General features: G+C 42.2%; 67 protein-coding genes and 2 pseudogenes (2 of these 69 only partly in view). 48 read left to right on the top strand and 21 right to left on the bottom strand.

The window, feature by feature from the left end:
• A protein-coding gene (locus MHB63_02585) for a hypothetical protein (protein MEK3805474.1) crosses the window boundary here: on the bottom strand, positions 1-530 show its 5' portion. The gene continues 25 nt to the left of window position 1, outside the view; 530 of the gene's 555 nt are visible here — the first part of the coding sequence; it begins with the start codon at positions 528-530; its stop codon lies beyond the left edge, outside the window.
• An 83-nt stretch (positions 531-613) separates the two neighbouring features.
• Here MHB63_02585 and MHB63_02580 point away from each other — a divergent pair, with 83 nt between their 5' ends.
• The 8 genes from MHB63_02580 to MHB63_02545 all read left to right on the top strand — a co-directional run bounded on the left by MHB63_02580 (position 614) and on the right by MHB63_02545 (position 7171).
• Positions 614-949 carry a hypothetical protein gene (locus tag MHB63_02580; GenBank protein ID MEK3805473.1) on the top strand — a complete coding sequence of 112 codons (336 nt, stop codon included), beginning with the start codon at positions 614-616 and terminating at the stop codon, positions 947-949.
• Positions 950-1131: 182 nt separating this feature from the next.
• Positions 1132-1503 (top strand): MerR family transcriptional regulator, encoded by a 372-nt coding sequence (locus tag MHB63_02575; GenBank protein MEK3805472.1) that lies wholly within the window; start codon positions 1132-1134, stop codon positions 1501-1503.
• Positions 1504-1520: 17 nt separating this feature from the next.
• Complete coding sequence (locus tag MHB63_02570; GenBank protein MEK3805471.1) at positions 1521-2213, top strand: zinc metallopeptidase; 693 nt, start codon at positions 1521-1523, stop codon at positions 2211-2213.
• A 54-nt stretch (positions 2214-2267) separates the two neighbouring features.
• Positions 2268-3569, top strand: coding sequence for a hemolysin family protein (locus tag MHB63_02565; protein ID MEK3805470.1), 1302 nt, complete (start codon positions 2268-2270; stop codon positions 3567-3569).
• A 235-nt stretch (positions 3570-3804) separates the two neighbouring features.
• Positions 3805-4551 (top strand): class I SAM-dependent methyltransferase, encoded by a 747-nt coding sequence (locus MHB63_02560; GenBank protein ID MEK3805469.1) that lies wholly within the window; start codon positions 3805-3807, stop codon positions 4549-4551.
• Positions 4552-4653: 102 nt separating this feature from the next.
• Positions 4654-5721 (top strand): trifunctional transcriptional activator/DNA repair protein Ada/methylated-DNA--[protein]-cysteine S-methyltransferase, encoded by a 1068-nt coding sequence (locus tag MHB63_02555; protein MEK3805468.1) that lies wholly within the window; start codon positions 4654-4656, stop codon positions 5719-5721.
• 495 nt (positions 5722-6216) lie between these two features.
• Positions 6217-6594 (top strand): VOC family protein, encoded by a 378-nt coding sequence (locus MHB63_02550; GenBank protein MEK3805467.1) that lies wholly within the window; start codon positions 6217-6219, stop codon positions 6592-6594.
• A 112-nt stretch (positions 6595-6706) separates the two neighbouring features.
• Positions 6707-7171: a hypothetical protein gene (locus MHB63_02545; protein MEK3805466.1), complete on the top strand. Its 465-nt coding sequence runs from the start codon at positions 6707-6709 to the stop codon at positions 7169-7171.
• Between the two features lie 8 nt (positions 7172-7179).
• Here the strand turns inward: MHB63_02545 and MHB63_02540 are convergent, their stop codons facing one another.
• On the bottom strand, positions 7180-7773 hold the full coding sequence (locus MHB63_02540; GenBank protein ID MEK3805465.1) for a TetR/AcrR family transcriptional regulator: 594 nt from the start codon (positions 7771-7773) through the stop codon (positions 7180-7182).
• A gap of 84 nt (positions 7774-7857) precedes the next feature.
• Here MHB63_02540 and MHB63_02535 point away from each other — a divergent pair, with 84 nt between their 5' ends.
• From MHB63_02535 to MHB63_02495, 9 genes are all read left to right on the top strand, one after another.
• Positions 7858-8409 carry a hypothetical protein gene (locus MHB63_02535; GenBank protein MEK3805464.1) on the top strand — a complete coding sequence of 184 codons (552 nt, stop codon included), beginning with the start codon at positions 7858-7860 and terminating at the stop codon, positions 8407-8409.
• Positions 8410-8514: 105 nt separating this feature from the next.
• A complete protein-coding gene (locus MHB63_02530; GenBank protein ID MEK3805463.1) occupies positions 8515-8706 on the top strand; it encodes a hypothetical protein in 192 nt (63 codons plus the stop codon).
• Positions 8707-8779: 73 nt separating this feature from the next.
• Positions 8780-8956, top strand: a complete 177-nt coding sequence (locus MHB63_02525; GenBank protein MEK3805462.1) for a hypothetical protein — start codon at positions 8780-8782, stop codon at positions 8954-8956.
• A 272-nt stretch (positions 8957-9228) separates the two neighbouring features.
• A complete protein-coding gene (locus MHB63_02520; protein ID MEK3805461.1) occupies positions 9229-9597 on the top strand; it encodes a DUF5082 family protein in 369 nt (122 codons plus the stop codon).
• Positions 9598-9612: 15 nt separating this feature from the next.
• Entirely contained in the window at positions 9613-9894 is a 282-nt protein-coding gene (locus tag MHB63_02515) for a YwqI/YxiC family protein (protein MEK3805460.1), read from the top strand.
• Positions 9895-9901: 7 nt separating this feature from the next.
• Positions 9902-11947 carry an LXG domain-containing protein gene (locus MHB63_02510; protein ID MEK3805459.1) on the top strand — a complete coding sequence of 682 codons (2046 nt, stop codon included), beginning with the start codon at positions 9902-9904 and terminating at the stop codon, positions 11945-11947.
• A gap of 19 nt (positions 11948-11966) precedes the next feature.
• Positions 11967-12491: an Imm6 family immunity protein gene (locus MHB63_02505; GenBank protein ID MEK3805458.1), complete on the top strand. Its 525-nt coding sequence runs from the start codon at positions 11967-11969 to the stop codon at positions 12489-12491.
• Between the two features lie 480 nt (positions 12492-12971).
• Positions 12972-13457: a hypothetical protein gene (locus tag MHB63_02500; GenBank protein ID MEK3805457.1), complete on the top strand. Its 486-nt coding sequence runs from the start codon at positions 12972-12974 to the stop codon at positions 13455-13457.
• A 240-nt stretch (positions 13458-13697) separates the two neighbouring features.
• On the top strand, positions 13698-14018 hold the full coding sequence (locus MHB63_02495; protein MEK3805456.1) for a hypothetical protein: 321 nt from the start codon (positions 13698-13700) through the stop codon (positions 14016-14018).
• Positions 14019-14615: 597 nt separating this feature from the next.
• Here MHB63_02495 and MHB63_02490 read toward each other — a convergent pair.
• Complete coding sequence (locus MHB63_02490; protein ID MEK3805455.1) at positions 14616-14774, bottom strand: DUF3934 family protein; 159 nt, start codon at positions 14772-14774, stop codon at positions 14616-14618.
• 319 nt (positions 14775-15093) lie between these two features.
• A complete protein-coding gene (locus tag MHB63_02485; protein ID MEK3805454.1) occupies positions 15094-15366 on the bottom strand; it encodes a DHHA1 domain-containing protein in 273 nt (90 codons plus the stop codon).
• A gap of 346 nt (positions 15367-15712) precedes the next feature.
• Between MHB63_02485 and MHB63_02480 the strand changes: the two genes are divergently transcribed.
• The 3 genes from MHB63_02480 to MHB63_02470 all read left to right on the top strand — a co-directional run bounded on the left by MHB63_02480 (position 15713) and on the right by MHB63_02470 (position 19747).
• Positions 15713-17407: a methyl-accepting chemotaxis protein gene (locus MHB63_02480; GenBank protein MEK3805453.1), complete on the top strand. Its 1695-nt coding sequence runs from the start codon at positions 15713-15715 to the stop codon at positions 17405-17407.
• Between the two features lie 189 nt (positions 17408-17596).
• The gene (locus MHB63_02475) at positions 17597-18328 is read left to right on the top strand and encodes a GntR family transcriptional regulator (GenBank protein ID MEK3805452.1); all 732 of its coding nucleotides are present in this window, start codon (positions 17597-17599) and stop codon (positions 18326-18328) included.
• Positions 18329-18400: 72 nt separating this feature from the next.
• On the top strand, positions 18401-19747 hold the full coding sequence (locus MHB63_02470) for a GntP family permease (GenBank protein ID MEK3805451.1): 1347 nt from the start codon (positions 18401-18403) through the stop codon (positions 19745-19747).
• 129 nt (positions 19748-19876) lie between these two features.
• Here the strand turns inward: MHB63_02470 and MHB63_02465 are convergent, their stop codons facing one another.
• Both MHB63_02465 and MHB63_02460 read right to left on the bottom strand, forming a co-directional pair.
• Positions 19877-20200, bottom strand: coding sequence for a hypothetical protein (locus tag MHB63_02465; GenBank protein ID MEK3805450.1), 324 nt, complete (start codon positions 20198-20200; stop codon positions 19877-19879).
• Between the two features lie 38 nt (positions 20201-20238).
• Complete coding sequence (locus MHB63_02460; protein MEK3805449.1) at positions 20239-21168, bottom strand: bifunctional oligoribonuclease/PAP phosphatase NrnA; 930 nt, start codon at positions 21166-21168, stop codon at positions 20239-20241.
• A 100-nt stretch (positions 21169-21268) separates the two neighbouring features.
• Here MHB63_02460 and MHB63_02455 point away from each other — a divergent pair, with 100 nt between their 5' ends.
• Positions 21269-24079 (top strand): DEAD/DEAH box helicase, encoded by a 2811-nt coding sequence (locus tag MHB63_02455; GenBank protein ID MEK3805448.1) that lies wholly within the window; start codon positions 21269-21271, stop codon positions 24077-24079.
• 19 nt (positions 24080-24098) lie between these two features.
• Here MHB63_02455 and MHB63_02450 read toward each other — a convergent pair whose 3' ends face one another.
• The 3 genes from MHB63_02450 to MHB63_02440 form a co-directional block, all read right to left on the bottom strand.
• Positions 24099-24509, bottom strand: a complete 411-nt coding sequence (locus MHB63_02450; protein ID MEK3805447.1) for a (deoxy)nucleoside triphosphate pyrophosphohydrolase — start codon at positions 24507-24509, stop codon at positions 24099-24101.
• 48 nt (positions 24510-24557) lie between these two features.
• Positions 24558-25223 carry a GIY-YIG nuclease family protein gene (locus tag MHB63_02445; GenBank protein MEK3805446.1) on the bottom strand — a complete coding sequence of 222 codons (666 nt, stop codon included), beginning with the start codon at positions 25221-25223 and terminating at the stop codon, positions 24558-24560.
• Between the two features lie 102 nt (positions 25224-25325).
• Positions 25326-25865, bottom strand: coding sequence for a GNAT family protein (locus MHB63_02440; protein MEK3805445.1), 540 nt, complete (start codon positions 25863-25865; stop codon positions 25326-25328).
• Positions 25866-25971: 106 nt separating this feature from the next.
• Here MHB63_02440 and MHB63_02435 point away from each other — a divergent pair, with 106 nt between their 5' ends.
• Positions 25972-26955: a DUF3231 family protein gene (locus tag MHB63_02435; protein ID MEK3805444.1), complete on the top strand. Its 984-nt coding sequence runs from the start codon at positions 25972-25974 to the stop codon at positions 26953-26955.
• A gap of 64 nt (positions 26956-27019) precedes the next feature.
• Here the strand turns inward: MHB63_02435 and MHB63_02430 are convergent, their stop codons facing one another.
• Complete coding sequence (locus tag MHB63_02430) at positions 27020-27373, bottom strand: YciI family protein (protein MEK3805443.1); 354 nt, start codon at positions 27371-27373, stop codon at positions 27020-27022.
• A gap of 339 nt (positions 27374-27712) precedes the next feature.
• A complete protein-coding gene (locus MHB63_02425; GenBank protein MEK3805442.1) occupies positions 27713-28303 on the bottom strand; it encodes an MEDS domain-containing protein in 591 nt (196 codons plus the stop codon).
• A gap of 156 nt (positions 28304-28459) precedes the next feature.
• Here MHB63_02425 and MHB63_02420 point away from each other — a divergent pair, with 156 nt between their 5' ends.
• From MHB63_02420 to MHB63_02390, 7 genes are all read left to right on the top strand, one after another.
• Complete coding sequence (locus tag MHB63_02420) at positions 28460-29782, top strand: hypothetical protein (GenBank protein ID MEK3805441.1); 1323 nt, start codon at positions 28460-28462, stop codon at positions 29780-29782.
• A 54-nt stretch (positions 29783-29836) separates the two neighbouring features.
• Positions 29837-30601 (top strand): aminoglycoside phosphotransferase family protein, encoded by a 765-nt coding sequence (locus MHB63_02415; protein ID MEK3805440.1) that lies wholly within the window; start codon positions 29837-29839, stop codon positions 30599-30601.
• A 12-nt stretch (positions 30602-30613) separates the two neighbouring features.
• Positions 30614-31387 carry a Cof-type HAD-IIB family hydrolase gene (locus MHB63_02410; GenBank protein MEK3805439.1) on the top strand — a complete coding sequence of 258 codons (774 nt, stop codon included), beginning with the start codon at positions 30614-30616 and terminating at the stop codon, positions 31385-31387.
• 17 nt (positions 31388-31404) lie between these two features.
• The gene (locus MHB63_02405; GenBank protein ID MEK3805438.1) at positions 31405-31788 is read left to right on the top strand and encodes a hypothetical protein; all 384 of its coding nucleotides are present in this window, start codon (positions 31405-31407) and stop codon (positions 31786-31788) included.
• Positions 31789-32491: 703 nt separating this feature from the next.
• Positions 32492-32980, top strand: a complete 489-nt coding sequence (locus MHB63_02400; GenBank protein MEK3805437.1) for an NUDIX domain-containing protein — start codon at positions 32492-32494, stop codon at positions 32978-32980.
• An 18-nt stretch (positions 32981-32998) separates the two neighbouring features.
• Positions 32999-33508: a GNAT family N-acetyltransferase gene (locus tag MHB63_02395; GenBank protein MEK3805436.1), complete on the top strand. Its 510-nt coding sequence runs from the start codon at positions 32999-33001 to the stop codon at positions 33506-33508.
• 30 nt (positions 33509-33538) lie between these two features.
• Positions 33539-33955: a hypothetical protein gene (locus tag MHB63_02390; GenBank protein MEK3805435.1), complete on the top strand. Its 417-nt coding sequence runs from the start codon at positions 33539-33541 to the stop codon at positions 33953-33955.
• A gap of 40 nt (positions 33956-33995) precedes the next feature.
• Here MHB63_02390 and MHB63_02385 read toward each other — a convergent pair whose 3' ends face one another.
• Positions 33996-35021: an NAD-dependent epimerase/dehydratase family protein gene (locus tag MHB63_02385; protein ID MEK3805434.1), complete on the bottom strand. Its 1026-nt coding sequence runs from the start codon at positions 35019-35021 to the stop codon at positions 33996-33998.
• A gap of 148 nt (positions 35022-35169) precedes the next feature.
• Between MHB63_02385 and MHB63_02380 the strand changes: the two genes are divergently transcribed.
• Positions 35170-35670, top strand: coding sequence for a DinB family protein (locus MHB63_02380; protein ID MEK3805433.1), 501 nt, complete (start codon positions 35170-35172; stop codon positions 35668-35670).
• A 236-nt stretch (positions 35671-35906) separates the two neighbouring features.
• Here MHB63_02380 and MHB63_02375 read toward each other — a convergent pair whose 3' ends face one another.
• On the bottom strand, positions 35907-36035 hold the full coding sequence (locus tag MHB63_02375; GenBank protein MEK3805432.1) for a hypothetical protein: 129 nt from the start codon (positions 36033-36035) through the stop codon (positions 35907-35909).
• A 110-nt stretch (positions 36036-36145) separates the two neighbouring features.
• Here MHB63_02375 and MHB63_02370 point away from each other — a divergent pair, with 110 nt between their 5' ends.
• The 13 genes and pseudogenes from MHB63_02370 (at position 36146) to MHB63_02310 (ending at position 45410) form a co-directional block, all read left to right on the top strand.
• Positions 36146-36943, top strand: coding sequence for a GNAT family N-acetyltransferase (locus tag MHB63_02370; GenBank protein ID MEK3805431.1), 798 nt, complete (start codon positions 36146-36148; stop codon positions 36941-36943).
• Positions 36944-36966: 23 nt separating this feature from the next.
• Positions 36967-37965 (top strand): annotated as a pseudogene (locus tag MHB63_02365) (HD domain-containing protein).
• The gene (locus MHB63_02360) at positions 37962-38624 is read left to right on the top strand and encodes an HAD family hydrolase (GenBank protein MEK3805430.1); all 663 of its coding nucleotides are present in this window, start codon (positions 37962-37964) and stop codon (positions 38622-38624) included. The pseudogene MHB63_02365 and the gene MHB63_02360 overlap by 4 nt, the downstream one beginning before the upstream one ends.
• Positions 38624-39172: a hypothetical protein gene (locus MHB63_02355; GenBank protein MEK3805429.1), complete on the top strand. Its 549-nt coding sequence runs from the start codon at positions 38624-38626 to the stop codon at positions 39170-39172. Before MHB63_02360 ends, MHB63_02355 begins: the two co-directional genes overlap by 1 nt.
• A gap of 395 nt (positions 39173-39567) precedes the next feature.
• Positions 39568-39765 carry a hypothetical protein gene (locus MHB63_02350; GenBank protein MEK3805428.1) on the top strand — a complete coding sequence of 66 codons (198 nt, stop codon included), beginning with the start codon at positions 39568-39570 and terminating at the stop codon, positions 39763-39765.
• A gap of 56 nt (positions 39766-39821) precedes the next feature.
• Entirely contained in the window at positions 39822-40124 is a 303-nt protein-coding gene (locus tag MHB63_02345; GenBank protein MEK3805427.1) for a hypothetical protein, read from the top strand.
• A gap of 491 nt (positions 40125-40615) precedes the next feature.
• The gene (locus MHB63_02340; GenBank protein ID MEK3805426.1) at positions 40616-41467 is read left to right on the top strand and encodes a hypothetical protein; all 852 of its coding nucleotides are present in this window, start codon (positions 40616-40618) and stop codon (positions 41465-41467) included.
• 29 nt (positions 41468-41496) lie between these two features.
• The gene (locus MHB63_02335) at positions 41497-42036 is read left to right on the top strand and encodes a GNAT family N-acetyltransferase (GenBank protein MEK3805425.1); all 540 of its coding nucleotides are present in this window, start codon (positions 41497-41499) and stop codon (positions 42034-42036) included.
• A 78-nt stretch (positions 42037-42114) separates the two neighbouring features.
• Positions 42115-42975, top strand: coding sequence for a GyrI-like domain-containing protein (locus MHB63_02330; protein MEK3805424.1), 861 nt, complete (start codon positions 42115-42117; stop codon positions 42973-42975).
• On the top strand, positions 42972-43376 hold the full coding sequence (locus MHB63_02325; GenBank protein ID MEK3805423.1) for a VOC family protein: 405 nt from the start codon (positions 42972-42974) through the stop codon (positions 43374-43376). Before MHB63_02330 ends, MHB63_02325 begins: the two co-directional genes overlap by 4 nt.
• Before the next feature lies 1 nt (position 43377).
• Positions 43378-44082, top strand: coding sequence for a hypothetical protein (locus MHB63_02320; protein MEK3805422.1), 705 nt, complete (start codon positions 43378-43380; stop codon positions 44080-44082).
• Between the two features lie 46 nt (positions 44083-44128).
• Positions 44129-44407: a hypothetical protein gene (locus MHB63_02315; GenBank protein ID MEK3805421.1), complete on the top strand. Its 279-nt coding sequence runs from the start codon at positions 44129-44131 to the stop codon at positions 44405-44407.
• A 97-nt stretch (positions 44408-44504) separates the two neighbouring features.
• Entirely contained in the window at positions 44505-45410 is a 906-nt protein-coding gene (locus tag MHB63_02310; protein ID MEK3805420.1) for an alpha/beta hydrolase, read from the top strand.
• A 46-nt stretch (positions 45411-45456) separates the two neighbouring features.
• Here MHB63_02310 and MHB63_02305 read toward each other — a convergent pair whose 3' ends face one another.
• Entirely contained in the window at positions 45457-46164 is a 708-nt protein-coding gene (locus tag MHB63_02305) for a type II CAAX endopeptidase family protein (protein ID MEK3805419.1), read from the bottom strand.
• 85 nt (positions 46165-46249) lie between these two features.
• On the opposite strand from MHB63_02305, the gene MHB63_02300 reads away from it, so the two are divergent.
• Positions 46250-46996 (top strand): MerR family transcriptional regulator, encoded by a 747-nt coding sequence (locus tag MHB63_02300; protein ID MEK3805418.1) that lies wholly within the window; start codon positions 46250-46252, stop codon positions 46994-46996.
• Positions 46997-47027: 31 nt separating this feature from the next.
• Here MHB63_02300 and MHB63_02295 read toward each other — a convergent pair whose 3' ends face one another.
• Positions 47028-47225: a helix-turn-helix transcriptional regulator gene (locus MHB63_02295; protein ID MEK3805417.1), complete on the bottom strand. Its 198-nt coding sequence runs from the start codon at positions 47223-47225 to the stop codon at positions 47028-47030.
• 136 nt (positions 47226-47361) lie between these two features.
• Here MHB63_02295 and MHB63_02290 point away from each other — a divergent pair, with 136 nt between their 5' ends.
• The gene (locus tag MHB63_02290; GenBank protein ID MEK3805416.1) at positions 47362-47739 is read left to right on the top strand and encodes a DUF2283 domain-containing protein; all 378 of its coding nucleotides are present in this window, start codon (positions 47362-47364) and stop codon (positions 47737-47739) included.
• 105 nt (positions 47740-47844) lie between these two features.
• Here the strand turns inward: MHB63_02290 and MHB63_02285 are convergent, their stop codons facing one another.
• Together MHB63_02285 and MHB63_02280 are read right to left on the bottom strand one after the other, a co-directional pair.
• Positions 47845-48087, bottom strand: coding sequence for a hypothetical protein (locus MHB63_02285; protein MEK3805415.1), 243 nt, complete (start codon positions 48085-48087; stop codon positions 47845-47847).
• A 78-nt stretch (positions 48088-48165) separates the two neighbouring features.
• Complete coding sequence (locus MHB63_02280) at positions 48166-48789, bottom strand: HNH endonuclease family protein (GenBank protein ID MEK3805414.1); 624 nt, start codon at positions 48787-48789, stop codon at positions 48166-48168.
• Between the two features lie 849 nt (positions 48790-49638).
• Here MHB63_02280 and MHB63_02275 point away from each other — a divergent pair.
• Genes MHB63_02275 through MHB63_02265 form a run of 3 tightly spaced genes read left to right on the top strand, consistent with a single transcriptional unit; the run spans position 49639 to position 52521 of the window.
• Complete coding sequence (locus tag MHB63_02275) at positions 49639-50058, top strand: MerR family transcriptional regulator (protein ID MEK3805413.1); 420 nt, start codon at positions 49639-49641, stop codon at positions 50056-50058.
• A gap of 43 nt (positions 50059-50101) precedes the next feature.
• Positions 50102-51475 (top strand): hemolysin family protein, encoded by a 1374-nt coding sequence (locus MHB63_02270; GenBank protein MEK3805412.1) that lies wholly within the window; start codon positions 50102-50104, stop codon positions 51473-51475.
• Complete coding sequence (locus MHB63_02265; GenBank protein ID MEK3805411.1) at positions 51463-52521, top strand: hemolysin family protein; 1059 nt, start codon at positions 51463-51465, stop codon at positions 52519-52521. Before MHB63_02270 ends, MHB63_02265 begins: the two co-directional genes overlap by 13 nt.
• Before the next feature lie 106 nt (positions 52522-52627).
• Here MHB63_02265 and MHB63_02260 read toward each other — a convergent pair.
• From MHB63_02260 to MHB63_02245, 4 genes and pseudogenes are all read right to left on the bottom strand, one after another.
• Positions 52628-54188: pseudogene (locus MHB63_02260) on the bottom strand (IS1182 family transposase).
• A gap of 176 nt (positions 54189-54364) precedes the next feature.
• Positions 54365-55699, bottom strand: a complete 1335-nt coding sequence (locus tag MHB63_02255) for a (Fe-S)-binding protein (GenBank protein ID MEK3805410.1) — start codon at positions 55697-55699, stop codon at positions 54365-54367.
• Positions 55696-57108, bottom strand: a complete 1413-nt coding sequence (gene glcD, locus MHB63_02250; protein MEK3805409.1) for a glycolate oxidase subunit GlcD — start codon at positions 57106-57108, stop codon at positions 55696-55698. The genes MHB63_02255 and glcD overlap by 4 nt, the downstream gene beginning before the upstream one ends.
• A gap of 99 nt (positions 57109-57207) precedes the next feature.
• On the bottom strand, positions 57208-57671 hold the 3' portion of the coding sequence (locus tag MHB63_02245; protein MEK3805408.1) for a sugar diacid recognition domain-containing protein. The gene runs 652 nt beyond the window's last position; 464 of the gene's 1116 nt are visible here — the last part of the coding sequence; the start codon falls outside the window, past its right edge; the stop codon is at positions 57208-57210.

Genomic DNA, 57671 nt, shown 5'->3' with positions numbered 1-57671 from the left:
TGATGCTTCACTTTTTGCAGAAACAAGCTGTAATTCGCAGTAAAGTGTTTGTCTTTTAATAAGGAGACACGTTCTCCGTCTTTGAATCCAATTTCAATAACGGAAGGTTCTCCATTTTCCCTGGACAAATGAAAAACAGCGCTCTCCACTTCATCCCATGTGTACTGATGCTGTTCAAGACTAATCCCGCTGCTGTAGGAAATTCCTTCATCACTGAGCTGTTTATGCTGAATAGCTCCGAATGTAAACGGCACAATGCTGAGGAACACAAGAATTATACCTGACATGATGGAAGTGCGATCCGCTTTTCTGAAAGATGCAATCAAAGCGGCAAGTCCCCACATCAGAAATCCGGTTCCATACAGAAGGTACGTTTCAGTAGAAAGCTGGATAAACCACGTCAGATTTGTCGCATACAGCACATCCGCAACCATAAAAGGGAAGAGAATAGATGCGTAGGGAATCAGGATGAGAATGAGGAAACCAATTACTCCGAATACATGTTTCTTTTCATAATTCTTGTAGTTCATAGTCACGCCCTCCTTGTCTTAAATAAGTATACGCAGAAGAATCTGTTTAAGTTTCAGAATATTTAAATATAAGGAGCTTTACTATGAAAAATACCATTCTGCCGTTTGCTTTGTTTTCCTTGCTTATAGCTGGATGTTCTGTTGAAGAATCAGACGGCTATCAAGAGGTAAGAAAAGCAGGGTGGAACTTCATGAAACAGAATCAATGGGAAAAGCGGACCAATGGCGACTGGGAACATGCGGAAGTGGCAGCGTACACGGTGAATAAGGGGCAAGCACAACTAATGGACGAACAGTACATAGGCAAAGAAGTTATTAGAGTGGAGTTTGAGGACCGTGAGAATACGGCTGTGAGTGCACCTGTTATTCTGGTAGATCAAGAAACGAATAAAGTGATTGGGTATATACCTGGAGAATAGTAGAGGTATTCAAGGTTATTGAAAAAGACAACATAGAGAAGGGATGACAGGAACAGACTTTTGACAATTTTGCGAAGTCTGTTCCTTTTAGTTGTAATCATAAACTGTCACACATATAATAAAACCATCACGTTACGGTTAGGGGGGATTGACTTGGGGCTGAGAAACTGAAAATTGGAGAATTGGCTGAAATTACCGGTGTGACTAAGAGGACAATTGACTATTACACAACACTGGGTTTACTGAAAGCGGAACGTTCTCCTTCAAATTACAGATACTATGATCATTCCTCAATAGAACGAATTGCTTTTATTGAAAAAAGCAAAGCAGAAGGGCATTCTCTTGAAGAGATTAAAAAAAGGGTCATCAGCCGTTTTTCGGAGGAAGTGGATGTGCTTGAGCTCCGCCTTAAAATTCAGGGGCTGGAACAGGACGTCACAAAAGCACTCGAACAGCTGAAAGAGTCAGATCCTGAAAAGTATGAGAGTCTTAAAAAGAATATATCAAGTGAAAGCTTGTCATTAATTCAGTCATTGCTTCTGCTCTTACATTAATTAATGGAGGGAAAGAAATGTTTTTTCATCCGATGGATTTCCTGATTCTGATTGCATTGGGAATTTCAATCTGGGCACAATTCAGAGTGAAAGGCAACTTTAAAAAGTGGGCGGAAGTCCCGACACGCACTGGTTTATCAGGTTTTGAAACAGCACGAAGACTTCTTGACAGAAACGGTTTACATCATGTCCCTGTAGAACCTGTGAGGGGAATGCTGTCAGATCATTATGATCCGGTTCAGTGCGTTGTGAGACTGTCAGAAGATGTTTATTATGGAAGGTCTATTGCATCTGTTTCCGTGGCTTCACACGAAGTCGGCCATGCGATACAGCATAAAGAATCATATAAAGCTCTCGTTTTCCGCCACAAACTTTTTCCATTAACGAACCTGGCATCAGGAATTGCCCCATTCCTTTTTGTCGGGGGCATGCTTCTCCAGCAGCTTTCACTGATTGGAATCGGGATTATCTTTTTTTCAGTGGCAGTGGCCTTTCAATTAATTACGCTTCCTGTGGAGTTTGATGCAAGTAAACGTGCCAGAAATCTGATGATCTCAGACGGCATCTTGTACAACGAGGAAGAAAAAGGCGTGAAGAAAGTACTGAATGCAGCCGCTTTAACATATGTTGCAGGTGCGATGATGGCTCTCTTTGAGCTAATTAAATTTGTCATGATTTTTGTGCAGGGAAGTCAGTCAGAAGAAGGCTGAAACTAAACAAAACTTTTATTGGAGGTGTAGGTCTTACCTGTGTAAGACCGCTCGTTGACAACCATAAATCTTTTATTAATTGTTTTATTGATTGCATTAACTGCTTTTTTCGTTGCAACGGAATTTGCCATCGTTAAGGTCCGAAGTTCAAGAATTGACCAGCTGATTGCAGAGGGCAGAAAGGGCTCGCTTGCAGCAAAAAAAGTCACAACACATCTTGATGAATACTTGTCTGCCTGTCAGCTTGGAATCACCATAACAGCACTCGGGCTTGGGTGGCTTGGAGAGCCAACGGTTGAGAAACTCCTGCACCCATTTTTTGAACGATTTGATATAAACGAAACGATGACCCATATTCTTTCGTTCGGTATTGCATTTGCCATTGTCACGTTTCTGCACGTCGTTATCGGTGAGCTTGCTCCAAAAACGGTTGCGATTCAAAAAGCCGAAGCGGTTACGCTAGTATTTGCGACTCCAATCATCTGGTTTTACCGTCTTATGTTCCCATTCATCTGGTTCCTGAACGGTTCAGCAAGAATTCTGGTTGGCCTGTTCGGTTTGAAGCCTGCTTCTGAGCATGAAGAAGCGCACTCTGAAGAGGAGCTTAGAATTCTTCTTTCAGAAAGCTATAAAAGCGGAGAAATCAATAAGAACGAACTGAAATATATGAATAATATCTTTGCGTTTGATGAAAGAGTTGCAAAAGAAATCATGGTTCCAAGAACGGACATTGTATCCATTTCGATCGATGACTCTTTTGAAAACATTTTTGAGATTGTCAAAAATGAAAACTACACACGTTATCCGGTTGTTGACGGGGATAAGGATAACATTAAGGGCTTTATCAACATCAAGGAATTGCTTACAGCTGCAGTCATGAACAAGCAGGATCCCCACACTTTAAAAATTGCCGATTACATTAATCCTGTCATTAATGTGATTGAAACCATCGCAATTCACGATCTTCTTGTCAAAATGCAGAAAGAGCGTACACACATGGCCGTGCTGATTGACGAATACGGAGGTACTTCAGGGCTTGTAACAGCTGAAGATATCTTAGAAGAAATCGTCGGGGAAATCAGGGATGAATTTGATGAAGATGAGATTCCCGAGATCCGCAAGCTGAACGAAGGACACTACATCCTGGATTCAAAGCTCTTGATTGAAGATGTCAACACATTGCTTGGAACAACATTCAATACTGAAGAGTTAGATGTCGACACAATCGGCGGATGGTTCCTGACTCATCATCTTGATGCTGAAACCGGAACCGAAATTGAATCTGAGGGCAATTTGTTTAAAGTCTTTGAGAAAGACGGAAATCAGCTTCGCTACTTGGAAGTAATAAAATCTTAATCATAAAAAGAACCAGTCGACTTCATTGGACTGGTTTTTTCGTGTCTTGATTTATTGGAAAATATGAATTGTGCAAATCCATTCTTTTTGCCATAATTTTAGTAACAAAACGTTTTAACAGATTGGAGACTGACATGAACCCATTTAATCACGAACGATAACAACGCTTTGTTTCAATCAGAGGTCCTCCGAACATCATTGAATATGGCATAAAAAATGACAAGGAGGGAACAGGATGAAATTTGAAGAATATATGAAAGAAGTGGAAAGACCCTTCACAGGATGGGACTTTTCCTTCATCACAGAGTCCGGAAGAATGCAGAGCGATCTCCTCTCGTGGTCATACGGCAGCATGGCGCGATCCCTTATTGCTGATGCAGCATCCATGCTTGATATGGGTACAGGTGGCGGTGAATTTTTATCAAAACTGCAGCCGTTCCCTGAAACTGTTTTTGCAACAGAAGGATATGAACCGAACGTTTCGGTCGCCAAAAACAAACTGGAGCCATTGGGAGTGACCGTGGTTCGTATTGATAACGATGCAGAACTTCCTTTTCCGGACGGGACATTTGATTTGATCCTAAACCAGCATGAATCCTTTGACCCTGAAGAAGTCAGCCGCATCCTAAAAGAGGGAGGACTCTTTCTGACACAGCAGGTTGGCGGTCTGGATTGTCTGGGAATAAATGAGGCTCTTGGTGTAAAGCCAAATGAAGAATATCTTCAGTGGAGTCTTTCAAATGCCTTGCATGGTCTAAAAGAAGCCGGGTTTACCATACTGTTTGCAAAAGAAGAGTATCCTTCTCAGCGTTTTTATGACATCGGAGCTCTTATCTATTATTTAAAGGCCATTCCTTGGCAGGTTCCGGATTTTGACACTGACCTGTTCAAAGAGCGGTTACTCGCAATTCATACTGAGATTGAGGAGAAGGGCTTTTTCGAAGTGAAGCAGCACAGGTTTGTTGTGAAAGCGGGAAAATGATCATGCGGTGTGAAAAAATTGATGTTCATTTTTCTGGTTTTCGTTTCGATTCCTTTTGATAAGATACTAGTACGATTAGTCTTTATAAAGGAGAAAAGCCAAATGATACATGATCAAAAAATGATTGATCACTACTACAGCATGCTGGTTGAGAAAAATTCATCGTACGAAGGCACCTTTTTTGTCGGTGTAAAAACAACGGGTATTTTCTGCAGGCCAACCTGTCCTGCGAAAAAGCCTTTGAAAGAAAACTGCGAGTTTTTTAAAACGGCTCAGGAAGCAGCGCTTGCTTCTTACAGGCCCTGCAAGAGATGTCATCCGCTCAGCACCCCGAGCACGCTGTCGCCGGAAGTGAAAAAACTCGTCGCTGCCATTGAGGAAAATCCTCAGCGAAAGTGGACAGACAAAGATTTTGATGAGCTGTCTATTACTGCGCACACGGCCAGAAGGCAATTTAAGAAACAGTTCGGCATGACTTTCATCGAATACGCTCGTTCAAGGCGCCTAGGGATGGCCTTTCAGCACATTCGAAACGGAAAACCTTTGATCTACACTCAGCTGGACAGCGGCTATGAGTCAGGAAACGGCTTCCGCGATGCCTTTGCCAAAACAATGGGTGCCGTCCCGAAGAAAAACAGGGACATCCGGCTGTTTACAGCAAAATGGATCGAAACCAAGCTTGGCCCGATGGTTGCTGTTGCGGATGAAGAAGTGCTTTATCTAGTTGAATTTGTTGACCGCCGGGGATTGGAAAAAGAACTGGAGAACCTTAGGGCCAAACACGCTGCTGCTATCGTTCCGGGAACCAATTCGGTCCTGGAACAGATTGAACGTGAGCTGAACGATTACTTCGCGGGTAAATGTCTGACCTTTGAAACCCCCATTTATTTGGATGCGGGTTCTGAATTTCAGCGAAACGTATGGAGGCTTCTGAAAGAGATTCCGCCAGGCGAAACCATCAGCTACAAGGAACTTGCCGTCCGTGCGGGCAATCCAAAAGCATACAGAGCCGTCGCCCGGGCAAACGGCGCCAATCAGCTCTGCATTCTGATCCCATGCCACAGAGTGATAGCTTCTGACGGCGGACTTGGCGGCTACGGCGGCGGGATTCAGAGGAAAGCTTGGCTGCTTGAATGGGAGAGGGAGCATGCTGAGGCTGCGTTTATATAGTAGGAAAGAAGAAGCTGCTGATGGGCAGCTTCTTCTTTTGCGATCTGAATCTGGCTGGTAAAGATGTAAGTAGGAGACACCTAGAAGATTTCAAGTAAAGGCAGCAATTCAGCAAGTAAAGGTTGTGCATTTTCAACTAAAAGACGCATTTTTTCAAGTAAAACGGCGGAGATGGCAAGTAACCGATGACTCGCTGTTCGGACGCCATGCAGCATAGCTAAATAGAGTGCATTAGATACAAAAGGCGATTAGCAGAGCCTTAATTCTAAGTGAACCACAGGATTGCGGCTCATAATTTAGGAGGCATCTGGAAATTTTCAAGTAAAGGCAGAAATTCGGCAAGTAAAGGTTGTGCATTTTCAAGTAAAAGAGGCATTTTTTCAAGTAAAACAGCAGAACGTGCAAGTAACACCCGTTGACATCTCCAATGAATAGCTTTAGCTTATATCTATGGAAGAAATTAGCTAATCTATAAGCGGAGAGAGGGCTGTGCAAATGAACTTATCGATGAAATACGTCATTCTGTATGTAACTGATTTCGAAAAATCAATGAAATTTTACCGTGATCAACTTGGTTTGAAGGTGAAAATGCAGCAGGGAACATATGTTGAGTTTGACACCGGGGCGACGACTTTATCTATGAATACACGTGAGTCTGTGCAAGAACTGATTGGACTGGACATGCCAAAGACGGATGCACCCCAAAGCTTCGAGGTCGGATTTACCGTTGAGAATGTTGAAGCAACAATCGAAAAGCTGCGCAGCGCCGGAGTGCCTGTTGTCAAGGAGCCGACAGTCAAACCATGGGGACAAACGGTCGCCTATGTAACGGATCCGGACGGTCATTATATTGAAATTTGCACGGCTATGTAACAAAAAGAGCGGTCACTGACTAGAATCAGCGGCTGCTCTTTTTGTTCTATACCCGAATGATTTTCCAGGGATAGGAGAGATTATACCTATTAATCCTGTGAGGAGAAACGGTATGTTCAAAAATTTTATCATTTGGTCATCATTTCTTGTTCCCTGGCTATCATTGTTTTTTTTAGAAAAGCACGCCATTAAACGATTTATGCCGGTCGCCATATTTGCATCACTACTCGTAACCGTGCAGAACGAGCTCGCCTATACATACAAATGGTGGGTGGTGAAAGAAACTTTTTTGCCGCAGATTATTACATACTTTCCGTTTGTATACGGAGCCTTCCTAGTGGGAACCATCTGGATATTTTATTTCACCTTTGGAAACTTCAAGCTGTATTTGCTGATTAATCTGGCAATCGATGCTGTGTTTGCTTTTCCTTTGAATGAATGGTTTGAGAGCCTTGGCTTGTATAAGCTTGTGAACTATACAAACTGGGAGATATATTTGACCTTTACGCTCATGGCAGTTTTGATTTATCTCTATCAACTCTGGCAGCAGGAAGTACTGAAGGGAGGACCGGAGTAGCCCTCCCTTTAAAACGTACAAATGGATTTCAAATGATACTGGAGCGCATCCAGCATTTGCTGCTGCGTAAAAGAAACGGGGTGCAGCAAGTGATGCACGGCAAGACCATCGACTAATACATGCAGCCTGACCGCTTCTTCATCCGGATTACAATCCTCTTTCAGCAGTCCAAGATTGACGAGCAGCTGAATGATGGCGCTGATTCCTTCTTTCATTTCCACGTAAACATCTTCACTTAAAGCACGCAGTTTTTCGTCTACAAGTGTTTTGACGGAGAAAACGAGCCACACCTCCATTTCCAGTCTTCTCTCATCATCAATCGGAAGCAGTTCCGACAGGGCCTCTTTTACAAGATCGATCGGATCCCCTTGGTACGTTTTGGACATTGTCCGTTCTTTTACCCGTTCAGAAACGAGGTTCATGGAATATACAAGCAGCTCAGACTGTGTGGAAAAGTAGTGCCTCAGGGCTCCCGCAGACAGTCCGGTCGCTTTTGCAATCTTCCGGACCGTCGCCTGCTCAATGCCTTCCTCGGCAATCACTTTCCACGTGGCTTCGGCTATTTGCTGTTTTCGTTTGTCATGATCAATTATTTTTGGCATGTCTTTATTATAACACAGTTGTATTATAAAAAACATTCTGTTAGTATGAAATCATACACTTGTGTTAAATAAGGGGGAGCTTACTTGATTGGCTGGCTGATTATTGCATGTGAAATTGGATTTTGGGTCTTTGTATTAGCGGGTTTGGCTGCAAGATATCTTTTGAAAAAGAAGAAACTTGGCGCATTTTTACTGATTTGTACACCGGTTGTAGACCTGGTGCTTCTGGCAGCAACGATACTTGATTTAAAAAATGGCGCAACCGCCACCATGGTGCACGGCGTTGCGGCCATTTACATTGGAGTGAGTATTGCATTCGGACACAGCATGATCAAGTGGGCGGACCGGCACTTTGCCTACAGGTTTGCCAATGGCGAAAAACCGCCGAAAAAAGCAAAGCACGGAGGAGAACATGCGAAGCGTGAAAGGGAAGGCTGGCTGCGCCATCTCCTTGCATGGGGAATTGGTGCATCCTTTCTTGGCGCGATTATTTTATATATCAACAATGGACAGCAAACCGAGCAGCTGTTTAGAACACTGCAGATCTGGACGCTTGTTCTTGGAGTGGATTTTCTGATCAGCTTCAGCTACACCTTGTTTCCAAAGAAATTGGAGACAAAAGGACAGGATATGTAAAGTTATGAAAGGCGCACATTCTTTATTGAATGGCGCCTTTTTTGCATGATACAAATTGTCGCAGGCATACGAATAATTAAAAGCTTTTAAAAAGGGCTGATCAACTTGAAGCGAAATCCATATGTTCCGCTGATTGCCGGACTGAGTCTGATTTTCTTCGTTTATGTGATCGTCACCACCATTCAGCATGTGAAAGTGTATCTTGTCTACAGTTCGGGTCTTGGACCGTTTATTCTTGGAGGGTTACTGCTTGCAGTGATCTTGGTGCTGATTGTGAAAGGGAGCGGGTACAGGTAATTTCTAAAGACGAAACTTTCTCCTGCCGGAAACGTATATTCATTATACTTATTTCCGGAAAGGATACTGCTTTATGCTAAATACAGGAGATGTGATTTTTCAGGTCTTTACCATTGCACTGATCGCTGGGACTGTGTCACTTATCATCCTTTTTTTCAAATCCCGCAACACAACAAAGAAGCGAATCGATAAACTTGAAAAAGAGATCATGGAGCTAAAATTAGATAAGCATAAAGAAAGGAAACGCTAGATTATTTACAAACACACCTGATTGTCTCCCGCATCAGGTGTTTTGTTCATTTCATGGAGAAAGACATGATAAATTGCGGTCCCGCTTTGCGGATTCCGATAAAAAACTGCGGTGTTTTTGGTAAGTCCATCACGCTAAGTGAAAGGGGAATAGGCAGTTAGACTCATTAAAAAATGTGTCGAATCTGCAAACAGGGACTAAATGCTAATAGGTATAAATGGGAAAAAGTGCTAAAATTTGAAGAGGTAAGTATATACAGGAGGTGCAAACCTTTGTCTTTATCAGCCCAAAACTCAAAGCTGCGCGACTTGGAAGAGAAGCTTTCTCGCCTGCGCACATGCAGCAGCCAATTGTCTGATCACCAGTATGACTTTTTCAGCAGCCGGCACCTCGCGGCAGAACCGGATTTAACGCCAGATACATGGTACGGTGAGCTGTCCAATGAGTTTCATAGAATTCGGGAAAACGACATACAGCCCGCGCATGAGGAGATTCATATGGCTCAATTTCGTGATGTATTCCAGGTGCTGGATCAAAAAATCCAGCAGATTATGACAGAGATCAACCATGTAAAAGCAGCCATTGCCTCACTTGAAGCAGAAGAACGAAGAGAAGCATTGCTTTCGGAAAAAACCCGGTAAAGGGAGAGGAACGGATTGGGAACGGAAATAAAAATCCATTACGGAGAAATAGAAGAAGCTTTATCCGCCATGAAAGCGGCTATACACACCTTTCAGACTGATTTTCCTACAGGTATCGGTTCTGGAAATGACCTTGAAGCGATAAAAAAGCTGAACGAAGTAAATGAAGCCTGCCAGAAAGCGATGGAAACCTATAAGGAACTGCTTATCCTTAATGCAGATGCAACCCGGCAATCAGTTGATCAGATGAAAAAAGCTGACGAACATCTTTCCGCTGCGATCGCTGGAGGAAGGTGAGGAACGGATGACACATGTACTTGATGCTGATGCCTTTCACTCGGCCATTGACAAAACGAAAGAAAAAATAACGTCACAGACAGAGCAGATCAAGCAGCTTGAAACGGCGGTAAAGGGAATCGTTGATCTCGAAGATGCCTTCAAAGGTGAAGGCGGGGAGGCCATCCGCTTTTTCTATGAAAAGCATCACCTCCCTGTCATGTCGAGCTACTCTGCCTTTCTCGCACACTATCAAACAACGCTCGACAGCATGAAAAAATCACTCCACAACCTGGAGCCCTCCCGTTCAGGCTATATCCGCCGGAGTTTTCTTGACCAGCAGGTCGAACAGGATTTAACCAGAGCCAGAGATCGGACAAACCAGCTGACGAACGAAACGAACGCCACCATTAACAGAGTCGCTGACATCGTAGCACTGCCGAAAATAGACGACCGCTTCTTCGCAGAAATGGTGGAGAAAGCGAGACGAGAAAAAAATCAAACGAGCGAACAGCTCTCAGAATTCGACCATCGCCAGGCTTCGCTCCTGACGAACCTTGAGAATGAACTGCAGACGGTCGTAAAAAAAGTAAACGACTTGCAAAATCTTTTCCAGCCGGCTACTGTAAAAACAGATGGACAAGTCCAGGGCGCCAGCTGTGAAAAACCGGCCACCACGGATGTAAAAGAGGATAAAAATCTCCTCCAAATCTTCGGAGATGTCTTAGCCGGAATCGTCGAAGGAATCTACCAGTTTGTCAAAGATCTTGTCGTAGGCCTCTTTGACCTGATCATCGCCATTTTCACAGATTTCCCTGGACTGGTCATGGGCATCATAAACGCCGTCATCAACATCGACGAAACCATCGGCGCCATGATAGGGGCCCTTGAAGCTGCATGGGAACGCGACGTCATCAACGGCGACGCCCGAAGCAGATCACGGTTCTTTACCTACGGCACCCTTTCAATTGCTGCCACCTTCTTCACAGGCGGCCTCGACAAAGTCAGCAAAGCCGGCAAACTGAGCAAACTCGGAAAACTGGCTGATGCAGAAAAACCAAAAAGCATTCCCTTCAACGTCATGGACACTGCAAAACTCAAAGACTACATGAAGGAAACCGTCATAAAAGAAGCCCACCGCTACAAAAAACAGATTAACGATTTTGTCCAGTCCAACCTGTTCAAAACCATCGTCAACATGAAAGCCCTCAGCAACCAGGCAGCGGACATCTACAGAAAAGCCAAGCATGTGTTGAATCCGGAGAAAATCAACGTCCTTTTGAAAAAGACTTATGAGGATGTTATGAAGGGGCCGCTGGTTCGGACGAAGATGGGGATGGGGCGGATGGTGGATGCTGTAATGAATACACCAATTTCAAGAGCACTTGCATTCAATGGACCTATGGATTCGGATACTTTGAGGGATGTAGCAAAAAATGCTGGGGATACAATTGTTAATGCTTCGAAGAGCGTTGAGAGGGTTGTTGGGGATGTAAGTGGAAAAATTGAAGATTTGGTTAGGGGTACGGGTAACAGGAAAATCCAATTGGATAAAGAAGAATTGGATGCACTTCGTAAAAAGTGGAATGTTCCTGAAACTAATACTATTGCAGTAGGAAAAACGGATGTTAAAGGACTTGAACATTTGACTTTTGAAGGCGGATCACCAGAAGTTAGAAAAGAGGCAGGATTACCTTCATTAGATACAATCTTACCTAACAGGGAGTTCAGAGCTCCATATGATCATCTGAAAAATCCTAAATTAGCACAGTTTACGAGGCATGCGGAAGAAGGAGTATTAAATGAATTTGATTCCGCAATTAATAAAGCTGGCATTTCACCAATTTCAGTAACAGGTACATTGAAAATTCACCAATCTAACCCCCGAGGTGTCTGTAATAAATGTAGTAAGGGGTTACTGAAACCTTATCCCATCGAGAAAAGTGGAATATTTTTTCAGGCTAGTAAAAAATATCCTAATTTAATTATAGATGTAACATCAGAAGTTGATAACAGTGTTAAAGTAAATGGATTGTTATCTTTCAAATTAAAAGATGGTAAAATTATTAAGTAAATTATCTTAGGAGGCAACTATGAGAAATTTATCGTTTCATGACTTACAAAAAGAAGTTAAAGTCGGCTTTGTTTTAACAATTGCTGAAAAAGTGTTTATTAAAATTAGTGTAGAAGATGAAAGATACTTAGATGGTAGAGAAGCTTTAGATAAGTGTTGGTTATGGGTTGAATCTCAAACAGTAACTGGGGACGAATTATATGAGCTTATTGATAATCCAGACTTTACAGGAATTTCTGAATATGCAGAGGAAGAAGATGACTTAGATATTGCTAGAATTTGGTCCTTAATGGTTGATGCTGTCGCTTATACATCTTGGGAAGCATTCAAGAGTGAAGGAGTGAAGTACTTACCTCAATCATTAGAAGGAATCACAACTGACAGTATTAGCACTATATTGGATAGTGCGGTTGAAACCAGCTTTGTGAAAGAAGAAGAAATTAATAGAATGGTAACAGTTGTTACTGAATATAGTAAATCAAATCTAGAAAGGCTTAACAAGAAAGAAGATTTTTTAATTCTATTTGATTATAAAAATGTGTGAGATATCAACTTGTATGCTAAGAGAAATTTTGTAATGGTGGATGTTTATCATTTAAAGCAAAGTTTTTTGCAAAAGCTAATTAATTGGTTGATGACATAAATTTATACACTATTGATAATAGTCAAAAAAGTACTTGTTTGCCAATTAGGTAACAAGTGCTTTTTATTTTATTATATTCAAACTTTGATAAATTTATAGATATACTTTTGAATTAATAATCCTCAATAGGAAATCAGCACAATCGTGGGAGGAATCTTACGTTCTCAAGCTGCGATACAAGCAGCCATACAAGCAGCCATACAAGGAGTTGGCTCTCAAAAACAGGCCACCATGAACATGATAGAGGAAAATACGAGTAAAAAAATGGGATGCCTTTTCTACATTTTCTATGGTGAGATCAAGTTGGAAAATATGACTAATGACTGAAAACATAATTTTTCAACTGCTGAAGAAGAATTAGCAAAAGAATGGAGAAAAAAAATGACATTGATTAATGATGAATTGTTTGGAGAACTTGAATATAAAAATAATTTCTGGCGAGGCGAAATGACTATTAGAATGTATAACGTAGAGGAAAAAATACTATTGAGTGTTGATGCGCATGAAGACGCTGATTTTTCAAATACACAAAGAGATGCATTCCAACATTTTATTCAAGATATGAACAATATTATGAACGAGGTGGAAAAGCAAGTCTATGAGTACTACATTGAGAATGTCGATGAATATAGAGAAATGTTAGGTGATGAATCACAAGCAAATAAAATTGCACCTAAGGTAGATTCTTTAACGGGCTTAGCAGATTTAGTGAAACCAACTGAGTTAATTGTAAGAAGAGTTAGGAGAAATGGTAAGAGAAGATTAGGGTTATTGTGTGATGTGTCTTGGGACATTGAGGATGGATTGGGTATAAAAATTGAAGATGAAGTTGTAGAAGAAGTAGGGTATCAAGATATAGTTTTATGAACTTACAATGGTAGAAAGAAAAGTGGAAAAAATATAAGATAGCACTTGATTCATGATTTGAATATCAAGTGCTTTTTATATGTAATTAGAATGGTTGAGCAAAGTTATATTTCCAGCTTCACCAAATAAGCATTTCATAGGGTAGCATGGAGTTTATTGGAAAAAGTCTTCCGGGTAAACCAAATAATCCTATCGTTAATTATCAATTCATTCATGGAGGGAGACATTTAAAGGACTAAAATGAATATACAAATAGAAAAAGATCCTAATGAAGTCAAGTATATTTCAATTTTAAGAAAAAATACTAATAAGAGTATATCTGAAATAAAAGAGTTGCTTAATAATCATGATTTTATCATATCGTATAAATTAGTAGGTATTGATGAATTGGTGGAAATGAAAAAAATAGTAAGTTTATTAGTAGGGGCTGGTGCTAAAGTGCACATATATGAAGAGAATAGAGAGGTTAGCATTGAGTTTTTAGATAATCTTATAGAATCTCATTTGGATACTGAAAGTTATCTGGAAGAAGTTGATGAGCAAATTTTTGATAAAGACTAATACAGCAATTTTGGTATACGAGAAATTTAGTAAGTTATTAGTTGTTGTATGAGTTACTCAAGCACTAACAAAGGTTATTTCCTATAGATGAATTAATTTAAAGCACTTGATTGTCTATTAGGCAGCAGGTGCTTTATGTTTTTGCGAGAAATTTATGCTTTGGACGACTTAGAGAATGCTAGTGTAAAATAATTCACCATGAGTGCAATTGGCGGATTGCGGAGGAGCAGTAAGGTTCTAAATCATTTTTATAAAAGATGGACAAGCCAGCTAAACCGGTAGTCTGGGTGATTTAGATTTAATGTGGGAACTGCAGAACGCTGTTTTGGCAATTATTTAGTTTTGATGAAGCGAGCAGTGAGTACATTATAAAAAATATGAAATTTACAAGCCTTCTCTTCCCAAAAAAGTCTTCCCTGAAGTATCTGGACGGTTCTAATGCTTCCTAATAACAGATGAACAAGCAGGCATTCAGGGCGCCAGCTGTAAAAAACCGGCCAGCATGGATGTGAAAGAGGATAAAAATCCCCTTCAAATCTTCGGAGATGTCTTAGACCCAAAAAGGATCCATGCTGTCATTCATATTATTCTTTTGAGCTATTTTTCTTCGTTTTGCTGTTTCGTGCCCTTACTTGTATAAGGCTTAAAACTCTTCTTTTTATTGGCGCTAGCCTGCCAGCGATTCCAGCCCTTTTTGCCTGTTCCGCCACCTGTCCCGCCTTTACTGCTCTTCGTTTTTGCTTTAGCTTTTCCCATACGATCACTCCATTATAATTGAACGCTGACTTGCAGCGTGTTTATTTAATAGGCTGTTTTCGCTTAGATTGTTGTTAAATGTTGCCGTTCCTTCCTCTGCAATCCACTTTAGGCTTTTACCATTAAATCCATTAGCAACAATATTTTCGAAAATCGCCATTTTATATCAAGAAAGCATTAAATCATGCGAATCGGTGCCTTGCTCAATCACTCAACGCCTCGGCCAGAACAGATCCGCTCTTCTTATAAGCATATTAGTACTACACTACCACAAACACCTGGCCTTATGTAAAAACCAAAAATAGTTCCAATATTCGGTTTAAGTTTTACGATTCAACGCTTCAATTTCTTCATCCGCTTTTTCCCATGATCCAATCGAAGAGCCTGCCGCAAAAGCGTGCGCTCCGCCGCCAAACCTGCGGGCGATGTCATCAATCGGAATATTCCTTGAACGAATCCTAACGCGAATCTCTTTCGGATATTCAATAAAGAAGACCCATATTCTAACCCGTGCCATCGAAGACAGGATATTCACAAGATTTGCCGCCTCCGCATGATTTACCCCGTAAGCAGTCAGTTTCTCCTTAGTCAAATAAATATAGGCAACCCCTTGCTCCTTATCAACATGAAAGCCCTGAGTAACCAGGCAGCGGACTGGACAAGATGATGGTTATAACGAGGGGAAATATAACCCTTCGAACAGATTCGTATAAGCTGAAGGGTCAAAAAGAGAGAAGATATGATCCTTCAAGCATGTCCAGGAGAGCTAAAAGGTCATAAGCCGAGGAGATATGACCATTCAGGCAGGTCAACGAGAGCTAAAGGGTCACAAGCACAGAAGATAAGAAGCTAAAACTTATTTAAACCCCCTCCCTTACAAATCCACTTCCTTATACCGATACAAAACGAGTAGGTATTGTGACTGGGGGAATAAGAAAATGAAAATAACGATCATGTTAAAGGTGATAATGACTTCTGTACTTGTTTTATCCGGGGTCACCATCATCAGTTTGGTTCTTTTGATATCATCATTGATCAACCGGCAGGAAGCTTTTGACCGTCAGCTTGAGTATCAGAACCTGGCTGTAGAATTAAAGGAAGCTTCCGATTATTTAACCAATGAAGTTAGAAGCTATGTTCAGTTCGGTGAAAGGGAACATTTTGATAACTATTGGGAAGAGGTCAATGAAACTAAGACAAGAGACAGAGTGGTTTCAAGGCTTGAGGAATTAAATACCCCAAAGCCGCTGCTTTCACTTGTGGAGGAAGCAAAGCAAAAATCGGACACGCTGATTAATCTTGAAGATGCTGCAATGAGTGCGGTGGAAGAAGAAGAAGACTTGGACCAGGCAAGGTCGCTTGTGTTCGGAAAAGAGTATGAACAGGGCAAGTCACAGGTCCTGGTTCCGATCGAAACGTTCCAAAAGGATTTAGCAGGTTATGCTGCTCAATATTCAGAAGATCTAAGCAGGAAAATGACTGTCTATTTGGTTGTTACTGGAGTAAGCATTCTCACACTGTTGATTGTCATCATTGCAGGCTTGTTCATTTTTATGAGGAAAATAAATCCTCTTAAAGAGATGACCGCTATCGCTCAAAACGTTGCAGATGGAAACCTCTCTGCAGGACGCGCGGAGAGCTCGTCTAACGATGAGGTGGGGATTCTCGGTCAATCCATCAATACAATGGTGGACAATTTAAGAGGATTGATTGAGGAAATCGGACAGGCCTCAGAGCAGGTGGCAGCCAGTGCTGAAGAGCTGACAGCGAGCTCAGAGCAGAGCAGTTCGGCAGCGGAGGGAGTTACAGGAGTTACTCAGGAGCTCGCATCCGGATCAGAAAAGCAGCTTCAAGCAGTAAGGGAGGCATCGGGTTTTATTGAAAAGATGATACATAGCGCAGAACAGATGTCAGACCGTGCCGAGTCCGTTTCTGCTTCAGCAAGAAGCACATCTAATAGAGCGTTGGATGGAAACCAGTCGATCACGGTGTCTGTTAAGCAAATGACGGCCATTAAGGAAAATGTCAGCGGACTTTCTGTCGTCATTAAAGAATTAGGGATACGATCGGATGAAATCGGCAAAATTGTGGACGTGATCACAGGGATTGCTGATCAAACGAATCTTTTGGCGCTGAATGCCGCAATTGAAAGTGCACGGGCAGGAGAGCATGGAAAAGGGTTTGCGGTTGTAGCGGATGAAGTCCGTAAACTTGCTGAACAATCAGCATCATCTGCCCAGCAAATCTCAAGCCTGATTACGTTGATCCAGGATTTTACTCATCAGGCTGTAACCGGAATGGAAGAGACTACAAAAGAAGTATCTGCGGGGCTCGGCATGGTTTCGGCAGCAGGACATTCTTTTAAAGGGATTATCGAGTCGACAGAAGAGGTCGCCGATGCAGTTGAGAACATGTCGGTCCTTGTAAAACAGCTTGTGGACAACTCTGAAAAAGTATCCCGCTCCACGATGACCATTTCCCATGTTGCCGAAGAAACGCTTGATGGAGCTCAAACAACAGCAGCGTCAACGGAGGAACAGCTTGCCTCGATGGAAGAAATCGCGGCTTCGTCCAATATGCTGGCAAATTTGGCAGAGGATCTTCAGCGGGTTCTCGCAAAATTCAAGGTGTAATCACCTCCTATAGAAAACCGAACCTGAATTCAGATAGACTGGTTCGGTTTTTTCTTTTCTGATACTAAATCAATGGATAGTGTATTCTTATTAAAAACAAATTCTCATAAGTTAAGCGTTTGCAAAAATAAACTTTCATGTTACTATGCTTGTATACAAGTATACTTGTCTATCAATTGAGGTGACCTTATGGAGAACAACACAGAATTCATGTACCCGGAAAAATGGATTTTAAAAGCTTCCATCGGGGATCGCATCACATCGGAGCTTCGGATGCGTATTATTTCAGGGTTAATTGAAAGCGGAACCATTCTCTCTGAAAATAAGATAGCTGCTGATTTTTCTGTAAGCCGTTCACCCGTTCGTGATGCAATGAAGACTCTCGCATCGGAAAATATGATTCGGTTAGAACGGATGGGGGCAGTTGTTGTCGGACTGTCTGAGAAGGAAATTCAGGAGATATACGATGTTCGGCTGCTGATTGAAACGTTCGTGTTCGAAAGGATTGTCAAAGAAGATACAAAAGATCTGGAAAGAGAGCTTCATAAAATTGTGGAAATGATGAAGGTTGCAATCAAATATCAGGATGCAGATGAATTCTCTTTTCAGGATGTCCTTTTCCACGAAACCATCATCCGGTCTGCAGGTCATTCCTATATCATGATGATCTGGAACAATTTAAAGCCTGTTATGGAAAGCTTGATCCTGCTTTCAATGCGGGCCAGGTTCAGGGAGAAATACGAAGATTTTGAAAGGATCCTTACTAATCACGAACTCTATATCAATGCGATTGCAACAAAGGACCGTGAGCTCATGAAAATGTCGCTGCATCAAAACTTCGATGATGTACAGGGCAAAGTCGATGACCTTTGGATGTCTCAGGAACTGCTAAATAAAGGTGTCGGAGAAAGAGAAGAGTAGAATGCGAACATCATTGAAATTGGTACAGCGAGTACCAGGCACTAAAAAAAAATCATCTGGAGGAAGTAAGAAATGCCTTTAATTATAGTTGGAATTGGAATTATAGCCTTATTGGTACTAATCATGGGCTTAAAACTAAATACGTTTGTTTCTTTAATCATCGTATCATTTGGAGTAGCACTTGCACTTGGAATGCCTCTTGAAACAATCGTCAAAACGATTGAAGCCGGATTAGGCGGAACACTTGGACACCTTGCCCTTATTTTTGGTCTTGGTGCAATGCTCGGTAAATTAATTGCAGACGCAGGCGGCGCCCAGCGTATTGCTATGACTCTCGTGAATAAATTCGGTGTGAAGAATATCCAGTGGGCTGTTGTCGCTGCATCTTTCATCATTGGTATAGCTCTTTTCTTTGAGGTTGGACTTGTCCTTTTAATTCCTATCGTTTTCGCCATTGCAAGACAATTACGAGTTTCCATTCTCTATCTCGGTATCCCGATGACAGCGGCTCTGTCTGTAACCCACGGCTTTTTGCCTCCTCATCCGGGTCCGACTGTTATAGCAGGTGAATTTGGGGCGGATATTGGCCAGGTTCTTCTTTACGGAATCATTATTTCCATTCCAACGGTTCTATTGGCAGGCCCCGTTTTTACAAAAATTGCGAAGAAGATTGTTCCTGATTCGTTCACGAAGACTGGAAGCATTGCCTCTTTGGGAGAACAAAAAACGTTTAAGCTTGAGGATACACCAGGTTTTGGCATCAGTGTATTTACTGCTTTGCTTCCAGTAATCCTGATGTCCATTGCAACCATTATTACTCTGGTACAAAACACAGCTGGAGTTGCAGATAATAGCTTCCTGGCCGCCATTCGGTTTATCGGTGAAGCCGGAACTGCCATGCTGATTTCCTTACTGTTTGCCGTCTATTCAATGGGACTTGCCCGAAAAATTCCAATGAAGCAGGTAATGGATTCTTGTACGACCGCCATTACTCAGATCGGTATGATGCTTCTGATCATTGGAGGCGGCGGTGCTTTCAAACAAGTATTGATTGATGGCGGTGTTGGAACCTACGTAGCCGATCTTTTTGAAGGAACTTCCATGTCACCCATCCTGCTTGCCTGGGTTATTGCAGCAATCCTTCGTATCTCGCTGGGATCTGCTACTGTGGCTGCGTTAACAACAGCCGGTCTCGTTATCCCAATACTGGGCACAACTGACGTAAACCTGGCTCTAGTTGTATTGGCAACAGGCGCAGGCAGCCTGATCGCTTCCCATGTAAATGATGCAGGTTTCTGGATGTTCAAAGAGTACTTCGGCCTGAGCATGAAAGAAACATTTGCCACTTGGACCTTGCTTGAAACCATCATTTCAGTAGCAGGACTTCTATTTATTCTGTTGCTGAGCCTGTTTATTTAATTACACATGTAAAGGCGGTAGGACCATTGGTTCTATCGCCTTTTTATTTTGGATCAGTTACCTGCTCAATTAAGTAGAATTTATTCTTTTGAATATTCTTACAGGATGTATAAAATTAAGATATTAAAGTTAAATTTTGTAATCCTCTAATTTCGAAAAAACAGAATCAAACTCATTTCTTTCAATCAGATCCAAAATCACCTTGCAAATTCGCTCCCTGCTCGCGATATCGATCAGGATCATATTGCTTCCCCATAAATAAGCACCATGTAAACATTCCCCAGATTTATTATTTTTCTCACGCAAACTTTGAATGTTTTTATAGGTAAAAAAAGTGGCTGTCCATTTAGAATCATCTGATAAGGTTACGATTACATCGAGATTTGCATCTTCTGAATTCCATTCTCCTTCTGCCCATTCTTCTGCTACAATCCAAATATGTATTGCTTTCAACTGTTATCCCTCCAATCTACATATGAACACTTGAGGATTTATCTTGTTTTTCTCAACCCCTCAACCATCTCATCCGCTTCCTCCCACGATGAAAGCAAGGCACCGGCTGCCAGCCTGTGTCCTCCACCTCCAAATTTCTTCGCAATTTCGTTTACAGGAATCGTATTTGAACGAATTCTGACTCTGATCTTACCGTCCTCCTCAATGAAAAGTACCCAGATGCGTGCAGGTATGTATGCGGTAAGGGCATGTATCAAAGGCGCTGCTTCAGAGGAATTGAGACCAAGGTTCTCAAGCATGTCCTTTGTTACACGAAGACTTGCGATTCCTTCTTCAGTTACCTGTGCGCGGTATGAGACAAATTGTTTCCATTTCGAAAAGTCAGTGCCGCTCTTCTTCATCAGACGATGGATGCGATCTGGTTTAAAGGCGAATTTTTTTATCTGTGAAACAATCCTCAACGTCCGTTCACCGGCCATTCCATTCTTAAGCATGCCTGTATCTCCCATTATTCCTGCATACAATGCAGCAGCTGCTTCATTTGTCAGATTAAATGTCTCCGGATAGGAAAAAAACAAATACGCCAGCATCTCACACACCGAACTATAAGAAGGGTCGATCCAGGACACATCCCCATAGTACTCTCCATTAGAATGATGATCGATTTTTACGAGCGTTTTACCCAACAGGCAGCGTTGATCACTGATTCGCTTCGTTTCCGCCGTGTCACAGACAATGATAAGAGCATCCTTGTATTCATGGTCTTCAATCACATCCATGCTGCCGATCCATTCAAGGTTCTCTGCGTCGCTGCCGACAGCAAAGATGTTCTTTTCGGGAAACGACTGCTGCAGCGTTTTTTTCAGAGCAATCTGTGAACCGATGGCGTCAAAGTCAGGATGGATGTGGCGGTGGATGATGATGTTGGGGTGAGTGGTGATGGCTTTTAAAATGTCTGATTGGTCCATAGATTACACCTCATTCTCTCAAGTTATCTATAAAAAGATCTACATATTTTTTCCTATATATAGTAATATTTTACTTACTAATGATGTCAGGAGAATGGTGATGATTGTAGAGGAAAAGCTCATTGTGAATTCGGATAAAGGGAATCTTTTGAAAGAGCTCACAGACTCGCTTTTAGAGTGTGAACGGTTTTATTTTAGTGTAGCATTTATTAACTTCAGCGGTCTGCAGCTTTTGCTGGATTCGTTTAAAGAAGCTGAGAATAGAGGAATTAAAGGGAAGATTATTACTTCTACCTATTTAAATTTTACAGAAGCGAAGGCACTTAGAAAAATTTCTGATTTTGAGCATATTGACTTAAAGGTTTTTGTGACAGATAAAGAGATTGGTTTTCATACGAAAGCTTATATCTTTGAGTATTTGACCCATTACAAAGTGTTCATTGGCTCGTCAAATCTGACGCAAAGTGCGTTGAAAAGCAACATTGAATGGAATGTAAAAATCATTACGAAAGAGGAAACGCATTTCATTAGGGATGTCCTCAGCGAATATCAATCTCTCTGGGAAAGAAGCGCAGAGGCAGATGAAGCCTTTATTAAAAGATACGAGGAATTTTTACAAAGAGTAAGTGCTTTTACGAACAAACAAAGCTTAGTTTATGAACATACAGAATACATCGTTCCAAACCGTATGCAAAAGCGCGCAATGGAGAACCTTGAGCGATTGAGATCTTATGGTGAAACGAAAGCGTTGGTGATTGCTGCAACGGGAACCGGAAAAACCTTTATGTCTGCATTTGATGTGAAAAATTTCAGGCCCAACAGGATGCTTTTTATTGTGCACCGAGAAGAGATTTTGAAAAAAGCGAAGGAAACCTTTGAAAAGCTAATTGTCAATGAAGCTAAGACGTTCGGCCTTTTAACTGGAAACATCAAACAAAAGCACGCGGATTATGTGTTTACAACGATACAGACATTATCAAGATGCTATCAGGAATTTAGACAGGATGCATTTGATTACATCATTTATGATGAAGCGCATCATGCGACTAGCCCAAGTTATACAGCCGTCATGGACTATTTTCAACCGTCGTTTACACTTGGAATGACCGCGACACCTGAAAGAAGTGACAACCACAATGTTTTTGAGTTATTTGATCATAATGTTGCAATAGAAGTCCGTCTTCACGAAGCACTTGATGATGAGCTGATTATCCCTTTTCATTACTTCGGAATTACCGATATTGAATCGGTTGATTTAAGTGATGTGGATATTGATAACTTTCAAGAGGTAACAAAGCGGCTCAAGGTTAATGAACGGGTAGACTTTATTCTTGAACAGATGCTGTTTTACGGACATGATGCAGCTAAGCGGAAGTGTCTAGGTTTTTGTGCGAGTGTAGAGCATGCGCATTACATGGCAAATGAATTCAATAATAGAGGGTATAAGAGTGTGGCACTCTCTGGAAGTGATTCCGTTGATGTGAGATCCCGTTATATACAGCGTTTGGAAGACGACGAAGATGAGCTAGAAGTCATTTTCTCTGTTGATATTTTTAATGAAGGTGTAGACATTCCTTCTGTTAATTGTGTGTTGATGCTAAGGCCGACAAATTCACCGATTGTTTTCATCCAGCAGCTAGGTAGGGGACTGCGTAAGCATGAAAGTAAAAGCTTTCTCACAGTTCTTGATTTCATTGGAAATCATAACAAAGCCTTCCTAATTGCCTTAGCTCTAAATGGAAGCAGGTATTATGACAAAGAAAGTTTAAAGGTAGCGATTGTCACGGATTTTGCCAATATTCCCGGATGTACGCATATCCAAATGGACCGCATCTCACAGGAACGGATTCTAGAGCAAATTGATAATGAAAACTTCTATTCGATGAAGTATTTGAAAGAAGAGTACTTCGAATTTAAGAGAATGAACAATCAGAAGGTTCCTAAGTTCTTGTTAGATTATTTTCTGTTTGACGGGGCACCGGATCCGATTAAATTTATTAGAAAAGAAAAAACCTATCTTACGTTTTTATCGAAGGTTGAAAAGGTTGAGGAGTTTAAGGTGCTACTTTCAAACGAATCATTCGAACGTGCGCTTCGGGAGCTTTCAGATAAACTGCCGCTGAAGAGAGTTCATGAGTTTGTCATCCTGCGTTCATTGCTAGAAAGAGAATACCTTACCCTTTCAGAGACAAAACAGGAAATGCTTAAAGTAGTGGAGAGTGTCGATGAGGACAGTTTATTGCATGCTTTTCAATGCCTGCAACAGGATTTTTACGACTCTGTTCAAAAGAAAGGAAAGCTGCAGCTATGCTCATTCGAGGATGGAGTGCTGAGGAAAACACAAGCTTTTCATGATTTACTGTCAGACGAAACGTATAAACCCTATTTGGAGGACGCTATCTATTTCGGCATTTTCAGATACGAAAAGGAATTCACTCAAAAAAACTATGGAGTGCCTCATTTTAAACTGTATGAACAATATCAAATGATCGATGCAGCTCTTTTATCCAATTACAGAAAAATTCATAGTTCATTCCGAGGCTCAGGCCTTCTCACGAACGGAAACGATTATTTCCTATTTATTGACCTGCACAAAGAAGAGGATATTAAAGAAAGTATCAACTACCAGGATAAACTTGTGAATGAAAGGATGTTCCAGTGGCAAACGCCAAATAGTACAGCGCAAAGCTCGGAACGGGGAAAGAATATCATTTACAACACATCCAGAGGAATTTCTTTGCATTTATTTATTCGAAAGTATAAAGAGATTGATGGAAAGGTAGAGCCTTATATTTACATTGGTAAAGGAAATACGGTGGAGTTTGAAGGAGAAAAGCCAATAACGGTTCAGCTTCAGCTGGAGCACGAGCTCCCAACTCCGCTTTATACGGAATTCGTGGTAAAAGTATAGTCTTCTCGCTATGAGAAGACTATTTTTCATATATAAGCGTTTCACTCACCAAAGCTTCTACAGCAGGAATATCAGCCGGAGCCCAGTTAAGCGACAGTAAATTCTCACGCTTCAGCCAAATGAGAGCCGAGTGCTCGCTTGGAACAGGTGTCCCTTCAATCACTTTCGCTTTCAAGCAAAGCAGTGTGATAATAAATGTGTCGTATTCATGCGTATATTCGTGAAACAAACCAGATGTTTCAATCTTACATCCAAGCTCTTCATCAATTTCTCGAACGAGCGCTGTTGATAAATCCTCATCCTTTTCAACCTTGCCGCCAGGGAATTCCCACATGTTTGGAATGGCCATCTTAGGTGATCTCAAGGCGCAGAGGATTTCATTTTGTTCATTTTCAATAATGGCTGCGACTACTTTTAGTGATTTTTTCAAGGATGGAATCCTCCTTTAAACTTTTCCTATCATTCTATCATATCAATTTCATCCTATTTTTCTTAATACACCATTCTTCACTAAATTTTGAATAGCTCTATCGTTTTTATATCTAAAGTAAACGAGAAGGCGGTCGAGATCTTTCTTTGTAATAGCGTTATCCGGGATCAGCAACTCATAATGTCCTTCAAGTCTTCCAATTAGGGTTTTGACATACTCGATTTGCTTTTTAGTCAAGGGTTCAATCCTATTAGAATTAGAAGAATCATCAATCTTATGAGATTCCATAATAGTGAACTGTATTTCATCTGAGTAGTCACCTTTTTTAATCCATTCAAGATCATTTTCAGATAAAGAAAACCATTCTCCTTCTATCCTTTTATTTGCAAAATATCGGTGAAACGCTGCTTCTGTTTGATGGTGATTTCCTGACTTTATTAGGAAAACAAGTTCATTCTTAAAAGGCAGTTTTACTCCGAATACGTTCATTCTTTTCTCAATGTTCTTGGTTTTTCCGATTTTAAATGAACCATTCATATGCTCTTGAACAAAATATACATATCCTGGTGCCTGACCAGGAGGAAATGGCTTAGTGGTTATATCTTTAAGTATATTTTGATCTGTTTGAAACAAATAAATCTTTTGTGGATGTTGGGTTGCCACACTTTGAATTTGGTTAGCAGTAAATAGTTTTCCTAAAAGTTTCTGAATCAAGTCATTCACGCCTTTCACGATCAATAAAATGCATTTATAGGACTATTGTAATATTTTTGAAAGGTGAATGACAGGGATTTTTGGTTATTTTAACCTAATTGTTTAATCCCCCGGATTCAAAACCGCCAGCATCACATGATCCTCCCATTTCCCATTAACTAGCACGTTTTTCTTTGCCAGTCCTTCTTTATGAAAGCCAGCTTTTTCAAGGACGCGGATGGAGCCGATGTTGTGCGGCATGACGCCTGCTTCGATCCGGTGCAGCTTAAGCTCGCCAAATGCATACTCCAAAATCAGTTTGACGGCTTCTGTTGTATAGCCTCTGCCGTTGTGGTCCTTGTCGAGAAAGTAGCCGAGGACAGCGCTTTGGAGGGAGTGGCGCATGACCTGGAAGAGGCTGATGGTGCCGAGCAGCTCATTGGTTTCGTTCAGATAGATGCCAAATTGATATTCGGCGTCTTTTTTTGCTGGGTTTTCGTAGTCTTCTATCATTTTTTGCTGGGTTTCCAGGGTGTAAAAATCCTCTGTGCGAATCATGGAGTATTGTTCAAAAAAGGCACGGTTTTTAAGCTGCAGCTTTAGTCTCTCTTCCGCATCCGGTTTTGTAAAAGGTCTTATGTGAATTCGGTTGTTCCTGAGCATATGTACGTCATCTCCTTCATTCTGTATTTTAGCAGTTATCATAAATAAAGAATATTTTATGAGGTTATACTAGACGTGAAATTTTAAACTCGGGAGGAACCTCACTGTGAAGAAGCAGCTTGCCTCATCTGAAATCGGAAATCTTTGGATGACCTATCAGCAGAAAACGATGTTTGCACGGATGCTTGAGCATTTTTTACATACGCAGGAAAATGAAAAAATTAAGCAGCAGCTGCAAAGCTTTTATGATCAGGAGACTGCTTTTATCCATGAAATCAGCGGGATCTTTCAGGCTGAGAAGATTGTTACGCCAGTGGGATTCAATGACAGCGACGTGAAGCCTGATACGCCTCGGCTGTATGATGAGTATTTCGATATTCTTTTTCTTAGAATTATGATGAAAGTGACTATAGGGCTGAATGCAATCCATCTTAGCATGACTTACAGAAGCGACATGTCTGATTTGTTTATGAGGATGTCAGCTGCCTCACAGCAGACTTACACAGATACGACTCAATTTTTGCTTAATGAAGGCATTTTGACGAGACCGCCTATGATACCAATGCCTGAAAAAGTTGAGTTTGTGAAGGAGAAAAAGTACATGGCACGCTTTGATGCGTTCAGTGAGAAACGGCCGCTCAATGCTATTGAACTCTCGCTGCTCTATCAGGGCATTGAGACCAATATTCTGGGATTTCAGCTATTAAAAGGTTTTGAGCAGGCTTCAGATGACAAAGAGCTGGAGCAATATTTTAAAGAAGGAAAAGATCTCGCCAAGCAAATCATTGAATCGTTCAGTGAGACATTACTGAAAAGCGATATTCAGCCTCCAGCTGTTTCGTGGGGAAATCCTACATTTTCAGAGACATCCCCTTACTCAGAAAAAATGATGATGTACCTGACCAACTTGCTGAGCAGCTTTGGTCTGACGAGCAATGCCCTCGGAACTTCCTTCAGCCTCCGGTCTGATTTGCCTGCTAAAATGTCGATTATTGCAAAAGACATTTTCACCTATGCCAAAAAGGGAGGCAAGCTCATGGTCAAACATGGGTGGATGGAGGAGCCTCCGCAGACATCGAGGCAGAGCTGAATACATGAAAAATGAAAGCACTGCAAATTGCAGTGCTTTTAACATGTTTATACTTGTTTCGTGCTCACTCAAATACTTGGCGCAATTCAATCTGACCTTCTCCGTGTCCTTGCGGGTCCGGCATTCTCAAGGCCCATTTGACGGCTTCTTCCCTTGACTCCACATCGATTAAAATAAAGCCGGCCACTAAATCAGTTGATTCTGTAAACGGCCCTTCTAAAATGACTGGATTTTCTCCCGGTACAGGAAACGAAATGCGGATGCCATTTGGGCTTGGATGCAGTCCTTTAGCAGCCACCCTTACGCCTGCTTCTACTAATTCCTCGTTATATGCCGTCATGGCTTCCATTAGTTCTGAGCTTGGAAGATTTCCGGCTTCTGAATTTTTTGAGGCTTTGACAATCAGCATGAACAGCAAAAAAATCGTCCTCCTTAAATAACTGATATTTGTAAAGTTGATTGGATAAAACTCACTTAACATTTTCGTTATTGAGCCATTTTATCCTCTTCATCTGAGTTGGAACAGCCTATAATAATTGGAGGGGATGTCCCTATAATTGTGTAAAAGGCCCTGCTTTTTCGCTTTTTGATAACCTATAAATTGCTCCAGGTGATTTATAGGGAACCAAATTCGCTTATTGAAACCTTATAAATTGCTCCAGCTGATTTATAGGGAATCATATTTGCTTTTTGAAACCTTATAAATTGCTCCAGTTGATTTATAAGATACCGTTTTTTCATAGAAAACAAAAACTGCTCAGCATCTATCGCACTGAGCAGTTTTTTCTGGTTTTACATAACTTTCTGAAAATCGAAATTGATTATCTGTCATGATATATTTATGGCTTTGTTCAAGTGCAGCGTTAGCATCGTCTGTCAAAGATGCATCTCGGTAGGCACAGACAGACAGGATGTTTTCATTTAGCACAAACTCGTCAGATGTAGTTTCAAAGCTTTCCAGCAAGGCTGCATCAGACATGTTTGACATCCACTCCACGTGCGCCCACGTGCGCAGACGAACATTTTTATCTGAGAGACTGCCTAAATCTCTGTCAAAATAAGCGAGAATGGATGCAATATTGAATTTGGAATTTCCTGAATAATAATCAAAGTTGTTCACTAACCTGATTGAATTCTGTTCTTCTTCTGTAAAATGATTCTCTATATAATGACTTACTTTGCCTGAAAGTTTCATGCTTTCAATCAGCAGAATCTGATCGTTTTTCTTAAGGCCGTCCTGAATATATGAAGCTACCTTCTCTAAGTAGATTTCTTCATCCTTAAAGTGGTAATACACGTGTCCTTCGTTCAAATCAGTCAAGGTAACGGGTTTATAAAATGTCTTCATGTTCTCACCCCTGTTCCACTCAAGCGTAACACACTTGGAGGAAAATAGCGAACGGGTGGTCGTGTCACCCGCCATCTTTAAAGAATCTTAACAAGGAAATGGCAGGTTCATGCAGAATATAGGGTGTGGGAGAAAACAGCTGAACGGAGGAGTAAGATGAACCAGCCAAAAGCATACGGGACGTTTTATAAAAACCGGAATTTAACGTTCCGGGAGTCGGCATATTTGCAGTTTGGAAGCAGTGAAACCTCGATTGGAAGCTTTCTTATGCTCAACCCGGGAGGTGCAAGCTGTGAAGATGTCAGAAACCTGCTTCATGGCGAGCGTATTTTTACAGAAATGGCCCTTGATCCGACGATGCATCAGATTGTCAGGCTGATGGAGTCCTTTAAACCGCTTGAACCCCTAAACGGAAGGGTGCATCTCTTCAATCTGTTTACTCTTCAGAGCACAAAGGATAAAGAGGCGATTTCTCATATCGAATATCTGGGCGGAAGAGGAATTGTGAGGATTGAGGATATGGTCGCATCAATTGAAGAGCTGAAGCGCCACCCATGGATCTGCATTGGCTGGGGCGTAGGGGCTTCGGATTCACATACATTTTTAAAGCAGCTGAAAGGCAAATGGCTTGAGCGGATTAAATCGGCTGATATTCCTTCTTTTGGAAAAATAAATCCTTTTGGCGACTATTATCATCTTTGTCCGCAGCTTGTATCAAGGAGAAATTTGCTCGCTGAAGAGCTGAGGGATATGTATGTTCAAAAAGTGAAATCTTCCGCATTGACTGAAGTGACGGAATTTACGTCTTCAGCCGTAAAGCCAAACCTTTATTGCGGGTCTGAGATGGATTTACATGAATCCGGAAACGGATGGAGTATTTCAAGTCAAAATCCAGAACGGATTGTAAGAAGCTATTCAGGACTTGCCATTCGGAAGGGGTATAAACTCAGGGCCTATTCATACAAGGCTGAAGGCGAATCATCTTCTGTTGTTTATGCGATTCCGCACGACAAGGAATTAACCATGCCTGCAGAAGTGATTGCGAAGGATGAAACTCCGAAACCCCAATGTCCGTCGGATCATTTTATGTGCGCGTTAGATGGTGACCGTTCTCCGCTTTCTTATCTCCAGGCTGCAGTCGCCTATCATGAGCTCGGGGAGTTCGGCATCAGCCGTCAAACCTGCTACTGGAGTGCAGACGATATTCTGCCGCTTGATGAAAAATTGTATGAACAGGCAGACAGTGTTGTGGATTATTTGTACACTCTTGGCGACTGGAATGAATTTAAAACGATTCCGCCAACGCTGAGACCAATTTTTTATTATGAAAATGATCACCCGACTGTCGTCTTCTACACCAAAAACGATGTGGGCATGATCAAGCTCAGCCGTTACACCCATACTTTTGAAAAAAACAGCTATAAACAAAAGGTACTATGTGAGGAGCTCGCTTTTGCGGGGATTGGGATTTTGTTTTAGGCGGCGGTAAGCAGACTTAAACCACAGGAGGCGGACAACATAGCTGAAACCGTATTGGGTACAGGCAATACAGCCAAGGTCATTGCGCGTGATGGCGGGACAGTGGCAAAAGTGTTTCACAGACACATTGCTAGTGATTTTATTGAATACGAATATGCGATTTATAAAGAAATAGCAAAGACTCCATTACAAGTGCCAAGACTTTATTCTTTTGAAAAAGAGAAGCATGCTCTGATTTTTGAACGCATTAATGGAAATTCACTGATGGCTAAGATGAAAAGCAATCCGCTTTTCATGCCGATTCATATGAGGCGGATGGCAGAATGGCATGCAGACATTCATCAATGCCGAGATCTGTTGCTGCCTGTTCTCACAGACAGGCTAGCTTCGCGAATCAGTCGTTGCAGTGACTTGACCGAGAGTGAAAAAGAGAAAATACTCTCTCATTTGGACGGGCTCCCTGATCATGAAAGAGTCTTATGCCACGGTGATTTTCATCCTGACAATGTTCTGATGACTAAAAAAGGACACGTCATTATTGACTGGGCGGATGCAGCGGCTGGAAATCGGCTGGCGGATATCGCACGGTCCGTTCTTCTTATTAAGTATGGCGGGCTGACTTCGAGTCCGGTTCAAAGAATGTTTCGCCGTCTATTGGCGGGACATTATGTAAGGTGCTACAGAAGAACAGGTCCATTTAACATGTCAGAGCTTCAAAAGTGGATTCTTCCTGTTGCAGCTGCAAGACTTTTTGAGAGTATCGGCGAAAGGGAAAAAGAGTCGCTTATGAAGCTGATCCATGCAAGAATAAATGAATAAAAGGAGACTGGCATGACTTACAAGATCGTGTTTTTTGACATCGATGGAACAATTACGCATCATGAGAACGGGACTATTTCTGAACCGACCAAAGCAGCTGTAAGAATGTTGCTTGAGAAGGGGATTACAGTAGTTGCAGCCACGGGCAGACCCCTGTCGATGTGCGGTGAATTCATGGAAATGGGGATTGAAACCTTTATCACTGCAAACGGCGGGTACGTAAAGCATAAAGATGAGATCATCCATAAGGTCCCTCTGGACAAAACGATTGTGAAGGAAGTAGCGGCATTTGCAGAAAAAGAGAAGCATGCTCTTTCTTTTTATACGGAAGATTTCAGGATGAACGGCATACAAAACTCATCCATTTTATGCGCATTGAAGGAAACGCTTTCGCTGACTGAATATCCCGGCGTTCACTCTGCCCCTTCCCTTGAAGAGGTGTTTTTGCTGTGTTTATTTGCGGGGGAAACAGAAGCGGATCTATATAGAGAAGCTTTTCCACATCTGACTTTTAGAAGATGGCATCCTTATGTGCTGAATGTCCTGGATAAGGATGTCTCAAAATCTCTTGCTATTTTAAAGACGCTGGAATACTTCCGGTGCGAGCCGGCTGATGCCGCTGCCTTCGGTGACGGTGACAATGACATCGATATGATTGAACTTGCTGGCCTTGGGATTGCAATGGCAAACGGCAGCTCAGGAGTAAAGAAAGCGGCTGATTTTGTTACAAAGAAATCCGGGGACGATGGCGTCGTTTTTGCACTGAAGAAATACGGGATTATTTAGATAGAAAGGAGTATCCAATGGTGTCTTTACAGTTTTTACACCGTGCGCTATTAAACTCTTGGTCTTTAAATTCAAGCTCCAAATGGACTCCAGAAAATCCGGCAAAAGGGCAGTGTGGAGTAACAGCTCTCGTGGTTCATGATCTTTTAGGCGGGGAGATCAAGAAAACCAATGCAGTAGAGGGATGGCATTTCTATAACGAGATTGACTCTGTCAGGGTGGATTTCACAGCCTCTCAATTTGAGGGTGACGTGCAGTACGATGACATTCCTTCAAGCAGAGAAGAAGCGTTAGCGGATACGAATCAGCTGCAGTATGATGATTTGAAGAAGAAGGTAGTTGAAGAATTACAGCGGATGGAATCTTACCCTATAAAACCGAGAAACGAATTTATAGGGTAAGCAAAAGGCGGAATCGTACCCTATAAAACGGAAAAACGAATTTATAGGGTAAGCAAAGGCTTGAATCGTACCCTATAAAACGGAAAAACGAGTTTATAGGGTAAGCAAAGACCGGAATCGTACCCTATAAAACCGAGAAATGAAATTATAGGGTAAGCAAAGGCCGGAATCGTACCCTGTAAAACCGAGAAACGAATTTATAGGGTAAGCAAAGGCTTGAATCGTACCCTATAAAACGGAAAAACGAATTTATAGGGTAAGCAAAGGCTTGAATCGTACCCTATAAAACGGAAAAACGAATTTATAGGGTAAGCAAAGGCTTGAATCGTACCCTATAAAACGGAAAAACGAATTTATAGGATAAGCAAAGGCCGGAATCGTACCCTATAAAATCGAGAAACGAATTTATAGGGTAAGCAAAGGCCGGAATCGTACCCTATAAAATCGAGAAACGAATTTATAGGGTAAGCAAAGGCCGGAATCGTACCCTATAAAACGGAAAAACGAATTTATAGGGTAAGCAAAGACCGGAATCGTACCCTATAAAACTAAAAAGCGAAATTATAGGGTAAGCAAAGGCCATAATCGTAACCCATAAAAACGAGAAACGAAATTATAGGGTAAGCAAACCCACTAATCGTACCCTGTAAAACGAATTTATAGGGTAATGAACTCCCGATAAAAACAAGAAAGGCGAAAAACCATGACCTACCACATGAGAGTTAGAGCAGGCGGTTTAATCATTGAAGATGATGCCGTTCTGCTTGTTGAGTTTCACGATGAGAACGGACTGCATTACAATTTGCCTGCCGGCGGGGTGGATCCCGGTGAGACGGTAAAGGATGCCGCGCGACGGGAAGTAAAAGAGGAGACGTCTGCTGATGCAGAGGTCGGGCCGCTCGCTTTTGTTTATGAGTATGCCCCGCATCTGAATGCTAGTAAGTACGGGGAAACTCATTCCATAGCACTCATGTTTGAATGCAGGCTGCAGAAAGGTTCTGTTCCGTCGATGCCAGCAAACCCTGATCCAAATCAGACGGGTGTCAGGTGGGTAAAGCTTGCTGATCTTGATAAGGTGGTGCTGTATCCAAACCTTTGCGGGCATATCAGATCCTATTTGGAAAACAAGAGAAACATCGAATTGATTGAGGAGCAGTCACTGGAGGACTATGATTCTGCGATCATGACATGAAAAAGGAGTACATACAGCGTGAGAACAGATTTGCACATTCGATTGGCTGAACCAGATGAGAGCAGTCACATTATAAAATTGCTAAGAAAAACAGCTCTATGGATAAAAGAACAGGAAATTAACCAATGGAGCTATCTATTGGACGGCGGAGAAGATGAAGAGATTGTCAGATGTATAAAAAACAAAGAAACCTATGTTGTTCAGCAAAATGACAAACTTGCCGCAACTTTTACTCTGTATCCCTCTCAAAATGAATGGGATCAGGAGATATGGGGACACCAGGAGGAAAACGCGGTATACCTTCACAAGCTTGCAGTTTATCCCGCCTATATGAAACAGGGAATCGGAAATGTCATCCTGTCATGGATTCCGGAGGCTGTCAGAGCTGACTTGATCAGGCTTGATTGTGTAGCCGATAATGAAAAACTAAATGCTTTTTACAAAGAGAATGGGTTTGAGCTGATCGGAGTAACAAAAGGGCACAGCAAATATCAAAAGGAAGTACATAAAAAGCCCCCTTTGTTATAATAGGCGATATGGATGGAAGGGAGTGCTCCTATGCTCTACATATGGACGATTGAAAAAATTATTGAATCAGAGTTAAAAGAATTAAAGATTTATATCGATTATGAATTTGACAATCAGCTGCCTGCCCCTATGAGCTACAACATTTCAACCAGGACGCTTAAATTTAATTATCTGCAGATAAACGGGTACAGAGGAAAGATAAGGGTCAGAGAAACCGATGAAGACTTTGTCAGACTGATTCTTTACCATACTGTCGGGTACTACCTTGATTATCAGAAAAACAAGCATGATATCCGGACGCTCGTTTACGGCGGGGATGAGGAAAAGCAGGAGCTCTTGTCCCAAATTGAGAGAAATGCCTGGGAGTACGGCAGAAGCCTGGTGCCTGAGCGTTTGATCGAATCATATGATAAGATGCGGGAGCTTGACAGTTTGCTTGTTAAATAAGGAGAAACGGCCATTCCTTTTGGGATGGCCGTTTCTGTTTTCAGAGCTTTAGTTTCTTTGACCATTTTTGCAGCAGTTCCTTTTCTTTCTCCTGGGAAATTCCTGCTTTTCGATCGGATGATTCCCGGTTCTTTTCCCAGTCATAAACATCGCGGATGGTCTCAGTGAGTGATCTGAACGTGAGACCGGCTCCAACGGCTTTTTCTATACTGATTTCAAACGTTCCTTTCCAAGGGTCATTTTCACCTTCAAGGGGAAACCGTTCAGGAATCCATAAAGGCATATCTGTCCATGGTTTTATGTTGTTTTCAAGAAGGAAGGCTTCGTCTGCCCAAACGAAGTCTGTCGTGGTGGATGAGACCGATTTGCAGGTTTTGAGGATGTCTTCCATTGTCTCTTTTTGACCAGTGGCGTTGTAGGTGCCTCCCCTTCCTTGAAGAATCATATTGAAGATCCACACAGCAAGATCTCTTACATCAATCATCTGCACGGGACGGTCCGGACGGCCTGGCACAATGGCCTGCCCTCCTTGTGATACCCTCTGAACCCAATAGGGAAGCCTGTCTGTGTAATCAAACGGCCCGACAAGCTGGCCTGCTCTTACATTCAGCACCCGTCCCGGCCAGTGCTTTTCAGCCTCTTCTTCACTAAGTGCCTTCAGCGCACCATAATGTTCATATGGGGATAGCGTTCCTTTCTCGCTTTCCGCAAGCTTTTCATCCGAAATCGTCTGCAGCGGATAGTCTTCCTGAATACCGGTGGGAATCCAGTCCCTGTAAACAGAAATGCTTGAAATGAAGGTGTAATGACCGATTTCTCCAAGGAACTCTGCCGTTTTTCTGATATGATGCGGAGCAAAGCCGGACGTGTCAATGACAGCATCCCATTTTCGGTTCCCAAGTCCCGTCATATCACCGTTTCTGTCTCCGGTCAGCTGCTCAAGCCCGGGAAAAAGATCTTTGTTTGTGCCGCGGTTAAACAAGGTAACACTATAACCCCTGTTTAAAGCCTCTTCTGTAAAAGCTCTTCCGAGAAAACGGGTTCCGCCTAAAATCAAAATGTTCATTTTCATCCCTCCCGTCATGTTCATACCATTCTCTGTTATTAACGGTTACCCCTTTTAAAAAGATACGGGGAAAACAAATAAAGGAATTTTTTGTTTTTAAAAGAAAGTATAAAACGTTAGTCTCCAATAGAAGAGGGAGGTGCAGCGGATGCGTGACGTTCCATTGTTAAAAGGATTGATTGCGGACCTTCAACAGTATCCCGACCAAAAAATAAGTAAAATTCCGTCTGACGGAAGCTGGTCACTTGGACAGATGCATCAGCATCTTATTGAGGTTTCGCTTGAGTATTTAGAGAATGCAGAGGGGTGTGAGTCAGTTAGTGCAGATCCTGCTTTGAAAAAGACTGATGAAGGCAAGAGGCTGTTTGAGCGGGGAGAATTTCCTCCCATTAAAATAAAGCTGCCTGATCTGCCGGGAAACACACCGAGCAATAACCGCACAAAACAGGAGCTTTTGCAGGGGCTTCTTGAAGTGGAGAAAAGAATGGAGCAGCAGGAAAAGAGAGCAGCGGAAACGAACCCTGCCTGCAAACAGCGTCACGGCGGGTTTGGCTGGCTGAATGCGGAGGAATGGTATGCGCTTGTTGACATGCATCTTCGCCATCATCTGAGGCAGAAAAAAGAAATTGAGCAGAAAATTGGACTTTAATTATTGGATTGAAATTTTCTTTCAACGCAAAAAGGACTGATTCAGCAGTCCTTTTTCATGGCTAACGAAATTATGAAGAATAATAGGCTGCGGATACCATAGTAAAGTTGTCCTCATCCAGCTCCAGCCCCTAGATCCTCTGTCAGAACAAATCCGTCAAAAAAGTCAATAACGGACTTTCTTGACGGATTCTTATCTGCCTATCGGATCTGACCAAGGCGCTTCCGCTTTTGGCATTAATACTCGATTTCGTCATAATCCTTCGGCTGCGGGACGGGCTGTCCATTTTCAACGCGGGTAATGTCTTTTACCGTTTCCATTTCTTCTTGTGATTGCGGTTGGTTATTTTTGTTTTCTTTTTTCATAAGAGGCTCCTTTTTTTAAAAATCGATCTGTATTTACTGTTTCTTAAGGTCAAGAAAATATGCAGGTTTATTGTTGAATTTGTCACTGAGTAACCGGAAGAGGTGTACATATGTCATCTGTAGTAACGAAAGAATTGGCCGTCATTCTTGATGAGTCGGAGATTAAGGCACTGGAATCGAGACTTAGAGCTATACAGAACATGCAAGGGAATCCAATGGACGTTGCCATAAAAAGAGTTGAAAGCACAGCTGCATTTTCTGTGAAAAATATTCCCGGACCAGCCTATAACACGGTGAGAGGTGCTTCGGTCGAAACGCTGGATGACATTCTGCGTTTTTATGAAGAGCGGGAAATTCCTGCAAGGTTTGAAGTGACTCCTGCTCAATCTTCCCCGGAGCTATTCAGAAGCCTTTCAGCCAGAGGCTTTTTTCAAAGCGGTTTTCATACAGTGCTGTATGGGGAAGCGAAGACTCTTCCAAGCAGACCGATTTCGGATATCAATTCTTTCCCTCTTGAAGCCAGCGAGTTTGATCTGTTTGGGGAGATTTACACAAGAGGCTTCGGCATGCCTGATTTTTTAAAGCAGCCAGTTGCACAGAACAATCTGGTTCTTCATGGCCATGAGGACTGGCGGTTTTATCTGGCAGGTATCGAAGGCAAAGCTGCCGGAATCGGTGTGCTTTTTATGAAAAACGGCATTGGTACTATGGCTGCTTCAGCTGTCCTGCCGGAGTACCGCAAACGCGGAGTGCACCGTGCGCTGCTTGCTGCAAGAATAGATGAAGCGAAACAGCATGGCTGCTCCATCATAGCCGGACAGTCTTCATTTGGAAGCGGCAGCCAGCGGAATATGGAACGCGCCGGGATGAAAATTGCTTATACAAAGGCGATTTGGGATCCTTTTTAAGGACGAAGCAAGGAGGTTTTGTGTTGCTGATTAAAGACAGTATTTACGGTGAAGTAATAATAGATGGTGTTTTAGAAGAACTGATTATGAGCGGACCTCTTCAGCGGCTGAAGGGAATTCATCAGGGCGGGGCCGGATACCTTGTTAATGAAAAATGGAATGTTACCCCGCTATGATCATTCTGTCGGCGTTATGCTTTTAATCCGCATGCTCGGAGGCACTCTTGAGGAACAAATAGCAGGATTGCTGCATGATGTTTCCCACACTGCGTTTTCGCATGTAGCGGACTATGTGTTTGAAAACAGGGATGAGGACTACCATGAGATCATTTTCCGCTCAGTAGTAGAAAGCTCGGAGTACCTTCTATTCTTGAAAAGTATCGGTTCGATTACAGAGACATCCTGCTGGATGACTCCCAGTGGCAGCTGCTCGAGCAGCCGGCACCGGATCTCTGTGCAGATCGAATGGATTATACGTTAAGAGATATGTTTGAGTATGGTGTGATTTCTTCTGATGAAATCAACTGGTTTTTAAAAAAAGTGACGATTGCAGACGGGAAAATAGCTGTGAAGGATATTCAGTCAGCTGAATGGTTTGTGAAAACCTACTATCAGGAGGTCATCGATTTTTTTATGGATCCTCTGAATATATACGCCAATGACATTTTGTCCAGAGCGTTAAAAGCAGCCATGTCAAAGGGTTTCATAACTCGTGATGATTTTCTGGAAGATGATGAAGAACTGATGTCACAACTAAGGGCTGTAAATGACAGAGAAGTAAAAGAGCTCATTTCAAAACTGCACGCTCATGTAAGAGTTATGGAAAATGAACTGGAATACGATCTGCACCAGAAAAACAAAGTCCGGATCATTGATCCCTTGACGCTTGATGGCGCAGAATTCAGGAGGGCTTCTATTTTATCTGAAGCTGTGAAGAAGATGACCTCTGAAGCGTTGCAGAAAGCCTTAAGCGGGATGTATGTAAAAATTTTGTCCGATAAAAAGGGGACCCATGCGATATGAAACCGGCACTGCTTTTATTCGACCTTGACGGCACTCTTTCTGATCCTGGGGAAGGTATAACTAAATCAGTTCAATACGCCCTTTTAAAGATGGCAATCGATGAGACGGATTTAAAAAAGCTGGAGGGATTTGTGGGCCCGCCTCTGCAGGTTTCATTTGCTGAGCATTATTCTTTTTCAGAACAGGAAGTTGAAAAAGCGGTCTCTTACTACAGGGAACGCTTTGTAGAGAAAGGCATGTTTGAAAATAAGGTATATGGCGGCATTCCTGAACTTTTGAGCGGGCTAAAAGGAGAAGGGTACAAGCTAGCCGTTGCCACCTCTAAGCCAAGTGTGTTTGCTGAAGAAATTCTGGGATTTTTTCAGATTGACCGCTTCTTTGATTTTGTTGCAGGCAGCAGCCTTGACGGTACAGGAGCTTCAAAAACCGAAATTATTCTTTCTGTCATGAATCACTTTCAAGGAGTACAGAAGGAAGAAATGGTGATGATCGGGGATAGAAAGCATGACATCATCGGTGCTGTTAACACAGGCATTGGCTCGATTGGTGTGACCTATGGGTATGGATCCAAGGATGAGCTTGAGGAAGCGCGGGCAGATGTCATTGTTACATCTGTACAGGAGCTGAGGAATTTGCTGGTTGGAAAGAAGGGAGTTTAATGTTATATCATCCGAAATGGAGCAAAGCAAAGAAACGTTTAATGAGTTTGGTATGCGAATCTTTGCATTCAAGAGTAGATTTTCAAGTGATTAATTATCGAAAAGCACACGACCAGTTAGGTAGAGCTGTCATAAGTGTTGATAAAGTAGAAAAGTTAAGTATGTGTACAATTACTGCCGAAAGAGAAGAATATTATAGAGAAAGAGATATTCGTATTCAATTAGACGATTTTAGTTATGATAATGTTTTTAATAATCGAGCAATCCAGGAACGAGCTCAAGAACAATTAAATATGGAAGGTATTTATGCACAATATGATTTCTTTTCTGCTGTGGAAGAATTTTTTAATTCACCAATTGAAGTATCTCTAAAGTCGAATGATATGTTAATAAAAATATTGTGTATCTTGGACCGTCGTGTAGGGAAAAGAACTTTACGTAAAATGGAAGAATCTATTTCTGAAGAAAAATCATTAGTTCAGAATTTTTATAAATTACGTTGTGACGCAGAAAATATACATTTTAGAACAGAAAAAGAACTTCCATAAAACAGGAAGTCTTTTTCTGCGTCTTATCAACGTTCAACTTTAACAAAGCCTAAGACAATTGAAGAATTGTAAAATATAGCAGTGTTATTCTCCTTTTTGTTGTTAATATCAACTTCAAATCAATTGTAATTATTATTGTTATTGATGAACATATGGATAAGGAGAATTAAGATTTTAGTGAGTAGGTCTTATGCAACAATCGGGGGCAATTGCTTAACAAAGTTTCGTCTTTTTTCATAGAAGTAACGGCAACTTTGCTTAATAGGAAACTCGAAAAGCTGGTGGTTCATTGGAGAATATTAAATGGATAAATGGAAGTTATAAAGAAGATAATCGCTTCTTTTATTGAACTCTTTAAGAAGTAAGCAAAGATATAAAAGGTAGGAGGATGACCATTGGGTAAAACAGTTACCTTTTCTTTCGCTAGTTCCAATTATGTAGGTATAGAAGCGACAGAAACATTTAGTCTTAAAGAACTAGGAATTGACGCGGAACTCAATGATGAAAATTTGAAAACAGAATTAGATAAATTATTTCAGGCTTGGGTTTGGGATAAGATTAATATTTCATATAGTATTGTAATAAGTGACTAGGTAAAGATTCTATGTGCTATTTTGAATGTTGGACAAAAGGTGGTGGTTATCAATAAATGAATAAGAAGCTAGGATATGCAAGTATATTAGCAGGCTTAGTGCTTATAGGCGTGTCAGTAATAAACTTCACCACTCCTATTGGTGAAAAGGAAATGTCAATTGGTCATACATATCTAGGTATTTCTGAACCAGTTCCCACTCTGTTAGGATTATTTTTTGGAACAGTTTTAATTTGCTGCTCTCTTAACCTTATATGGAAAATATCAGCAAAAAAGGTAATTAAAATAGCGGTATTATCCTTAATTGTCATTTCTCTATTTCCAATAGTCATACTATTCTTTTATGCTGGCTCCATTTAAATTTCTGCTAGGCGATTTATTAAGCAATCGGGGGCATTAATGGAAAAATATATTAACTCAGATAAAAGCGGTGCGAATTAGCGTGCTAATTCTAATGCTATTCCCGGTGCTAAATACAGTGTGATTTCAGGTTTTCCCTCCCCAAACAGAACCCCTTAAGATATGACTCTTCGTTTTAAAAAAATGTGAGCTGAAGGTTCATAAATTATCAAGATATGACCCTTCGCTTAAAAAGATGTGAGCTGAATGTTCATTAACCAGTGAGATATAACCCTTCGTTTGAAAAGAAATAAGCTGAAGGTTCATAATCCTTCTAGATATAACCATTCAATGAAGTAGACCCCAGCTAAAGGTGCATAAGCAATTGAAATACACCCAGTCTCATCATGAAAACCGTCATTAACGTAAATGGCGGTTTTTCTGTTTACCAAAATTTGATAGAATCGTATAATTTAAAAAGTAAACGCTTTATAGATTATTGGGAGGCATCAATGAACAACATGAAAAGAACAAAAACGATTGTTTTATCCATTATCATTTCACTGCTTGTTTTTCCTATCGCGCTTGGCTTTGAAAACAACGGGAATCTGCTGATGGAGTATGCTAGAAACTTTGTATTTTGCACCGTGTACGGAGGGCCATTCCTTCTGATAGCAGGTGTGCCGGTTCACCTGCTGGCAGGATTTATTGTGGGAAAGGTTAAGAGATTTAAACTCACGGTCAGTTTTTTTATTCATATTCTTCCGGCTGCCATTATTGGATTTGCTTTGTTTGGAGAAGCAGGATTCTTAATCGGAATTCCAGTCATATCGGCTTCTGTCTTTTTCGCTGCGGACGCTGTAATCTACCGGAGAGTGAGCCATCCTGCCAAGATTGCAGGTGTTGTACTTTTACCAGCTTTGATTTACGTGCTAATGTGCATTCCTCAGCTTATTCAAAAGGTGGAATTTCAAGCGATCCAAAACGAACCTGAGCCGATGGCAGAGCTGACAGTTAATGAGGAGACAAGCCCTATCAGGCTGAGCACATGCTGGGACAGTGACGACAGCAGCGGGTGTCCCATTGACCGGGAACCGTATCTTCTCCCTACAGATGATGTGGGAGTGGCAGAATTTCAGGTGAATGGAGAGGCCTTTGCAGAGCTGAACTTTTTAAATACAGATCGCTCTTTTACGTTAGAAGTCTATTACCTTACGGAGAATGGCGTGGAGAAAATCAAGACAGATCAAAATGGATTTACACTGCCGGACGGTATAAAAGAGCAGGTGATTAAAGGCACGGCTACGATGGACAATTCTCAGAAAGTATCCTTTTCGGTTGGAATCAGGAGCGGGAACAGGTAAAGAAATATAGTTGTGATGGGGAGATCCAAATGAATCTAAATGTATATACAAAGCGTGACGTGCACTACATAATCCGTACTGCAGAACCTGAAGACGCAAAAGAATTATCAGAAGTGCGGTGGCAAATTGACGGCGAAACTGAGAACCTTGACCGGGTTCAGGGGGAAGCCCATCTGAATGAGCACCGCTTCAGGCAGCTTATAATGGATGATTCGGAAAAAACGTGCAACCTCTTTTTGGTAGCTGAAGCGGGTGGTAAAATAGCCGGCTTTTCAAGATGCGAGGGAAGCTCTCTGCAGCGGCTGGCTCACCAGGCTGAGTTTGGTGTTGGCGTCTTACAGGAGTACTGGGGGCTCGGTATTGGAAAAAATCTTCTGAAAGAATCGATTGCCTGGGCTGAAGCAGCGGGACTGAAGAAACTGACTCTAAAGGTGCTTCAAACGAATGAAAAAGCAATTAAGCTCTATGAGGCATGCGGCTTTGGGGTGGAAGGTATCCTGAAAAATGATAAATTTCTCTCAGACGGCAAGTATTATCATACGGTTGTGATGGGAAGAATTTGGCCTTGATTCCGACATTTTGAGGCAGAAATTGCCGGGTGCGGCACGCCCTTTTTTTATAGGATGGAAATGAAAGGAAGAACTTGGATGGAATGGCTAAATCGAATGAATGCAGCGCTTGATTATATCGAGGAGAACCTTGATAAGGAGATTGATTACAAACTGCTTGCCAGGGAAGCATGCTGCTCCGAGTATCATTTTTCGAGAATGTTCTCTTCAATTGCCGGACATTCTCTCTCGGAATATATCAGGCGCAGAAGGATGACTCTCGCAGCTTTTGAGCTCCAGAGAGGGGAAGCCAAAGTGATTGATCTTGCCGTTAAATACGGTTATGGCTCTCCAGATGCCTTTACAAAAGCTTTTAAGAAATTACATGGCTTCAGCCCTACTCAGGCAAGGGAGGAAAGGGTTCAGCTAAAGGCTTTTCCAAGACTGTCCTTTCAACTTTCAATAAAAGGGGATACGGAAATGGACTACAGAATCGAACATCTTGACTTTGAATTAAGACTCGCAGGAAAAAGCAAGCCGGTAAAAACGAGCCGTGCATTTAAAACCATACCAGGCTTATGGAGTGCAGCAAAAAAGGACGGATTCATGCAGCAGCTGAAGGCCATGGCCTGGGAGGAGCCAAAATGCACGCTGGAAAGTCTGCTTGGCGTCTGCGGAAAAGAAGCAGCCATTATGGACGATGAATTTGACTATTTTATGGGCGTCAGATATGACGGTGAAGCGCCGGAAGGAACGGAGATTCTGACGATTCCGCCGAGCTCGTGGGCGGTCTTTCCGAATATTCCTGATGCATGGAAGCGTTTGTATTCAGAATGGGTGCCAACCTCAGGCTTTGACCTTGCCAGCCTGCCATGCATTGAATGCTACTACGGTCCGGGGCATAAGCCGAGGCATGAGTTATGGGTCCCGATTGTTGTAAATGATAGACAGGGGGAATGAGCACTTTGATTAAAAGAGTAGGCACGACCTATCTTCCGGTAGGAGATCCAAAAACAGCTTCCCAATGGTATCAGGAAAAATTGGGTGCCGTGGAGAAGTATCTCGACAATGAAAAGGCCATTTTGGATTTTGCAGGGCAAAGTTTTTTTCTTGTAAAGGCCATGCCGGGCGAGCGAACGGGATTCACTGCCTCTGACGGTCACAGGCATTTTTCAATGACCTTTGAAGTAGATGGCCTTGAAGCATTGGAAGCTTTGCGGAAAGACCTTTTATTGAAAGGTGCAGAGGCTGGTGAAATGGAAAATAGAGGACATGCAGGCCGCAATTTTGTTTTTCATGATCCGGACGGAAATGCATTTGACGTTTGGAGTGAGCTGAGTCCGAGCTATAGGGGGATATGAAGTGCCTGTTATCAGAAATATTCAGCTCTATGTACCAAACCGGGATTGGAACTGGGCCTTTGTAACCCAGACAAGGTGTATGGCGTTTCTGTACAGCCGCCTTTTGCCGAAGCTGAAAACGGAAGACTATAAAGGAATCCAGATTTTTTGCCTGGAAAATATGGAAGAGAAGCAGAAGATGGCCGTATATGAACATCTAATGTTTGACTATTTTCCGGTATTTTTAGTGACAGACGTTCGGAGATTTTTTGAATTGAGCGATGCAGACAAAAAGCGAGAAGCGGCAGCTATTGTCCATGAGGGTATGAAGATTGCAGCAGAAACATTGGATTGGGATGGAGCGGTTTTTGATGAGATTTTCCAGCAGATCAAAGACATGAATTACCAGAATATCTATCCCCTGGTGAAAAAAAGCAGTCCAAACCGGAAATATGTCTGCAGAATCATGTGTCATCATGAAGTGCACGGAATCGACGTATACATGGAGCTTGCCAAAAGGAATGGAAGAGTGATCAAAAGTGAGAAGCTTTTTTCGTCAGATTACACGGATGAACAGTCTCTCCTGCAGGCAGAATGGTCCCTGTTATGGAGGTTGAATCATAAAATTGAATTCGCTAATGATACATACCAGAATATATGGCGGCTTACATTCCTTGAAAAAGAAAAACCTGAAGAGCTGGTTTGGAGGATGCAGCGGGAGGGGTAGCTGCCTGCATCATGGTCATTCAAATTTTTATAAAGGAGATGTCTTGTTGTCTAAGAAATACTTTTCTATTTTATCTGCCTGTTTTCTCATACTAAGTGTTTTGCCGCTTGTGGCGGGGCTTACAAAGTGGGGAAATCCGCTTTATGAATGGGTGTTAACGATCAGTTTGTTTTTGCCTTTATCGTGCGCCCTGCTTGGTTTAATATTTGCGTTTGCAGGTGCTGGGGGCAAATTGAAAGGCAGTCTGATTATAATGAACGCTTTTGGAATCTCTCTTTCTGCTTTTATAGTGTTTATTGCATTTTTCGGTTTTAACCATCCGTAAACATTTTTCATAAGAATAATTCCTTTAAAGAATTTTGATTCCGCTTTTTTCTAAAGATGTGTGGAATAAACCATTCTTAATTTTAGGAGGACAAGAGTTGCTTGAACAAACCCATTCATTATCAGACGGAAGAAAAATAGGTTACTTGATTTACGGTGACAAAAACGGGGTTCCCCTTTTTTTGCTGCACGGGACACCGGGGTCAAGACTATGGTTTCTTGAAGATGATCATGCTGCAAAAAGTCTCGGTATCAAATTGATTGCAACGGATCGTCCGGGGTACGGACTTTCTGACAAGATGCCAGGCCGCTCCATTCTGGATTATTCAAATGACCTAAAAGAGCTTGCTGAATTTCTTGGACATGATACGTTTTCTGTTCTCGGTGTTTCAGGAGGAGGTGCATATGCTGCAGGCGCTGCGTACAAATTTCCTGAGAAGGTGACTCAGTGCATTCTGCTTTCATCAGCGACGCCTTTTCCAGAGGGAAAGCCGCCAAAATCCATGTCAAAAGAAAACAGGCTTGCCTTTATTCTAGCCAGCCGGGTTCCATGGCTGATTAAACTTGCCAATCGCTCTCAGAAAAAAATGATTGACTCCAAGCCGGAGGCGTTCAAAAAACAGCTGAAAAAAGGAGGCAGTCATTTAACAGACTGGGATAATCAAATTTTGCTTAATGATGAAATTCTTGATCAGACAATTGAGCATTTAAAGGAAGCTTACAGGCAAGGAGTAAATGAAGTAATTGAGGAGTCGGTACTTCTCACAAAGGAATGGGGATTTCCATTAGAAAAAATAAGAGTGCCTGTCACCATCTGGCATGGTGAAAAGGATACTCTGTCTCCTGTGGACCAAGTAAGGCTGATGGAGGAGAAACTAAACTCCGCTGAGACTCATTATATACCTGAAGCAGGTCATTTTTTATCGGAATACGATCATATGTGGGAACGAATTTTGAATGATTTTGCTCGGAAAGCTTTTTGGGAAAGGAAAATTTCATACTAAACGGCAAAGGACAAGGAACCGATAGAATCTGGTTCCTTGTCCTTTTTCACAAAAACACCACCAACAAAATGGATACCGCATTAACCACCCCATGAATAATAACCGCAGGCCAGATAGAATGTGTCTTCTCATAAGCCCATGCAAAGACAATTCCATCAAGAAAATTGATTGGCATGGCATTTGTCACAGGGTAATGAGCAGCGGTAAAAATCAGTGAAGAAAGCAGGATTCCCGCCCCGACACCAAGCCTTGTCCGCAGCCACCTGTATAAGAATCCCCGATAGAAGATTTCTTCGTACAGAGGCGATATAACTGCAGCGCTGACAAGCGCGAGAAGGATGGCAGAAGGAGCGATATCTCCAGTAAGCGTATCCGTCTTGCTGTTCTCATAGCTGACGCCGAAAAAACTGACGGCAGCCATTACGGCTGCACCTGCGGCAAGTAAAAACAGCACGCACAAGATGATGATTCCCCAGTCTTTTTTAAGAAAGGGACGCACTCCGACAGCAAGACAAGTTTCATTATGTGGCTTAAGCGCTAAAAAATAGACTCCTGTTAATAGAATGAGAGCAATGGTGGCACCAGTCAGTGTACCGGCGTATAAGGAATTGCCCAGCCATTGATCATATAAGGGCTGCATAGTGCCTTTTACTAGAAATATGACCAAACCAAATTCAAGCAGCATCAGAAGCAGAAATGTCTTTCCATTCCAAGGATCCTTTCTCTTCCAATCTGCGATTTTTCCATTTACCATATTCATCTGTCTCCTTCATAACTGTGATATACTTCCAGTATAAAAGGTGACGCAGCGTCACAATCAAGAGGTTTCGGAGGGAATTATGAAACGATGGACCACCGGTGAGGTTTCAAAAGAACATGCTGTATCTGTAAGAACTCTCCGCTATTACGATCAAATCGGCCTATTAAAGCCGAGCTGTAAGCAGGATAATGGAAGAAGGCATTATTCAGAGCAGGATCTTATGACGCTTGAGAAGATTCTGCTCCTAAAATCGCTGTCGCTGTCGCTTGATGACATTAGAATGATGATGGATAAGCTGTCATTCCGGGATATTCTGATTGCGCACCATCAGCATCTGCAGGAACAATTGGCCACGCTTGAGACAAGCATCAAAAATACGACTTCTCTGATTAATATGTATGACTTTGAAGGCAGCCTTTCCTGGGAGCGCGTATCGAAGCTTGTAAAATCCTCTAAAACAGTGAAGAAACAGTGGGTTGACTATTTTGCTGAAGATGAAAAGGAGTTTCTGAAAAAAAATCTCCCGGATCTTGGTGACAGCGGCAAACAAACGCAGCACTACCTTTCCCTTTTGCGGAGAATCGAATGGTGCATCAGCAGGGATATTTCTCCTGAAAGCGATGCGGGTATGGAGATTGGTCTTCAGCTGCTTGAAGCAGGGAGGGAAACGTTTGGAGAAGATGAGGAACTGATGGAGAAGTTTTGGGAGGTGCGGAAAAAGCCCTCAGAAGAATCCGGCCTTTACCCTGTCTCAGAAGGTGTACTCCTGTTTGCAGAAAAGTGTCTGGTATATGCGGCAGGCAGTGATGTAAACTCCGGGCAATGAGCGTATAAAACACTCATTGGCCGGGTTCTTTTTACTTTCTGGCGATCAATTCAGCGATTGTCATGTTGAAAATCGCGGATATAATAGAAATTTGATCTCTTGTGAGCTGTTTTTTCCCTCTTTCAATTGCAATAAGGGCGCTGATTGAAATACCGAGAGCGTGGGCGAGATAGCCTATTGGGATTCCTAATTCCTCTCTCAGCTTCCTCAGTTTAGATCCTTTAATCATAAACACCAGTCCTTTTTACTATCCTCTAGATATATCATCGGTCTTAGGTCATTTAATTTAAAGTTTGAATGTGTTTAGTTGATTGAAGGGAGCTCTGACTATTTAAATCAAGCAACTATGAAAAGGAGAATAAAATTTGAAAGCGAAAGTAAGCTATGACAACGATGCAGACATGGGCTATATTTATCTGCAGGCAAACAAGGAAACCAGTATTGTTGTAACAGAAGAGCTTGAAGTGAATGCTTTAATATCATTGGATATAGACAAGAAAAAAACAATAGAAGGAATTGAATTAGCAGGAGATGAAGCAGCGGCGTTAAGGGAGATGCTTTATAAGGGAGAAACTTATACGAAAACAGACCATCCTTATTCAGAAACCGGGCATGGCTTTTCACTGCGGATCAGCGAAAAAGCAGTCAAGAGCAAGTATCGGGTATCGGGAATTACGCTTTGTTTCTTAGATGAGGAATATAAAGGGTTTGTTGGATTTGATTTGGATGTTCCTGAAGAGTAATCTTTTAAAAATGAAATTTAACTTTTTAAGCACATTAAAAAACCACCTAATAAGTCCGAAAATGGACTTTGCAGGTGGCTTTCACTTTATTATCAGCTTATTGAATCATGGACGCTCAAGAACCCTTACAAGCATCTCGTGCACAACCTCATGATCACGCACATCATACAGCCTGTATTCCTCACCAGGAAGAGTGTACCACTCCGCGGCCCCGGCGTATGTAATAGCGAGATTCAGTACGCCGTCTTCATCGCAGGCAGTGACAAGTTCAAGCTCGCCGCTGATGACGCCGACTTCTGTGGTCATGACACCGTGGGTTGCGGTAAAAACAGTTGATTTCTTATCCATGCTGCCACCTCCGTCATTTGCTTAGATTATAGCATAAACGAGCAGCCGTGTTTGGCTGCTCGTTTTTTTAGTTATACATTAGTAAGAACAGCTATTGAGCATGCTTTGAAGCGCGGTCTTCTCTGATGACTGAAGGCTTAGTCCCCATTTGTATTTCGTACTGATCCACCATTTCGAGTATCCGCATGCTGCACCAGCGCGGGGAGGCTGCCACGTAGATGGGTCCTGGTCACCTTTGGAGCGGTTTGTGCTGGCGCTGACTGCAATCAGCTGAGGACCGCTTAAATCGTTTGCAAAGTCTTCGCGTTTGTCTGTTGTCCAGCTGCTTGCGCCTGAACGCCACGCTTCAGCAAGAGGGACGACATGATCGATGTCAAGGTCCGATGGGTCATAGAACGTCACACCATCATAGTAACTGTACCACTTTCCTGAAGTCACAGGACAAGTGCCGCTGTAGTAGTCAGCGTCACGCTTAAGCACAACCTGACGGGTGTCACAGCCGCTCCCTTGGCTGATCCAATGGGGAAATAAATCACGAGAGTAGCCGGTCATGGAACCTTCTGTCTTGACTGTCAAAGCATTAAGCTGGGTCTGTGCCGTGGACTTTGACGGAGTGCCTGGCGGCGTAGCATGGGTTTCCGGCAGAAATAAAGTGAATGAGAGTAGCAGTGCAAAAACAGATAATGAAGCTTTTTTCAGCATGTAGATGCCTCCTGTATGTAATTTTTATATGAATCTCATAACTTATAGTCAGTGAGATTAATAGACAGCATAATGAAAAAAGAGGGCGAAAGAGATGGGAATTTGTTTCTCTACTTGAAATGATAGTATGAAAAGAGAGATTTCTACAAGTTAATCAAATGTAAACTTCTTAACATTTATGCATGAATTTTCGCTGGTTTTAAGTCCGAAAGAATGAGAAAAGCAAACGGTGTTTTAAAGACTGAGGCTATTTGTCATGGGGGATTTTCATTAAAGGTAAGAAAAAGGCATCAAAACCCTTCACGCTTATTATTTACAAAAAGGTATAAAAATGAGTACATTGAAGGAGATGCTGTTTTAAATTTTTACAATTAATGGTTGGGTTTCAAGCTGAAAGGAAGCGAATGAAGTAAAAATGAGCGGTTTAGAGATTTGACTTTCAAGTGGTTTTATGAGTCTTATTAAAGGGTAGTTCAGAATATTGAACACAGGAGGGATTTATGTGTTAAAAGATAAGTTAAAGAAACTTTTGAAAGATCCGAAGGTGCAGAAAGCAGTTAAAGAACAAGTCGTTCCAATGGTGAAAAAACAGATTGAAAAGAGAAAAGGTAAAAAGTGAATGTTCGCTTTGAGGTAAGCTTACCGGCCGAAGGTAAGCTTTTTTGTTTTGAACTTTTGATCTTAGTCACAAAATTGATGAAATTTATTTCTTGAAGATTTTCCATTTTGAATATATGATACTAATCATAACCATAACGTGACGGTTTTACCTTAGACGATTGAAAGAATTGCGTTTGTAATTGAATATTTAGAGTGCGTAACGTTATGCTTTTCAAAAGTTTAACTAACATGAATGGGGGAAACCGCATTGGGAAAATGGGATTGCGCATCGGCCAGGTTGCTAAGCTGAGTGGATTATCCGTCAGAACCATTGATTATTATACCCGCTGCAGGCTGCTTCAAGTGGAGAGAAGTTCATCCAATTACCGGCTATATTCAGATGATGTTCTTGAAACCCTGAAAAAAATAAGCATCTTAAAACAGCAGCGGCTGACAATAGCTGAAATTCGAAAAGAACTTTTTTTAGAGAAAAAAACCGAAATTGGGAATCGTAAGAGTGATGATACCAATTGCAGAATTCGTCTTCAGCGGAAAATCTCCAGACTGAACCAGGTCCTGGAAAGTGCTTCAGAGGAAGAAAGAAACATTGTATATAAAGAGCTTGAAGACAGAATCTCAGGCATAATGGCGAGACTGAAAAACCGTTAGCTGTATTAATTGGAGGTGAATCCCTCACATTTGAGGGAAGATATTGGACATTATTACGATTATGAATTTGTTTTTGCTGGTTTTGCTGATTGCAGCTACCGCCTTTTTCGTTGCAGCAGAATTTGCGGTTGTTAAGATCCGCATGTCAAGAATCGATCAATTAATTGCAGAAGGCAGTAAAAAAGCGGTTGTTGCCAAAAAGGTGGCACATGATCTTGACTATTATTTGTCAGCCTGTCAGCTTGGAATTACAGTGACGGCTCTTGGTCTAGGTGCACTTGGTAAGCCCGCAGTTGAAGGACTTTTATATCCTGTCTTTGATTTGCTGAATGTTTCAGAATCGACTGCTTCCATTGCTTCTTATGCAATTGCTTTTCTTTTGGTAACATTCCTGCACGTTGTTGTCGGTGAAATGGCTCCTAAGACACTTGCCATTCAATTCTCAGAAAAAGCGACCATGCTCCTGTCTGCACCACTGTATTGGTTTGGAAAAGTAATGTATCCCTTTATTTGGGCATTAAACGGCACTTCCCGTGTCCTTTTAAGTGCATTTGGAGTGAAGCCGGCCGGTCATGAGCAGGCCTATTCGGAAGAAGAGCTGAAAATCATCATGGCTCAAAGCTTCCAGGGCGGGGAGCTAGATGAGACAGAGCTTGAATATATGGAGAATGTCTTTTCTTTTGATGAGCGAGTTGCAAAGGATATTATGGTTCCAAGAACTGATATTGTCGTACTTGATAAAGACATGCAGCGAGCTGAAATTATTGAAATTCTAGATGAGCACAACTACTCAAGATATCCTGTAGTAGAGAATAACGACAAGGATAGAGTTGTCGGAATGGTCAATGTGAAGAAAATGCTGAACCATCTTGCAGCCGGCAGAAATTATCAGCTTCAGCAGTGCGTCCGCGATATTCCGATTGTAATGGAAGGAACGAAGATTCAGGATGTGCTTTTGAAAATGCAGCAGGAACGGGTACACATGGCACTTGTCATTGATGAGTACGGCGGAACCTCAGGGATCCTGACTATGGAGGATGTGCTTGAGGAAATTGTCGGTGAAATCCGTGATGAGTTTGACGAAGATGAAATGGCTGATATGATCCAGACAAATGAAAGTACGTATGTCATTAACGGAAGAGTTCTTCTCGTGGAACTGGAAGACCGTTTCGGGCTAGTTTTCAATGATGTTGAGGATATTGACACGATTGGCGGATGGATTCAGCATCAGAAACTTGAAACCGTTCAGGAAGGCGATCAGATTAAACAGGACGATCATCTGTGGACCGTTCTTAAAATGGAGAACTTCCAGATTAAGCAGGTTGAGTTGCAGCAATATGCGCTTCGCGATCAGCAGGACAGAAGCGATATGTTGGAGGTGAACCCCTCACGCGGGGGAACAAATTGGACGGAATAATTGTATTAAACCTATTTTTAGTTGCCGTATTTATCGGATTAACGGCGTTTTTCGTCGGTGCTGAGTTTGCTATTCTCAAAGTGAGAATGTCAAGAATTGACCAGCTGATTGCAGAAGGAAATAAAAAAGCGATTTTGGCAAAAAAGGTTGCACAGGACTTAGACTATTATCTGTCAGCCTGCCAGCTTGGAATTACGATTACAGCACTTGTACTTGGAGCTTTGGGAGAACCGACTGTAGAAAGAATGCTGCACCCGGTTTTTGAAAGGTTTGATGTGCCTGAAGCCGTTTCAACAGTGCTTTCATATGCCATTGCATTATCTCTTGTTACTTTTTTGCACGTTGTTCTGGGGGAGCTCGCTCCAAAGACGCTTGCGATTCAGTTCGCGGAAAAAATGACCTTGCTGCTTGCCCCTGGTCTATACTGGTTCGGTAAAGTAATGAACCCCTTTATAAGCATTCTCAACGGTGCAGCGCAGTTTCTTCTCCGCATACTGGGTGTTAAGCCTGCCGGGCATGATACTGTGCATTCGGAAGAAGAGCTGAAAATGATTGTGACACAAAGCTATGAAAGCGGAGAAATCAATCAGACCGAACTTGCTTATTTAAAGAACATTTTTGCTTTTGATGAGCGGTTTTTAAAAGACGTGATGATTCCGGCAGCGAAAATTGCTGTGGTTAATCCGAATGAGCAGTTGCCGGGACTTGTTCAATTGCATGACAAACATGATTATACCCGTTATCCGGTGGCGGAAAATGGAAACATGGACCGGATTACAGGATTTGTCAACACGAAAGAAATCCTAACAAGTGCAGCTGCCGGAAGAGAAGTAAAGCTCGAGGATTACATTCACGAAATGCCACGCTTTTCAGAGCATGCTCTGTTAAAAGAAGTTCTGTTAAAAATGCAGGAAACACATGTGCACATGGCGATTGTAACAAATAAGCAGGGGAAAACTGCCGGCCTTGTCACCATGGAAGATATCCTTGAGGAAATTGTCGGGGAGATTCGCGATGAACACAAGGGCGGACTAGCTGCAACATAATAAAAATGAGGCTGGGACATAACTAGCTTCGAATAATGAAAAAGGCGAATTTGAGCTTGCTCAAATTCGCCTTTTTCTGTTTTATGAAGGAAGTCATTCTGCTACCTTAATGGTTGGCAGTGAATTTTCTTAGATTCACTGCCATTAACGCGAGGCCCATTTCGTTTTCGACCTTCGATTTTCCTCGTACAGAAAATCGAACGAAACGCAAATTAGCCTTCAAGAATCCAAAAACTGGTTCCACATCGATTTTGCGTCTTCGATAGATGGCACCTGTTTTTTCCTCTGAAAGCTTCTCTTTTACATATTCTTTTTGCTTCTCCCATTCCTCATTCAACATGAGTCTTCGATTGTTTTCTTCTTTCGCTTTTGTACACGATGAACGAAATGGACATCCTGAACAGTCTTCACACTCATACACTTTGTAGTTCCGTTGAAAACCTGTTCGGTCTTGACGGGTAGATGAAAAGCGGAATGTCAGCTGTTTTTGATTTGGGCAGGTGTAGCTGTCGGATTCTTTATCATAGGCCCAGTTGTCCGGATGAAGAATGTTCTGTTTGTGCTTCTTCTTTTGTTCTTTCAAATACATGTTATATGTAATCAGAGCTTCGCGGTTTCGATTCGAGAGGATATCATGGTAATTTTGTTCACTTCCATACCCTGCATCTGCGACGATGTGATTCGGCAGCTCGAAGTAATTCTTCTCCATCTCATCTAAAAAGGGAATCAGTGTACGTGTATCGGTGGGATTCCAGAATAGACTGTAGGCAAGTGTATATTGGGCTTCGGTTGCGATCTGCACGTTGTAACCGGCTTTTAGCTGTCCGTTTTGCATATAATCTTCTTTCATTCGCATGAATGTCGCATCCGGATCTGTTTTTGAATAACTATTCCGTTTTCCTAAGATCTCAAGGTCCCGTTGGTATTTCTGTTTGCGCAAAATAAAGTCCAGCAACTGCTTTCGCACTTGTTTCGGGTATTTGCGCTCCGTTCGTAACGCTTTCCGTTCTGAAACATCTGTTGAAGCTTCGATTTGTTTATGTTTATCATACTCGGTTACGACATCGTCTACTTTTTCAGCCATTTGGGTGAGTTCTTTCAGTGATAACTGTTCATCACTTTCACGTTTCATCTCAGGGATGATCTCGTTTTCCAACAGCTCATTGTATAACTGGTTTGATCTTTCCACGAGACTTTGTTGGTATTTTTCAACGGATTTCTTCCAGACGAAGGTAAACTTATTTGCGTTCGCCTCAATCTTCGTACCATCAATAAAAATGGCCTCTTGATCAATCAGTTTTTCTTCAATCAATTGGCATCGAAATTGCACAAAACACTGGCGGATTAACTCTTTTACGTCGGATTGAACACGGAAACGGTTAATCGTGCGGTAACTGGGCTCGTATCCTTGTGCCAGCCACATCATGCGAAGGCTGTCTTTTCTTGCGACCTGAGAACACAGATTGCGTATAGGCACATAAGATAATTTTCAGCATCATGCGTGGATGATAGGAAGGACAGCCTTCCTTTCGAAGAAAGGATTCAAAGGCTTCAGGAGGAATGCTTTCAACTAAGTGGTGGACATGAAACGCAATATCATTATCTTGTAATTTCACTTCCAAATCTAAAGGCAAAACTAATTGATTCATGATATAATCTTTAAACATAAGGACCCTTCTTCCCGATGAAATTTTGTGTGGTAACTTTATTTTATCAGAAGTGGTCCTTATTTTAATTCCCAAACATAATAAAAGCCGGTGACATTTTACTCGTCGTAAAATGTCACCGGCTTTTTCAGTTCAGAGGAGGGTTTTGTCCCAGCCTCATTTTATGTGCAATCATCTTAAATGGATGAATGACCTTCTGCTGCTTCAAGCAGCAAGTCGGCAATGTGAACGGCTCTCACTTTGTCAGACAGCCCTTCACGCTCGATGCCGAGTTTCATTTGGAGCAGGCAGCCGGGGTTGGCGGTAACGATGGTTACTGCACCGGTTGCTTTGGCGTTCTTCATTTTAGTGTCCAGAATCTGCATGGACATCTCCGATTCTACGATGTTGTAGATGCCCGCAGATCCGCAGCAGCTGTCCGCGTTTTTCATTTCGCGGTAGTCAATGTTGGCGATGGCCTTAAGCAGCCTGCGCGGTTCGCTTGATGTTTTCATGACATTCCGCAAGTGGCATGAATCCTGATAGGTGACCACCTGATGCGGGAGCTTCAGTTTCATTTTGTGAAATTCAAGTTCTGCCAGAATGCTTGTAAAGTCCTTCAATTTGCCGGAAAAGTCTTTTGCGCGTTCTGACCATTCTGCGTCGTCTTTCAGCAGGTGGTCATAGTCGATTAAAAAGGCGCCGCAGCCACCTGCATTTGTGATGATGTAGTCAACTTGAAGGTCTTCAAAGGCTTTGATATTCCGCTTTGCAAGGTCTTTGGCCGAGTCTTTTTCTCCGCTGTGGCCATGCAGTGCCCCGCAGCAGGCCTGATTTTCCGGGATGACAATTTCACAGCCCGAGAGCTGGAGAAGCTTCATGGTGGCGTCATTTGTTTTCATAAACATTGTGTCCATGAGACAGCCTGAGAAAAAGGCGACGCGCTTTCGTTTTTCCGGTTTGGCAGGAAGGTACGTTGGCCGGTTTTTCATTTCTTTTCGTGTTGGAATTTCCGGGAGCACTTTTTCCATTGAAGACAGACTGTCGGGCAGGATTTTCATCATTCCGGTAGAGCGAACGGCTTTCTGCAGACCTGAACGCTGATAAAATCCGATTAATCCAGTTAACGTACGCATGCGATCCTGATGAGGGAAAAGGCCGTCAAATACGGCTTTGCGGACTGTCCGCACAGGCAGCGAGTGTTTTTTATTCTGGTTAATGATGTCCCGCGCCTCTTCAAGCAAGTGACCATAATTGACTCCTGACGGACAGACCGGCTCGCATGCTCTGCACCCGAGGCACATGTTCAGTGATTTTTCAACGTCTTCATCAGGCTCGATCAGGCCATCCACTACTGCTTTCATCAGGGCAATCCGTCCTCTTGGGGAATGGGATTCCTGAAAGCCGGACTCGATATAGGTCGGACAGCTCGGCAGACAGAATCCGCAGCGCATGCAGTTCAGAAGCTCATCCTCATCCATCCGCTCCTGAAACTGCTGCTGGATCGTTTCGCGCTCTTTTACCGTTGTCATTTTGAAACCACCACCCGTTTTCTTGAGTCTTTTGCAAACATTTTTCCCGGGTTCATAATGTTATTTGGATCAAAGGAGTGTTTAATGGCTTTCATCGCGGCAATTCCTTCTTTTCCGGCCTTCAGTTCAAGGTAAGGAGCTTTCATGACCCCGACTCCGTGTTCTCCTGTGATTGTCCCGCCGAGTTCAATGGCTTTGATGAAAATTTCTTCAAACGCTTTTTCCACACGTTCAATTTCTTCATGATTCCTTACATCGGTTAAGCAGGTAGGATGGAGGTTACCGTCACCTGCATGACCGAATGTGCAGATGTTCAGATTGTATTTTTTAGCAATTTCACTTGTGGCCACGACCATTTTGGCGATTTCCGAGCGGGGGACGGTTGCATCCTCAAGGATCGTTGTCGGCTTCAGCCGTGCAAGAGCGGATAGGGCAGATCGGCGGGCTGTCCGGAGTCCGTCTGCTTCTTCTTCTGATTCCGCGACTCTTACAGATACGGCATGTTCTTCTTCGCAAATGGCAGCCATTTTCAGCATATCTCTTTTCACGACATCAATAGGACCGTCCTGCTCGATTAAAAGGACGGCTTTTACGTCAGTAGGCAGTCCGATTTTCGCAAAGTCTTCCACAACTTTTAAAGTGGGCTGATCAAGGAATTCAAGCGTTGTCGGAATGATTTTATTTGCGATGATTTTGGAAACGGATTTTGCGGCCGCTTCCAAATCCTGATAGAGGGCGAGCATCGTCATTTTATCCTCAGGCATCGGAATGAGCTTGAGAATGGCTTTTGTGACAATGCCAAGCGTTCCTTCCGATCCGACGAAAAGACGTGTCAAGTCATAGCCCGCGACATCCTTCGCAAGCTTTCCGCCAGTTTTGATGATGTCGCCGTTTGCCAGGACGATTTCGAGTCCCATGACATAATCACGTGTTACGCCATACTTGAGACCGCGCAGGCCTCCGGAGTTTTCATTGATATTTCCGCCGATAGTCGAGATTTTCATCGAGCTTGGGTCTGGGGGATAGAACAGACCCTTTTCCTCGACGGCATGGATAAGATCCAGGGTAATGACACCGGGCTCTACAGTAGCCGTAAGGTTTTCTTCGTCGATCTCAAGAATCCGGTTCATATGTTTAAAAAGCAGGACAATTCCGCCTTCGGTCGGGCACGTTCCCGCACAAAGGTTGGTTCCTGAGCCCCTCGGGACAATGGGAATGCTGTGTTCATTGCAAAGTTTAACGATTTCCGCCGTTTCCTGAGTATTTCTTGGAGCAATCACAGCGTCTGGAAGGGATTGAAACTGGGGGGTGGCATCGTAGGAATAGACGAGTCGGCCTGCTTTGGAATCATCGTAGTTTTCTGCTCCGGCAATAGCCTGAAGCCTAGTTTTTATCTGTTCGGGTATCATAAAACAGTCCTCCTCTATAAATGAACGAATAAGTACCTTTATCATAAAAAAGAGAAAGAGGATTAACTATGGTTAATCCTCCAAATATTTGCGGCTTTTTTATTCTTTTTTTGGCTGTTCATCTAAAAAGAGAAGAGCGAGATATAAGATTGTCATGTCATGTGTATGGCGGGGATTCAATCCTGTAAGTTCCTCGATCCGTTTCATCCTGTAGTGAAGGGTATTGATGTGAATATGAAGAACGTCGGCTGCAGCCTTGAAGGATTGATTTTGCCGTATGAATGTTTGAAGTGTATCGATAAGTTCTCTCTCACGTTCCATTGAATGGATTGTTCTTCTGACAAAGTCTTTTTTTGTTTCCTTTTTAATATCTTTGAGAAGCATTTCCAGGCGCAGGTCATCATCAAACACAATCTCTTTTGTTTTTTTGGCTGTGTTTAAAGCACGGTCTGCCTGCTGAAACGAGAGGTGAACATGCTGAGGGGATGCAGGCTGTCCTATTCCGATTGACAAATCGAGCCCGTACCGGTTTTTGAGGTAATCACGGATTTGTCCGGCGAAAT

The sequence above is a fragment of the Bacillus sp. FSL H8-0547 genome (assembly GCA_038002745.1).
Lineage (GTDB): Bacteria > Bacillota > Bacilli > Bacillales > Bacillaceae > Bacillus_P.
This window is presented reverse-complemented; position numbering and strand designations above follow the sequence as displayed.

Coding starts and splice junctions, on each gene's coding strand:
- MHB63_02580 (MEK3805473.1), top strand. CDS start 614: ATGAAAAATACCATTCTGCCGTTTGCTTTGTTTTCCTTGCTTATAGCT.
- MHB63_02570 (MEK3805471.1), top strand. CDS start 1,521: ATGTTTTTTCATCCGATGGATTTCCTGATTCTGATTGCATTGGGAATT.
- MHB63_02560 (MEK3805469.1), top strand. CDS start 3,805: ATGAAATTTGAAGAATATATGAAAGAAGTGGAAAGACCCTTCACAGGA.
- MHB63_02555 (MEK3805468.1), top strand. CDS start 4,654: ATGATACATGATCAAAAAATGATTGATCACTACTACAGCATGCTGGTT.
- MHB63_02550 (MEK3805467.1), top strand. CDS start 6,217: ATGAACTTATCGATGAAATACGTCATTCTGTATGTAACTGATTTCGAA.
- MHB63_02545 (MEK3805466.1), top strand. CDS start 6,707: ATGTTCAAAAATTTTATCATTTGGTCATCATTTCTTGTTCCCTGGCTA.
- MHB63_02540 (MEK3805465.1), bottom strand. CDS start 7,773: ATGCCAAAAATAATTGATCATGACAAACGAAAACAGCAAATAGCCGAA.
- MHB63_02525 (MEK3805462.1), top strand. CDS start 8,780: ATGCTAAATACAGGAGATGTGATTTTTCAGGTCTTTACCATTGCACTG.
- MHB63_02510 (MEK3805459.1), top strand. CDS start 9,902: ATGACACATGTACTTGATGCTGATGCCTTTCACTCGGCCATTGACAAA.
- MHB63_02505 (MEK3805458.1), top strand. CDS start 11,967: ATGAGAAATTTATCGTTTCATGACTTACAAAAAGAAGTTAAAGTCGGC.
- MHB63_02500 (MEK3805457.1), top strand. CDS start 12,972: ATGACATTGATTAATGATGAATTGTTTGGAGAACTTGAATATAAAAAT.
- MHB63_02495 (MEK3805456.1), top strand. CDS start 13,698: ATGAATATACAAATAGAAAAAGATCCTAATGAAGTCAAGTATATTTCA.
- MHB63_02490 (MEK3805455.1), bottom strand. CDS start 14,774: ATGGGAAAAGCTAAAGCAAAAACGAAGAGCAGTAAAGGCGGGACAGGT.
- MHB63_02480 (MEK3805453.1), top strand. CDS start 15,713: ATGAAAATAACGATCATGTTAAAGGTGATAATGACTTCTGTACTTGTT.
- MHB63_02475 (MEK3805452.1), top strand. CDS start 17,597: ATGGAGAACAACACAGAATTCATGTACCCGGAAAAATGGATTTTAAAA.
- MHB63_02470 (MEK3805451.1), top strand. CDS start 18,401: ATGCCTTTAATTATAGTTGGAATTGGAATTATAGCCTTATTGGTACTA.
- MHB63_02460 (MEK3805449.1), bottom strand. CDS start 21,168: ATGGACCAATCAGACATTTTAAAAGCCATCACCACTCACCCCAACATC.
- MHB63_02455 (MEK3805448.1), top strand. CDS start 21,269: ATGATTGTAGAGGAAAAGCTCATTGTGAATTCGGATAAAGGGAATCTT.
- MHB63_02440 (MEK3805445.1), bottom strand. CDS start 25,865: ATGCTCAGGAACAACCGAATTCACATAAGACCTTTTACAAAACCGGAT.
- MHB63_02425 (MEK3805442.1), bottom strand. CDS start 28,303: ATGAAGACATTTTATAAACCCGTTACCTTGACTGATTTGAACGAAGGA.
- MHB63_02420 (MEK3805441.1), top strand. CDS start 28,460: ATGAACCAGCCAAAAGCATACGGGACGTTTTATAAAAACCGGAATTTA.
- MHB63_02410 (MEK3805439.1), top strand. CDS start 30,614: ATGACTTACAAGATCGTGTTTTTTGACATCGATGGAACAATTACGCAT.
- MHB63_02405 (MEK3805438.1), top strand. CDS start 31,405: ATGGTGTCTTTACAGTTTTTACACCGTGCGCTATTAAACTCTTGGTCT.
- MHB63_02400 (MEK3805437.1), top strand. CDS start 32,492: ATGACCTACCACATGAGAGTTAGAGCAGGCGGTTTAATCATTGAAGAT.
- MHB63_02390 (MEK3805435.1), top strand. CDS start 33,539: ATGCTCTACATATGGACGATTGAAAAAATTATTGAATCAGAGTTAAAA.
- MHB63_02385 (MEK3805434.1), bottom strand. CDS start 35,021: ATGAACATTTTGATTTTAGGCGGAACCCGTTTTCTCGGAAGAGCTTTT.
- MHB63_02380 (MEK3805433.1), top strand. CDS start 35,170: ATGCGTGACGTTCCATTGTTAAAAGGATTGATTGCGGACCTTCAACAG.
- MHB63_02375 (MEK3805432.1), bottom strand. CDS start 36,035: ATGAAAAAAGAAAACAAAAATAACCAACCGCAATCACAAGAAGAAATG.
- MHB63_02370 (MEK3805431.1), top strand. CDS start 36,146: ATGTCATCTGTAGTAACGAAAGAATTGGCCGTCATTCTTGATGAGTCG.
- MHB63_02360 (MEK3805430.1), top strand. CDS start 37,962: ATGAAACCGGCACTGCTTTTATTCGACCTTGACGGCACTCTTTCTGAT.
- MHB63_02355 (MEK3805429.1), top strand. CDS start 38,624: ATGTTATATCATCCGAAATGGAGCAAAGCAAAGAAACGTTTAATGAGT.
- MHB63_02345 (MEK3805427.1), top strand. CDS start 39,822: ATGAATAAGAAGCTAGGATATGCAAGTATATTAGCAGGCTTAGTGCTT.
- MHB63_02340 (MEK3805426.1), top strand. CDS start 40,616: ATGAACAACATGAAAAGAACAAAAACGATTGTTTTATCCATTATCATT.
- MHB63_02335 (MEK3805425.1), top strand. CDS start 41,497: ATGAATCTAAATGTATATACAAAGCGTGACGTGCACTACATAATCCGT.
- MHB63_02330 (MEK3805424.1), top strand. CDS start 42,115: ATGGAATGGCTAAATCGAATGAATGCAGCGCTTGATTATATCGAGGAG.
- MHB63_02325 (MEK3805423.1), top strand. CDS start 42,972: ATGAGCACTTTGATTAAAAGAGTAGGCACGACCTATCTTCCGGTAGGA.
- MHB63_02305 (MEK3805419.1), bottom strand. CDS start 46,164: ATGGTAAATGGAAAAATCGCAGATTGGAAGAGAAAGGATCCTTGGAAT.
- MHB63_02300 (MEK3805418.1), top strand. CDS start 46,250: ATGAAACGATGGACCACCGGTGAGGTTTCAAAAGAACATGCTGTATCT.
- MHB63_02295 (MEK3805417.1), bottom strand. CDS start 47,225: ATGATTAAAGGATCTAAACTGAGGAAGCTGAGAGAGGAATTAGGAATC.
- MHB63_02285 (MEK3805415.1), bottom strand. CDS start 48,087: ATGGATAAGAAATCAACTGTTTTTACCGCAACCCACGGTGTCATGACC.
- MHB63_02280 (MEK3805414.1), bottom strand. CDS start 48,789: ATGCTGAAAAAAGCTTCATTATCTGTTTTTGCACTGCTACTCTCATTC.
- MHB63_02275 (MEK3805413.1), top strand. CDS start 49,639: ATGAATGGGGGAAACCGCATTGGGAAAATGGGATTGCGCATCGGCCAG.
- MHB63_02255 (MEK3805410.1), bottom strand. CDS start 55,699: ATGACAACGGTAAAAGAGCGCGAAACGATCCAGCAGCAGTTTCAGGAG.
- glcD (MEK3805409.1), bottom strand. CDS start 57,108: ATGATACCCGAACAGATAAAAACTAGGCTTCAGGCTATTGCCGGAGCA.